60 protein-coding genes and 1 tRNA gene (2 of these 61 running past the window's edge) are annotated in these 57,671 nt (G+C 40.9%); 38 read left to right on the top strand and 23 right to left on the bottom strand.

Annotation, left to right across the window (positions count from 1 at the left end):
* The 3 genes from lysS to VMUT_RS02160 all read right to left on the bottom strand — a co-directional run.
* On the bottom strand, positions 1–456 hold the start of the coding sequence (lysS, locus tag VMUT_RS02170; protein ID WP_048057125.1) for a lysine--tRNA ligase. It extends 1,200 nt beyond the left edge of the window; only the first 456 of its 1,656 coding nucleotides appear in the window; the start codon lies at positions 454–456; its stop codon lies off the left edge, out of view.
* Positions 457–559: 103 nt separating this feature from the next.
* Positions 560–847, bottom strand: coding sequence for a MoaD/ThiS family protein (locus VMUT_RS02165; RefSeq protein WP_013603788.1), 288 nt, complete (start codon positions 845–847; stop codon positions 560–562).
* A 74-nt stretch (positions 848–921) separates the two neighbouring features.
* Positions 922–996 (bottom strand) — tRNA-Glu (locus VMUT_RS02160).
* 95 nt (positions 997–1,091) lie between these two features.
* Between VMUT_RS02160 and VMUT_RS02155 the strand changes: the two genes are divergently transcribed.
* The 5 genes from VMUT_RS02155 (at position 1,092) to VMUT_RS02135 (ending at position 8,730) form a co-directional block, all read left to right on the top strand.
* Entirely contained in the window at positions 1,092–2,516 is a 1,425-nt protein-coding gene (locus tag VMUT_RS02155; protein ID WP_013603787.1) for an alpha-amylase family glycosyl hydrolase, read from the top strand.
* Positions 2,517–2,693: 177 nt separating this feature from the next.
* Complete coding sequence (locus tag VMUT_RS02150) at positions 2,694–4,106, top strand: extracellular solute-binding protein (RefSeq protein ID WP_013603786.1); 1,413 nt, start codon at positions 2,694–2,696, stop codon at positions 4,104–4,106.
* A gap of 15 nt (positions 4,107–4,121) precedes the next feature.
* Positions 4,122–5,012 (top strand): carbohydrate ABC transporter permease, encoded by an 891-nt coding sequence (locus VMUT_RS02145; protein ID WP_013603785.1) that lies wholly within the window; start codon positions 4,122–4,124, stop codon positions 5,010–5,012.
* Positions 5,009–5,881 (top strand): sugar ABC transporter permease, encoded by an 873-nt coding sequence (locus tag VMUT_RS02140; RefSeq protein ID WP_013603784.1) that lies wholly within the window; start codon positions 5,009–5,011, stop codon positions 5,879–5,881. Before VMUT_RS02145 ends, VMUT_RS02140 begins: the two co-directional genes overlap by 4 nt.
* Positions 5,882–5,949: 68 nt before the next feature.
* The gene (locus tag VMUT_RS02135) at positions 5,950–8,730 is read left to right on the top strand and encodes a glycoside hydrolase family 57 protein (protein WP_013603783.1); all 2,781 of its coding nucleotides are present in this window, start codon (positions 5,950–5,952) and stop codon (positions 8,728–8,730) included.
* 33 nt (positions 8,731–8,763) lie between these two features.
* Here VMUT_RS02135 and VMUT_RS12425 read toward each other — a convergent pair whose 3' ends face one another.
* Both VMUT_RS12425 and VMUT_RS02130 read right to left on the bottom strand, forming a co-directional pair.
* Positions 8,764–8,964 (bottom strand): hypothetical protein, encoded by a 201-nt coding sequence (locus VMUT_RS12425; RefSeq protein ID WP_083805462.1) that lies wholly within the window; start codon positions 8,962–8,964, stop codon positions 8,764–8,766.
* A 6-nt stretch (positions 8,965–8,970) separates the two neighbouring features.
* On the bottom strand, positions 8,971–9,510 hold the full coding sequence (locus VMUT_RS02130) for a TRASH domain-containing protein (RefSeq protein ID WP_048056818.1): 540 nt from the start codon (positions 9,508–9,510) through the stop codon (positions 8,971–8,973).
* A gap of 69 nt (positions 9,511–9,579) precedes the next feature.
* Between VMUT_RS02130 and VMUT_RS12420 the strand changes: the two genes are divergently transcribed.
* From VMUT_RS12420 to serS, 10 genes are all read left to right on the top strand, one after another.
* A complete protein-coding gene (locus tag VMUT_RS12420) occupies positions 9,580–9,753 on the top strand; it encodes a YHS domain-containing protein (RefSeq protein WP_013603780.1) in 174 nt (57 codons plus the stop codon).
* 5 nt (positions 9,754–9,758) lie between these two features.
* Positions 9,759–12,191 carry a heavy metal translocating P-type ATPase gene (locus VMUT_RS02125; protein ID WP_013603779.1) on the top strand — a complete coding sequence of 811 codons (2,433 nt, stop codon included), beginning with the start codon at positions 9,759–9,761 and terminating at the stop codon, positions 12,189–12,191.
* A 300-nt stretch (positions 12,192–12,491) separates the two neighbouring features.
* Positions 12,492–12,887, top strand: a complete 396-nt coding sequence (locus VMUT_RS13065) for a molybdopterin-dependent oxidoreductase (RefSeq protein ID WP_237699688.1) — start codon at positions 12,492–12,494, stop codon at positions 12,885–12,887.
* 40 nt (positions 12,888–12,927) lie between these two features.
* On the top strand, positions 12,928–13,257 hold the full coding sequence (locus VMUT_RS02115; RefSeq protein WP_013603778.1) for an MTH1187 family thiamine-binding protein: 330 nt from the start codon (positions 12,928–12,930) through the stop codon (positions 13,255–13,257).
* Positions 13,258–13,272: 15 nt separating this feature from the next.
* Complete coding sequence (locus tag VMUT_RS02110; RefSeq protein WP_013603777.1) at positions 13,273–13,731, top strand: YkgJ family cysteine cluster protein; 459 nt, start codon at positions 13,273–13,275, stop codon at positions 13,729–13,731.
* Positions 13,732–13,965: 234 nt separating this feature from the next.
* The gene (locus tag VMUT_RS02105) at positions 13,966–14,529 is read left to right on the top strand and encodes a 2-oxoacid:acceptor oxidoreductase family protein (RefSeq protein ID WP_013603776.1); all 564 of its coding nucleotides are present in this window, start codon (positions 13,966–13,968) and stop codon (positions 14,527–14,529) included.
* Position 14,530: 1 nt separating this feature from the next.
* The gene (locus VMUT_RS02100) at positions 14,531–14,806 is read left to right on the top strand and encodes a 4Fe-4S binding protein (RefSeq protein WP_013603775.1); all 276 of its coding nucleotides are present in this window, start codon (positions 14,531–14,533) and stop codon (positions 14,804–14,806) included.
* Positions 14,807–16,021, top strand: a complete 1,215-nt coding sequence (locus VMUT_RS02095; protein ID WP_013603774.1) for a pyruvate ferredoxin oxidoreductase — start codon at positions 14,807–14,809, stop codon at positions 16,019–16,021.
* Positions 16,022–16,026: 5 nt separating this feature from the next.
* The gene (locus VMUT_RS02090) at positions 16,027–16,932 is read left to right on the top strand and encodes a 3-methyl-2-oxobutanoate dehydrogenase subunit beta (RefSeq protein ID WP_048056816.1); all 906 of its coding nucleotides are present in this window, start codon (positions 16,027–16,029) and stop codon (positions 16,930–16,932) included.
* Between the two features lie 48 nt (positions 16,933–16,980).
* Positions 16,981–18,387 (top strand): serine--tRNA ligase, encoded by a 1,407-nt coding sequence (gene serS / locus VMUT_RS02085; RefSeq protein WP_013603772.1) that lies wholly within the window; start codon positions 16,981–16,983, stop codon positions 18,385–18,387.
* Between the two features lies 1 nt (position 18,388).
* Here serS and VMUT_RS02080 read toward each other — a convergent pair whose 3' ends face one another.
* A complete protein-coding gene (locus VMUT_RS02080; RefSeq protein ID WP_013603771.1) occupies positions 18,389–19,138 on the bottom strand; it encodes a TrmB family transcriptional regulator in 750 nt (249 codons plus the stop codon).
* Positions 19,139–19,206: 68 nt separating this feature from the next.
* Here VMUT_RS02080 and tes point away from each other — a divergent pair, with 68 nt between their 5' ends.
* From tes to VMUT_RS02060, 4 genes are all read left to right on the top strand, one after another.
* Positions 19,207–20,925 carry a tetraether lipid synthase Tes gene (tes, locus tag VMUT_RS02075; RefSeq protein WP_013603770.1) on the top strand — a complete coding sequence of 573 codons (1,719 nt, stop codon included), beginning with the start codon at positions 19,207–19,209 and terminating at the stop codon, positions 20,923–20,925.
* A 73-nt stretch (positions 20,926–20,998) separates the two neighbouring features.
* Entirely contained in the window at positions 20,999–22,162 is a 1,164-nt protein-coding gene (locus VMUT_RS02070; RefSeq protein WP_013603769.1) for a hypothetical protein, read from the top strand.
* Entirely contained in the window at positions 22,152–22,415 is a 264-nt protein-coding gene (locus VMUT_RS02065; protein ID WP_013603768.1) for a KEOPS complex subunit Pcc1, read from the top strand. The genes VMUT_RS02070 and VMUT_RS02065 overlap by 11 nt, the downstream gene beginning before the upstream one ends.
* Before the next feature lie 39 nt (positions 22,416–22,454).
* Entirely contained in the window at positions 22,455–23,117 is a 663-nt protein-coding gene (locus VMUT_RS02060; RefSeq protein ID WP_048056815.1) for a 30S ribosomal protein S3ae, read from the top strand.
* On the opposite strand, the gene VMUT_RS02055 is transcribed toward VMUT_RS02060, so the two are convergent.
* A complete protein-coding gene (locus VMUT_RS02055; RefSeq protein ID WP_013603767.1) occupies positions 23,093–23,686 on the bottom strand; it encodes a KH domain-containing protein in 594 nt (197 codons plus the stop codon). The two genes, VMUT_RS02060 and VMUT_RS02055, sit on opposite strands and share 25 nt — an antisense overlap.
* Positions 23,687–23,816: 130 nt before the next feature.
* Here VMUT_RS02055 and VMUT_RS02050 point away from each other — a divergent pair, with 130 nt between their 5' ends.
* The 4 genes from VMUT_RS02050 to VMUT_RS02035 are packed head-to-tail and all read left to right on the top strand — an operon-like array spanning position 23,817 to position 27,631.
* Positions 23,817–25,028 (top strand): phosphoglycerate kinase, encoded by a 1,212-nt coding sequence (locus VMUT_RS02050; protein WP_013603766.1) that lies wholly within the window; start codon positions 23,817–23,819, stop codon positions 25,026–25,028.
* A gap of 3 nt (positions 25,029–25,031) precedes the next feature.
* Positions 25,032–26,078 (top strand): type II glyceraldehyde-3-phosphate dehydrogenase, encoded by a 1,047-nt coding sequence (locus VMUT_RS02045; protein WP_013603765.1) that lies wholly within the window; start codon positions 25,032–25,034, stop codon positions 26,076–26,078.
* Positions 26,079–26,123: 45 nt separating this feature from the next.
* A complete protein-coding gene (locus VMUT_RS02040) occupies positions 26,124–27,179 on the top strand; it encodes a M42 family metallopeptidase (protein ID WP_013603764.1) in 1,056 nt (351 codons plus the stop codon).
* Complete coding sequence (locus VMUT_RS02035) at positions 27,176–27,631, top strand: UPF0179 family protein (RefSeq protein WP_013603763.1); 456 nt, start codon at positions 27,176–27,178, stop codon at positions 27,629–27,631. Before VMUT_RS02040 ends, VMUT_RS02035 begins: the two co-directional genes overlap by 4 nt.
* Before the next feature lie 6 nt (positions 27,632–27,637).
* Here the strand turns inward: VMUT_RS02035 and VMUT_RS02030 are convergent, their stop codons facing one another.
* The 5 genes from VMUT_RS02030 to VMUT_RS02010 form a co-directional block, all read right to left on the bottom strand.
* The gene (locus tag VMUT_RS02030; RefSeq protein WP_013603762.1) at positions 27,638–28,090 is read right to left on the bottom strand and encodes a 30S ribosomal protein S15; all 453 of its coding nucleotides are present in this window, start codon (positions 28,088–28,090) and stop codon (positions 27,638–27,640) included.
* Between the two features lie 58 nt (positions 28,091–28,148).
* Entirely contained in the window at positions 28,149–28,820 is a 672-nt protein-coding gene (locus VMUT_RS02025; protein ID WP_013603761.1) for a KEOPS complex kinase/ATPase Bud32, read from the bottom strand.
* A 40-nt stretch (positions 28,821–28,860) separates the two neighbouring features.
* Positions 28,861–30,891: a (Fe-S)-binding protein gene (locus VMUT_RS02020; protein WP_048056814.1), complete on the bottom strand. Its 2,031-nt coding sequence runs from the start codon at positions 30,889–30,891 to the stop codon at positions 28,861–28,863.
* 163 nt (positions 30,892–31,054) lie between these two features.
* Positions 31,055–31,978 (bottom strand): electron transfer flavoprotein subunit alpha/FixB family protein, encoded by a 924-nt coding sequence (locus tag VMUT_RS02015; protein ID WP_013603759.1) that lies wholly within the window; start codon positions 31,976–31,978, stop codon positions 31,055–31,057.
* Positions 31,978–32,772 (bottom strand): electron transfer flavoprotein subunit beta/FixA family protein, encoded by a 795-nt coding sequence (locus tag VMUT_RS02010; protein ID WP_013603758.1) that lies wholly within the window; start codon positions 32,770–32,772, stop codon positions 31,978–31,980. The genes VMUT_RS02015 and VMUT_RS02010 overlap by 1 nt, the downstream gene beginning before the upstream one ends.
* 129 nt (positions 32,773–32,901) lie before the next feature.
* Here VMUT_RS02010 and pheS point away from each other — a divergent pair, with 129 nt between their 5' ends.
* The 4 genes from pheS to VMUT_RS01990 all read left to right on the top strand — a co-directional run bounded on the left by pheS (position 32,902) and on the right by VMUT_RS01990 (position 37,309).
* On the top strand, positions 32,902–34,476 hold the full coding sequence (pheS, locus tag VMUT_RS02005; protein WP_013603757.1) for a phenylalanine--tRNA ligase subunit alpha: 1,575 nt from the start codon (positions 32,902–32,904) through the stop codon (positions 34,474–34,476).
* Positions 34,477–34,516: 40 nt separating this feature from the next.
* On the top strand, positions 34,517–35,422 hold the full coding sequence (locus VMUT_RS02000; protein WP_013603756.1) for a hypothetical protein: 906 nt from the start codon (positions 34,517–34,519) through the stop codon (positions 35,420–35,422).
* A 238-nt stretch (positions 35,423–35,660) separates the two neighbouring features.
* Positions 35,661–36,827: a thiolase domain-containing protein gene (locus VMUT_RS01995; RefSeq protein ID WP_048056813.1), complete on the top strand. Its 1,167-nt coding sequence runs from the start codon at positions 35,661–35,663 to the stop codon at positions 36,825–36,827.
* Positions 36,827–37,309, top strand: coding sequence for a Zn-ribbon domain-containing OB-fold protein (locus VMUT_RS01990; protein ID WP_013603753.1), 483 nt, complete (start codon positions 36,827–36,829; stop codon positions 37,307–37,309). The genes VMUT_RS01995 and VMUT_RS01990 overlap by 1 nt, the downstream gene beginning before the upstream one ends.
* On the opposite strand, the gene VMUT_RS01985 is transcribed toward VMUT_RS01990, so the two are convergent.
* From VMUT_RS01985 to pheT, 5 genes are all read right to left on the bottom strand, one after another.
* Positions 37,310–38,086, bottom strand: coding sequence for a hypothetical protein (locus VMUT_RS01985; protein WP_013603752.1), 777 nt, complete (start codon positions 38,084–38,086; stop codon positions 37,310–37,312).
* A gap of 639 nt (positions 38,087–38,725) precedes the next feature.
* Complete coding sequence (locus tag VMUT_RS01980) at positions 38,726–39,268, bottom strand: hypothetical protein (RefSeq protein WP_013603751.1); 543 nt, start codon at positions 39,266–39,268, stop codon at positions 38,726–38,728.
* Positions 39,261–39,842: a DUF429 domain-containing protein gene (locus VMUT_RS01975; protein ID WP_237699686.1), complete on the bottom strand. Its 582-nt coding sequence runs from the start codon at positions 39,840–39,842 to the stop codon at positions 39,261–39,263. Before VMUT_RS01975 ends, VMUT_RS01980 begins: the two co-directional genes overlap by 8 nt.
* A gap of 31 nt (positions 39,843–39,873) precedes the next feature.
* Complete coding sequence (locus VMUT_RS01970) at positions 39,874–40,701, bottom strand: D-aminoacyl-tRNA deacylase (RefSeq protein ID WP_013603749.1); 828 nt, start codon at positions 40,699–40,701, stop codon at positions 39,874–39,876.
* A gap of 46 nt (positions 40,702–40,747) precedes the next feature.
* Positions 40,748–42,406: a phenylalanine--tRNA ligase subunit beta gene (pheT, locus tag VMUT_RS01965; RefSeq protein WP_013603748.1), complete on the bottom strand. Its 1,659-nt coding sequence runs from the start codon at positions 42,404–42,406 to the stop codon at positions 40,748–40,750.
* A 57-nt stretch (positions 42,407–42,463) separates the two neighbouring features.
* Here pheT and VMUT_RS01960 point away from each other — a divergent pair, with 57 nt between their 5' ends.
* Positions 42,464–43,054: a YbhB/YbcL family Raf kinase inhibitor-like protein gene (locus tag VMUT_RS01960; RefSeq protein WP_148224629.1), complete on the top strand. Its 591-nt coding sequence runs from the start codon at positions 42,464–42,466 to the stop codon at positions 43,052–43,054.
* On the opposite strand, the gene VMUT_RS01955 is transcribed toward VMUT_RS01960, so the two are convergent.
* On the bottom strand, positions 43,051–43,707 hold the full coding sequence (locus VMUT_RS01955) for a transcription factor (protein ID WP_013603746.1): 657 nt from the start codon (positions 43,705–43,707) through the stop codon (positions 43,051–43,053). The two genes, VMUT_RS01960 and VMUT_RS01955, sit on opposite strands and share 4 nt — an antisense overlap.
* A 141-nt stretch (positions 43,708–43,848) precedes the next feature.
* Between VMUT_RS01955 and VMUT_RS01950 the strand changes: the two genes are divergently transcribed.
* Positions 43,849–44,589 (top strand): phosphoribosyltransferase family protein, encoded by a 741-nt coding sequence (locus VMUT_RS01950; RefSeq protein ID WP_013603745.1) that lies wholly within the window; start codon positions 43,849–43,851, stop codon positions 44,587–44,589.
* Positions 44,590–44,640: 51 nt separating this feature from the next.
* A complete protein-coding gene (locus tag VMUT_RS01945) occupies positions 44,641–46,026 on the top strand; it encodes a glycosyltransferase family 2 protein (protein ID WP_013603744.1) in 1,386 nt (461 codons plus the stop codon).
* Here the strand turns inward: VMUT_RS01945 and udg are convergent.
* The 3 genes from udg to VMUT_RS01930 form a co-directional block, all read right to left on the bottom strand.
* Positions 46,021–46,665 (bottom strand): type-4 uracil-DNA glycosylase, encoded by a 645-nt coding sequence (udg, locus tag VMUT_RS01940; protein WP_013603743.1) that lies wholly within the window; start codon positions 46,663–46,665, stop codon positions 46,021–46,023. The two genes, VMUT_RS01945 and udg, sit on opposite strands and share 6 nt — an antisense overlap.
* 71 nt (positions 46,666–46,736) lie before the next feature.
* Entirely contained in the window at positions 46,737–46,940 is a 204-nt protein-coding gene (locus VMUT_RS01935; protein ID WP_013603742.1) for a chromatin protein Cren7, read from the bottom strand.
* A 225-nt stretch (positions 46,941–47,165) separates the two neighbouring features.
* Positions 47,166–47,621 (bottom strand): 30S ribosomal protein S6e, encoded by a 456-nt coding sequence (locus VMUT_RS01930; protein WP_048056812.1) that lies wholly within the window; start codon positions 47,619–47,621, stop codon positions 47,166–47,168.
* Positions 47,622–47,752: 131 nt separating this feature from the next.
* Here VMUT_RS01930 and VMUT_RS01925 point away from each other — a divergent pair, with 131 nt between their 5' ends.
* Together VMUT_RS01925 and VMUT_RS01920 are read left to right on the top strand one after the other, a co-directional pair.
* Positions 47,753–49,132 (top strand): YeeE/YedE thiosulfate transporter family protein, encoded by a 1,380-nt coding sequence (locus VMUT_RS01925; RefSeq protein ID WP_013603740.1) that lies wholly within the window; start codon positions 47,753–47,755, stop codon positions 49,130–49,132.
* 55 nt (positions 49,133–49,187) lie between these two features.
* The gene (locus VMUT_RS01920; RefSeq protein ID WP_083805461.1) at positions 49,188–49,478 is read left to right on the top strand and encodes a hypothetical protein; all 291 of its coding nucleotides are present in this window, start codon (positions 49,188–49,190) and stop codon (positions 49,476–49,478) included.
* Here the strand turns inward: VMUT_RS01920 and VMUT_RS01915 are convergent.
* Together VMUT_RS01915 and VMUT_RS01910 are read right to left on the bottom strand one after the other, a co-directional pair.
* The gene (locus VMUT_RS01915; protein WP_013603739.1) at positions 49,456–50,196 is read right to left on the bottom strand and encodes an exodeoxyribonuclease III; all 741 of its coding nucleotides are present in this window, start codon (positions 50,194–50,196) and stop codon (positions 49,456–49,458) included. The two genes, VMUT_RS01920 and VMUT_RS01915, sit on opposite strands and share 23 nt — an antisense overlap.
* Before the next feature lie 33 nt (positions 50,197–50,229).
* A complete protein-coding gene (locus VMUT_RS01910; protein ID WP_013603738.1) occupies positions 50,230–51,915 on the bottom strand; it encodes a long-chain-fatty-acid--CoA ligase in 1,686 nt (561 codons plus the stop codon).
* A gap of 134 nt (positions 51,916–52,049) precedes the next feature.
* Here VMUT_RS01910 and VMUT_RS01905 point away from each other — a divergent pair, with 134 nt between their 5' ends.
* The 6 genes in view from VMUT_RS01905 to VMUT_RS01880 are tightly spaced (at most 42 nt apart) and all read left to right on the top strand, a layout consistent with a single transcriptional unit that may run on beyond the window.
* Positions 52,050–52,859, top strand: a complete 810-nt coding sequence (locus VMUT_RS01905) for an MBL fold metallo-hydrolase (RefSeq protein WP_013603737.1) — start codon at positions 52,050–52,052, stop codon at positions 52,857–52,859.
* A 42-nt stretch (positions 52,860–52,901) separates the two neighbouring features.
* Complete coding sequence (locus VMUT_RS01900; protein WP_013603736.1) at positions 52,902–53,573, top strand: hypothetical protein; 672 nt, start codon at positions 52,902–52,904, stop codon at positions 53,571–53,573.
* Between the two features lie 31 nt (positions 53,574–53,604).
* A complete protein-coding gene (locus tag VMUT_RS01895) occupies positions 53,605–54,732 on the top strand; it encodes a DUF4129 domain-containing protein (protein WP_013603735.1) in 1,128 nt (375 codons plus the stop codon).
* Complete coding sequence (locus VMUT_RS01890; RefSeq protein ID WP_013603734.1) at positions 54,716–55,780, top strand: hypothetical protein; 1,065 nt, start codon at positions 54,716–54,718, stop codon at positions 55,778–55,780. Before VMUT_RS01895 ends, VMUT_RS01890 begins: the two co-directional genes overlap by 17 nt.
* 35 nt (positions 55,781–55,815) lie before the next feature.
* Positions 55,816–56,769, top strand: a complete 954-nt coding sequence (locus tag VMUT_RS01885) for an AAA family ATPase (protein WP_048056811.1) — start codon at positions 55,816–55,818, stop codon at positions 56,767–56,769.
* 6 nt (positions 56,770–56,775) lie between these two features.
* Positions 56,776–57,671 carry the 5' portion of a DUF58 domain-containing protein gene (locus VMUT_RS01880; protein WP_013603732.1) on the top strand. 397 nt of this gene lie beyond the right edge of the window, so 896 of the gene's 1,293 nt are visible here — the first part of the coding sequence; it begins with the start codon at positions 56,776–56,778; its stop codon lies beyond the right edge, outside the window.

Raw genomic sequence — 57,671 nt, 5'->3', positions numbered from 1 at the left:
CATTATGAACTCCCTCATCCTAGGATGCTCCCTATACATCTCGCCAGTCGTTATAACCTCAACATTCTTCGCGAAGTAATCAAGGTAATCACCAAAGTCCCTCCAGTAATGATCAACCCAGGACTTATGACAACCCTTAGGATCCGGAACGTGCTCAAGCGGCCACTCAATGTACTTCCTACCCACCTCAGGGTTTAGAAACTGCTCTAGTTGTTTATCCTTACCCTTCCAGGGATCTACGGTGTACAGGGTTAAGACCTGCCTAACTCTTAAGCCAGCATCCCTTAGTCTTTCAGCAATAACACTATTCAATACTATCTCACCCCTAAGCCTACCAATGTGCTGGAGCCCAGAAACGCTTAAGCCACCATTAAGTATGCACTCATCCTTACCTTCACTACGGCATCTCTCAAGGACTTGATTCGCTATCCTATCAACCCAATGAGTATAACTCATTAATGATAAGGAATCAAGGACTAATTTATAAGTTATCCTAATCAAGATCATTCTTCTGAGGAATCGTTAGCCACGTCTAATTAAATTGAAAGCAATGAAGCAATTAACCCCCCTCTGCGGGTGGTAGGAACACAACCTCATCATCATCATCATTGAGCTTTGTAGCTAAACCATTAAGCCACTCAATAGCCTTACCATTAACCAATACTACATACTCACCCTTCAACTTACCATCGCCATCAAGCACAGCCTCTGTGAATTTAGGGTTAAATGTACGTGAGACTAGGTCAATAAGATCACGTACAGAAAGACCACTAGGAGTCTCAAGCTCAATTCTAAATGTACCAACTAACTCATAAAGATCACCAAAAAACTTAACCCTAACCCTCACAAATCAGGGCAACAAACATAGCATAAAAACTTAACTCAGGTAAGTAAACTAAGAGAAAAATAGAAGTTGGGTAGTGCCCCGGCCGGGATTTGAACCCGGGTCACGGGCTCGAAAGGCCCACATACTTGACCGGGCTATACTACCGGGGCTCGTAATCATTAGAAACACGTCAGTTTTTAAGCCTTTATGCTATTATTTCTCGTTGGGTTAATTAATTTAAGTTCGTGGCTTTGCGATTGATTTAATGCCTGTTACTGTGTTTAGGGATGGCGGTGTTTACTTCATTAGATTTTCAGTGAGTAGACGTCCTAGGAGGGCTGCCTTTGTTGTTGGTAATTTCACAGCCTTTATGAAGCCTATTGAACTTGAGTTTTGCGGCTCTGACTATTGTGCATATGTCTTGTTACCTCCAGGTAAATATTACTACAGGTACTTAATTGATGGTGAAGTTATTCTTGATGATGGCTCTACGGAGAATGGATTTAATGTACTTAAACTTAGTGGTTTTGTTAGGAAGGTTCGTGAAGTTAGGCGTAGGTTATTTAGTGCTATTTATGGGATTTTCGTTGACAGATTTGGATGCAAGAGGGAGGGTGGCCCAAGGGATAGGCTTGGCGGTGACTTGGTCTTCATTAGAGATAGGCTTAGTTACATTAGGTCCATGGGTTTTGATGCAATTTATTTAACGCCCATCTTTAGGGCTATGTCTTATCATAGGTATGATGTTATCGATTACCTCAATATTGATGATGATTTAGGTGGTAATAAGGCGTTTAAGGAATTATTGAGGAGTGCGCATGATCTTGGTATTAAGTTGATACTTGACTTGCCTATTCATCACACGGGTTCCGAACATCCTGCCTTTAAGGCAGCCCTAAATGGCGATCCTGAGTACTCCCGTTGGTACTACATTTATGATGGTGATTATGAGAAGTTCATGAATGTTAAGAGAATGCCTAAGCTTAACATGAAGTTCGCCGGTGAGTGGGTTAAGGGTATTGTGCTTCATTGGTCATTGATAGGTGTTGACGCCTTTAGGATTGATGTTGGCGCCGGTATACCGCCCTGGTTTCTTTGGGAATTGAAGAATTTCATTAATAAACCATTAATTGCTGAGGTTTGGGGTGACCCATTTCTCTGGAGAAATGCTGTTGATGGAGTTATGAATTACCAGGTCTGGGAGCCGCTGATTAAATTCCTAGATAATAAGATAAGTACTGATGAGCTTGCCTATGTTCTTAAAAGACAATTGAGGCTATTACCAAGGTATTTCCTCCTAAATTCCTGGCTCTTTGCGGATACTCATGATACGCCAAGAGCAATAACTATGTTAAACAATGATATTGAGAAGTTTAAGGCAGCATTAGTATTCATATATACTTGGATTGGAACTCCAATGCTCTATTATGGTGATGAGGTAATGCTTGAGGGAGGCCTCGACCCTGACAATAGGAGGTGTATGGATTGGAAAAGAATTAATGATCCTAATTCTCTTGGTAATTTCATAGCAAAGCTAACAAGTTTAACCATAGCGCCAAAACGCATAGTAATTAACTCAAATGAATTAATTTATTATGATGATGAGTATGAGGTTCATTTAAGTAATGAACCAAGGAGTTATAGAGACGGGCTTCTGAGCGGTTCCTACTTCATTATAAGGAGTAGATAATATACTAAAGTATTTACGATTTATATAGGTATTAAGACCCCTTTATTAATGGGTATACCTAGGTATAAACACATAAACAAATATCTAATTTTTGTCATTTTTATTTATGTCTATGCATGAACTATATAAATCAGTTACGGTAATGCTTTTAAACCTATTCATAATACTTGAAGACGTATGAATAGGCTAGGACTATCCACAGGCGCTATAATAGGCATAGTCGTTGCCGTGATAGTGATAATAGCCGCAGTGGTGGCCGTAGTCTATCTATACAAACCCTCAACAACCCAAGCAACTGCGCCGGGTTTTGTAATACCAATGTCAGACTTTACGCCACAAAACGTCTATAGCTCAAGTTTTGCCCAAACCTTCTGCTCAAAGGTTGGTAATGTAACAATAACCGTATGGAACACCTACAGTACAAGTGAGAACAAGGCATTTAACACATCATTAACCTCCTTTGAGCAATTATACCCATGCATACACGTTGAAGTCACTTACGGCGTTAGCATTGCAACGAGCAACTTCATATCAGCTGCAAAGGCCGGTCAAGCCCCAATCGTATATAGGGATACAAGCGACGACTCAGGTAAGCTATTCGCAGCAGGCCTACTACTTAACTTAAGTGAGTATTTACTACCATCAGTATTCGAACAATACCTACCCACTGCCGCCCAGAACTTCTACTTAAACACGCCAAGTGCCCATGGTTATTACGGCTTACCTGACAACATAAACTACATAGTCATGTTCTACAACAAGCAATACATAACATCACCGCCAAACACCACAGACCAACTAATCAACATGTGTCTTCAAGTCAATAGCACGTACCACGTGTGGTGCATCGCCTACGGCGTTGGCTCTGAATGGGGCTATAGATTCGCCGCCTGGTTCGCTGGTTTTGGCGGGCAAATATTCGGTCCCAACAACATGCCACAACTCAACTCAAGCGCCATGGTTAACGCCCTAGAATTCTGGTATAACTTAACGTACGGCCTACACATAAATGCCCCTGACATGAACCCAAGCCTTGAAGGCCAGTTATTCACGAGTAATGAGACTGCTATTATTTTTGATGGCCCTTGGGACCTTGGGACGTATTTTAAGGCCCTTGGCTGCAATTTAGGTGCTGCACCATTACCTGTTGTTAGTCAGACAGGGCTGCATGCAAGTCCACTCATAGGTAGTACTGGTTGGGTAATTGCATCGCCGCAAGCAAGTGGCGCTACGCCACAGCAGTTGGAGGCTGCGTTAGTATTTATACTTTACATGACTGGTCCACAGGCGGATCTTAACCTATGGAATTATGCACATGACATACCAGCTAACGTACAGGCCTATAACCAGGCAGTTAGTCAGTTGAAGGCTGGGCAGTTATCACCATCATGTCTGAATGACATTATGGAGGGTATATTTGCCCAGGCTCAGTATGGTCAGAAGTTCCCCAACATACCTGCAATGGCTTATTACTGGCCAGCATTCCATCAGTATGCAACTGCTTACTTCGCTAATCAGACGACCGCTCAGGCTGCCGCTCAGGGCATGGAGCAGTACATGCTTCAGCAGATGGCTCAGTCGGGTGGTTAATTAAGGTGACTTATAATGGATTCTCTTCAAAAATTAGATCGTGTTTTTATTCAATATCTTTACCTCCTCCCCATAATAGCCATTGCATTATTCCTTTTTCTATACCCGGTGGCTTATGCCGTGTACATATCATTCACAAACTTCAATCTTTATCATCTATTTCATTACACGTTTGTTGGTTTAAAAATTTATGAACAATTATTAACAAGTGGTACATTTTATACGTTATTGCTGAACACGGTAATTTGGACGGTGGGTAGTTTAATACCCATGGTTCTCGTAGGGTTCATACTAGCCCTAATACTTAATCAGAGGGATATTAAGGGTAGGAATGCCTTCTTCACGTTGCTCCTGGTACCCTGGGCATTCCCAGCATACATATCCCTAGTGATTTGGTATGGTATGTGGAATTATGAGTATGGAATTGTCAATAAATTCCTAGGATTACTTGGAATACCGCCAATTAATTGGTTAACGTTCACGAACACCGCCTGGGCTGCATTAATACTAACGAACCTGTGGTTATCATTCCCATACTACACGGCGGTCTTCCTATCAAGCCTACAGAGCATACCCACTGAATTGTATGATATTGCCGTGGTTGACGGCGCCAACGCATGGCATAAGTTCAGATATATAACACTACCCCTAATGAGGAGTGCCATAGCCTTCGTCAGTGTTGGCGGCTTCGTTTTTACATGGAATAATTTCTACCCAATATACATACTGACAGGGGGTGGCCCAGGCATATCAACCGATATACTAATTGTTTATACGTACCAGGAGGCCTTCTCCTACGGCTATTACAACATTGCCGCTGCATACTCGGTGATTTCAACAATTATCCTAGCAATCATGGCAATACTAATGCTCAGGGTTGGTAGGGTCCTCGAGGTGATAACATGAGCAATAAGTATAGCCTAAAGAATAAGGTAATTAGTTTGTTTAGGCTTGGTATATCGTACATTGTGCTTATTATAATAGCCGCCATAGCCATATTCCCAATATACTACATAATAATCACGTCCGTAAACCCAATACCAACCCTAGCCTCAATAACCCTACGCTCACTCTTACCTGAAAACACGTCCTTAGAGGCTTATTACTACATATTGTTTAAGGAACCATTCCTGCTATGGCTTAGGAACAGTCTGATTCTCGCGACAGGCACTATAGCCATTACGGTGATTGTTGCCTTCATAACTGGGGCAGCCCTGTCAAGGTTTAACGTGCCTGGAAAAACGACATTAATGGTGACGATTTACGTCATGACGTTCTTCCCATTCGCAGCAACGGCATTACCACTGTACCTAATGTTTGCATCGCTGGGTATGCTTAGGGGATGGGCTACATACGTAGGCCTAATACTGGCTTACTCTGGGGGTACGTCGATATTCAGCTCATACCTAGTTAAGGTATTCCTCGATAGAATACCTAGGGATTATGAGGAGGCCGCGTTAATTGATGGCTTAACGAGGCCAGGAGCCTTCTTCAGAATCCTCCTACCAATGGCTAAGCCAATAATAGCCTTCGTTGCCCTGCTCGCGTTCATGGGCGCCTACACAGACTACGCATTGGCAAATGCATTTATAATGCAGGGCAATATGTGGACGCTGACCCTGGGCATGTATTATCTGGCGTTCGTTAATAGGGCAACACTGTATAATGTACTCGCGGCATTCTCCGTCCTCATGGGAATACCAATATTCGCAATATTCATTGCATTCCAGAAGTACCTGGTGCAGATATACGCGATGGGCGGGGTTAAGGCATAATAGATTGAAAGTATTTAAAAGAATAATTGAAAAGAAAAGTTTAAATATCTAAAAAATACCCAAATATTATGACAATTAAAATAATATACACGATATTTCTTTTACTAATAGTAGCAGCACTACTCGCAACACCCATAACCCATGCCCAAAGCTCATGCCCATATGTAGTGTCCTTTAATGTAACACCAACGTCAGGTCCTGCGTACATAACAGTGGCGATAACGGGGTTACCGGAAGGTCACGAAGTCTACTTACACTGGGGCATTGAGCCATATCCGCAGGGGTCTTGGTCAAGCGTTACTGACACGTTAATGACTTGGAATGGGACCAGTTACGTAGTTACCATCGGGCCTTTCCAACCAGGTACTTGGGTTGCCTGGGTATTTCATGACGCAACCACTAATACCTGGATTAACTACCAGTGTGTACCCTTCTGGAATTGGAACGTTGACGTTAACCCACCGAACCAAGGATATACATGGGCCTACGTCTATCCAAATGGCTCAATATTAATAACCATGCTCGGTAGAGCACCAGACAACATACTCCTCTGGTACGGCCTAACCTCAGGCCCAGGAAACGTGCCTTGGCACACTACGAGCGGTACATCTGGAGCCATGAACACCGCAATGACGTTCAATCCACTCTGGGGTAATTACTCGGTTATGATAGGCCCATTCCAGCCAGGGCAGTGGATTCAGTGGGTCTATTGGGACACAACGACCAATACCTGGCTACATTGCTCAGCCAACCTAATAAGTGGTGTAGTAACATGCACACCCAACGGGAACTTCGCAATACAAGACGTATACTCACCGTTGGTATTCATAAACGCGACGTATAGTGATTATGTTTACCTGGTTGGTCAGAACGCCACTATCTACGTTCTTTTCGAGAATGAGTTTGGCGAGCCTATTACGGTTAATATGACGCTTACCGTGAATAATGAGGAGTTTAATTACTATGATGCAACGATAATGCCAGGCTACTACACGGTGGCGTTGAACTTCACTGTGAATATGCCGCAGGGTATATATACACCGATGCTCACGGTGTATAGTCTGGGCACCGTGTTAACTCAAGCCTCGTTGCCAAGCCTCTACGTACTTAACACAACGGGTAAGCCACCGCTCAGCCTGGTCATTGTGTGGAACATGCATCAACCGCTTTACATCGAGCCAAACGGGACATGGGAACAGGCATGGGTCTTACTTCATACATGTCATGACTTCCTATGGAACGGGACATGGGTTGGCGCTTACGAATTACAAGCACTCCTACTTAGTGAGTATAACGTGAGCGTGACTATAGACTTCACACCAGTGCTCCTGTATCAGTGGGAGACGATGCTGACTGAGGGTTCATTCCCATACTCACCCGTTTGGCCAAGTCCATCAACACTCAATGTGAATATGACCCAGTGTCTTGAGACCATAAACTACACAATCAGCCTATATAGGGAGCTTGCCCAGGAGGGTAAGGTCGAGATCTTAACCGTGCCATTTTACCACCCATTGCAGGCGATAATTTATGACAATGGTTGGCAGAGCGATTTATTGGCTCAAATACTCATGGGTGAGGAAATGACTGAGGAAGTATTCGGCGTTAAGGCAACTGGCGCCTGGACGCCTGAGATGGCATTCAACATGGGCCTAGTCCACCTATACAATGAGACTGGCATTGAATTCACAATACTTGATGCCCAAGCGTTCCTGCCCTACACAACCGTAGTCAGCGGTACCCCATCACCGTATGGACCTATAATTGTTGAGGACTCAACTGGTAAACAAGTAATAGTCCTGTTTAGGAACACGGTTCTCTCTAACACATTCTCCTTCGCCTACTTCAGCCAGCCACCGCAGTTGACCGCCAGGGAACTGATTCACTACCTAGCCAGGATATACATGCAGAACCCGGGCGCTGTAGTCGTGGTGGCGTTAGATGGCGAGAACCCACTAATCTTCAACCCAACCACGGGACCAGTTGATCTACAGGCCATTTATCAAGTACTCTCTGAGTACCAGGGTACATGGTTCATAACGCAGACAGCCAGTGAGGCCATAGCCACCCATAAGCCCATAGCCGTATTAACGAACCTGCCCGAGTCATCATGGGCCCTAAACCTGAATAATTGGAATAATGGCTACTCAGGCAAGGTCGAGATTTGGCGTTCTGTAGCCATGGCGAGGGAGTACCTGGTGGCGTTTACGAAGGCCGTGGGCATGCCAATATCACCATTAGTACCACTACCCTTCAACGTAACACCGAACTCGACAAACCCAATATATACACTGTGGAACTACCTATACATTGCCGAGGGTAGTGACTGGACCTGGCAAACAGGACCTCCGAACTACGGTCCAGGGTGGTTCCAGGAGCAAGCTTTAACGTACACGAACACCATAATCAATACCGTAGAGAATTGGTTATCTGAGATTAAGCTTGTTAATTACGTGGTAGAGGATGATGCCGTAGTATTGCAGATATACAATGGTCTGAATTACACGCTATATGTAACGTTGGTCGTGAGCAACGGTACATACACAATTACTAAGCCTATAGTACTAATGCCTAATCATACAACGACAATACCCATTATAGGCATTGAGAATGCAACAATAGCCCAATTATACTCGCCAGTCACTGAATACGAGCTTGGTGATTACCCAATACCGATTAATCAATACGGATTCCCACTGGTCACATTTACCCTTAGTCCAGGTAATTTACAGGCAATATCGGCAGTGCAGGGAGGGTCTAATGAATTGATAACTAGCCTTATAGCTATTCTACTTAGTGCGTCGGTTATAATGATTATAATACTGATTCAGAGGGGAATACTTAAGTAACTTTTCTGTTAATATATGATAAAATAATAAAAATTATTTTTCTTCTTTGCCTGATTCCCTGGAAATTATTGAGTAGTACCTACTGAGTACTGGGCATCCACGTCCGCCATTAAGGCAGAAATTAATGAACTTACTCCTGCTTACTCTCCAATCCTCGGGCGGCATGAGTATGCAACGTTCACCATCGTACGTCCTCTGATAAAAGACACACTTATTCCCACTACCAGATGACACAGTAATTCACGGTGCGTCAGCCTTATTTTTATTACTCCTACTTAATTTCTTCTTCAATTCCCTTAAACAAGTCTCACAGCATAGGTAATACGTCCTCCTACCCCTCCTATAAATGATGGGCACGCTTATTGGGCCACCACAATAATCACACACCAACCCAATGGGGACAGCACGCTTAGTGACTTGACCCAGGGCTATGAAGACCTTAACCCTACCATCAACCCCATCTATAAGCCTTATCAGCTCATTATAATCCCTCGCACTAATAATCACGAGATACTTATCATCAACAAGCCTATAACACTCACCAAGCTCAGGCTGGGATTTACTAGTGATTATAAAGGCCTTAGGCGAATTCTCAGGAACATCCACTGTAAACCTAATCCCCTTATTAATCAATGACCTGATTGCCCTGGAAACAGTCGCTCTACTAACGCCAAGTCTATCAGCAATTTCTGAAACACTTGTCCGCGCATTCTCCCTAAGTATACTCAATACCCTGTACTCAATCTCCGTAAGATTTACTGCAATTGTTTCGTGAGCCATCACTATTAATGAAAAGTTTGATAATAATAAGCCTTATCGAATAGTGCATTAATTACTCCCTGAACAACCATGCCCAAACACATAGACCCAGTCTGTGGTATGGAGGTTGATGAAACAACACAATTTAAAACAATATACAAGGGCAAAATCTACTACTTCTGCTCAGCAATGTGCAAACGTGAGTTTGAGAAGAACCCTGAGGTATATATCAAGGAAGGCCCAAGGGGCATGCCAATGGGTTGAATGTAATGAGTGATGCTGATACTTCCATTGCCAATGTTAGGGTGGGATTGAGGTTTGGAGGTAGGACTAGGGAGGTTACCTTAAAGATAATTGGTATGCACTGCGCCACCTGTAGTCTAACCGTCCAGAAGGCCCTGCTCTCCGTACCTGGTGTCTTAACGGCTAATGTTAGCCTAGCGAGTGATGAGGCCAAGGTCGTCGTTGATGAGGCTAGGATTAACTATAGGGCTTTGCTCAAGGCTGTGCAAAGGGCCGGTTATGATGTGTATAGGGAGGAGGTCAAGGTTTACTTAAGATCTCTGAATCCGGATGATGAGCCGGCAATAATGAGAGCACTGAGCAGGATTGGGGTATTTAATGTGGGCTTTGACCTTACCAATCACTCGGTAATTATTGAGTATAATCCGTTGGATATAACGAGTGATGAGCTAGCAACAATGCTTAGGAGGTCCGGCTTCACTGTTATCAATGTCTCTAAGGCGTCTGAGATAGATCTAGATGTTGATAGGAGGACTGTGGAGAGCGATTTAAGGGACATACTACGCAGGCTAGTTGTAGCGGTGCCTCTGACCATCTCCATATTTATAATGATGGTATTAACAATGACCTCATTGATACCTATACCCCTATATAACCTGCTATCCTTCATACTAGCAACACCGGTCCAGTTCTACTCAGGCTGGAGATTCATTAAGGGTGCCATTAGGGCCTTTCGCAACGCCACTGCAAATATGGATACCCTGGTGGCCCTGGGCACATTGAGTGCCTATGTTTTTAGCATCTTAGTACTGATTAACTTATTGCCTGGCACTACGTTCTTCGACTCGAGTGCTGCCGTAATAACGTTCATACTGATTGGTCGATACCTGGAGGTTAGGGCTAGGCTGCATGCATCATCGGCTATTAGGGAGCTTGCTAGGCTGCAACCTAGGGTTGCCAGGGTTATTAAGGGTAATGCTGAGGTTGAGGCGTCAGTTACTGAGGTTGAGCCAGGTGACTTAGTGGTTGTTAGGCAGGGTGAGGCTATACCTGTAGATGGTATTGTCGATGGTGGTGAGGGCTATGTTGATGAGTCAAGCATGAGCGGCGAGTATATGCCGGTGCATAGGGTCCCAGGTGATGTTGTGTTGGCGGGTACTCACCTCGTTAGGGGCTACCTCGTCATTAGGACCACTAGGAATGGTAGGTACACGTTATTATCACAAATCATTAAATTAGCAAGGCAGGCGCAGGCGTCTAGGTTGCCAATTCAGTCTTTGGTTGATAGGGGTTCGGCCGTATTTACTTGGGTAGTAATATCTGTGGGTATACTAACCCTCATAACATGGCTGTTACTAGGGGCCCCTATTTACCTGGCCGTGATGCATATGGCAGCGGTGCTTGTGGTTGCATGCCCATGCGCATTGGGTCTAGCAACACCGATAAGTGTCGTGGTGGGTGTTGGCAGGGCTGCCCAGAAGGGCATAGTCATTAAGGATGCGGATGCCCTTGAGAGGTTGGTTAGGGCTAGGGTTGTCGCGTTTGATAAGACGGGTACGCTTACGATGGGTAGGCCGAGGGTCTTTTCGATTGTAGGTGATGAGAACGTCCTAGCGTTGGCCGCTACGGCGGAGGCGAGGTCTGAGCATCCATTGGCAAAGGCCATAGTAGAGAATGCAATGGAGAAGGGAGTTATGCCTAGTGATGTGTCGTCCTTCGACTCTATACAGGGCATGGGTGTAATTTCACAGTTGAGTGATGGTTCGGTGATTGCCGTGGGTAATGAGAGGCTGGTTAAGGGTATGGAGGCGGAATTACCTAAGTATATCGAGGATGAGGCCCAGGGGTTAAGGAGTCTTGGCTATACCGTGGTTTATGTTGTGGTTAATAATACCGTTAGAGGCGCGTTAGCCATAGGCGATATGGTGAGGCCCGAGGCCCCTAAGGTAATCAGCGAATTGAGAAGGCTCGGTATTAATGTGGTAATGCTCACCGGTGATAATGAGGTTAATGCCAGGTTAATAGCCAGGAAGTTGGGAATTGAGGAGGTACATGCCAACCTATTACCTGATGATAAGGTGAACATAATCAACGAACTAAGGGGTAAATACGGATTGATTGCTATGGTTGGTGATGGTGTAAACGACGCCGCGGCCTTGAACGCCGCGGATGTGGGTATAGCCATGGGTAGTGGTTCAGACATAACTAAGGAGGCTGGTGATGTTGTGCTCCTTAGGAATAGGCTCGACCAATTAATAGACCTAATCACGCTCTCAAGGAGGGTTCTTAATAACATAAAGTTCAATTTGATATACGCATTCCTATACAACATAGTCCTAATACCAATAGCAGCTGGAGTCGTGCCCGGAGTAACACTTAGACCCGAATGGGCTGGCCTGGCAATGGCGATGAGCAGCATATCCGTAACGTTAAACGCATTAAGGCTAAGGCGTGCTTAGCACTGTTATATTGTTTAGTTAAAGAGCCGAGCCTTAAATAAATCCTAAGCATTATAAAAGCAATGACCGAGGAAGACATTGAGTAGCTGTTTAAGGAGGCGCTGAGCAGGGAGTACACGCAAATAACGTATAAGATAGATTTTCCACTCAATCAGAGGGAGATACCTAGGTTCATAATTTACGATGCCTTTGACCCACCAATAATAAAAGAGCCCTCAAAACCACATGCCGAGAATAAGTGGTCTTGTGAAGAACGAAGTAATTATAAATTATTACGATATAATAACTAAATAGTCATGCGTGGACTTAACGGCAGATTTCCACTGCGTGACAGGTTGGTCCGTCAAAGCCGTTAATTGGCGAGGGGTTAGAATTAAGGACGTAATACCTGAGCTTGATCCTAGGGCCGTGGCGGCCTTAGCCATGGGTATTGATGGTTATGGCGCAACTATAATGCTTGATGTGCTGCTTGATGATTATACAATAATTGCGTATGCGATGAACGGTAAAATACTGCCTGGAGAGCACGGTTTTCCTTTAAGGCTTGTCATACTAAGCCGATATGGTTGGAGGTCTGTGAAGTACCTAAGCGAAATTGTTATTCTTGGCGATATTGAGCTTGGTTACTGGGAATTGCTTGGTTATCACTATGATGGTGATCCCTGGAAGGAGGAGGGTTTGCTGAGGGTTCCTTAAGCCGTATACTCAGGAGGAGGGTTAGGGTTTTGAGGGACTAATGCTTAATAAGGGCCTTGGTTTATTGGTTTACTTGATGGCGGTTATTGTTGAGATAGCCGTTGACCCAATAGGTACATCATCCACGAGTGTCGGTGACCTAATTAGGGTTGCTATTGACGTAATTAGGCGTTCAGGTTATAGGATTGAGATAGGGCCGATGGGGACGTCTGTGGAACTACCGAGTGTTGAGGCGCTTGGTAAGCTTCTTCAGGATATACATGATGCGCTTTATTCAGCTGGGGTTAAGAGGATTGTCACTACTGTGAGGATTGATGATCGTAGGGATAAGCAAATAACCATGGAGTATAAGGTTAGGAGGGTTAGTTAGGGTTGATTTTTGGATATGGTTAAGGTCAAAATTAGGCTTGGTACTATTTTTGATGATACGGAGTTCTTCGAGGTTAAGATGGCTTGTACGAAATGCGGACAATGCTGCATGAATACACAGATGGAACTTTTACCGGAGGATATCGAGAGGATAACCTCGTTGGGTTATAGACTTGAGGATTTCGCCGTATTCGATGGCGAGATTTGGCGCCTAAGGAATGTGGATAGACATTGCGTATTCCTTAATCCACACACCATGGAGTGCACCATTTATGAAAATAGACCGATTGGTTGTAGGCTATACCCACTGGTTTATGATGATGTTGAGGGTCCATATATTGATAAGGAGTGCCCGGCATGGAATACGGTGAAGCAAAGTGAAATTGATAGGCTTGGTAAGTACCTATCATTATTCATAGCCAGGTCACGCCAAACAAATCAATGGGTTAGGCTGAGGCATGGTGTTCGGTCTTAATAATTTTACTTAAGTAAATAATACTTTAATGAACTATCACCAAAATATCTTTTTATGATACCATTATATTAAATTAGGTATATTTTTAGATCATGTGATGATTATTTTTATGTATTTCATAACTTATTTATTAAGTCATTTCGATAATCCTATGGATTTATATTTAACTATTTTTACCATTTAGAGATAAATAATCTACCAGAAGCGTTTATAAAACCCTAGTGCTTACGGTTCATGGGTAGTATGGCTGAGGTAACTGAATTCATAATACTCGGCAGGGGTGGGCAAGGCGGCGTTACTGCTGCTAGGATCCTTGTATCCGCAGCGCTTAAGGATGGTAAGTGGGGTCAAGCGATTCCTGAGTTTGGTGCTGAGCGTAGGGGTGCCGTTGTTAAGTCATATGCTAGGATCTCTGATAAGCCCGTAATTCTCCATAGTAATGTTAGGAAGGCTGATGTTCTCGTGGTACTCATTGCAAACGTCCTTGATCTTGTTAATATTGATGATCTCATGAAGGATAAGGACTCTATAATGATCGTTAACTCCTCAACACCAATTAGAACTGGGTATAGGACTTATTATGTTGATGCAACGTCAATAAGTGAGAAGTTAGGTCTTGTTATCGCCGGTTGGCACATAGTAAGTACACCATTACTTGGTGCGGTTGCCAAGGTGACGGGTGTCGTGAGCCTAGACTCTATCATTAATTCATTACCTGAATTTGTGGGTAGGGAAAATCTTGTTAAATTGAATGCGGAAGCCGTTAAGATGGGTTACGAATCAGTTAGAGGTGAGTAGCATGAAAACCGCAGAGAAGTTAAGGGGTCTCTTGCTGTCGACTCCTGCTGAAGGTGCTGGCGGTAGGACAGGTACTTGGCGTGTATATAGACCAGTCGTTAATTATTCTAAATGTACGAAGTGCGGCATTTGTTGGCTTTATTGCCCTGAAAATGTCATTGAGTGGCTTGAGGATAAGAATATTAAGATTAATTATGACTATTGCAAGGGCTGTGGAATTTGTGCTGATGTCTGTCCAGTCAAGGCAATAGATATGGTTAAGGAGGAGGTGGTGTGAATGAGTAAGCAAATACCACTCGCAAAGCAGGCTAGGAAGGTCCTGGTTGGGGATCACGCGGTTGCTGAGGCCGTTAAGCTAGCTAGGGTTAATGTGATTTCCGCATATCCCATAACTCCACAGACGTTAATTGTTGAGAGAATTAGTGAGATGATAGAGAGGGGTGAATTGAGAGCTGACTACGTAAGGGTTGAGAGCGAGTTTGCTGCGTTGGCTACTGTGTATGGCGCAGCAGCAGGTGGTGCCAGGGCATTTACGGCAACCTCAAGCCATGGGTTATTCTACATGTATGAAATGCTTTGGTGGGCAGCGGCATCAAGGGTTCCATTGGTCATGGCTGTGGTTACGAGAGTTGTTGGACCACCATGGAACATACATGATGAACACACAGACCTACTAGCCATTAGGGATAGTGGTTGGATAATTGGTATGGCTCAGAACGTGCAGGAGGCATTCGATATGACACTGACGGCATTTAAGATTAGCGAGAATGAGAAAGTATTATTGCCAGTGGCTATAGGACTTGATGGTTTCATACTCAGCCATACGGCTGAACCACTTGATGTCCCGTCACAAGAGGATGTCGATACTTGGTTACCGCCTAGAAACTCAAGGATCCCATACACTATTGAACCTGGTGGTGAGTCCATAACAATGGGTAATTTACCTGGGAATGATGTATATCACGCAATCCTTAAAAAGTATATGGATGAGTCTATGGAATCTGCGAAGAAGGTTATTGCCGAGGTTTACGATGAGTACGGCAAGTTAACGGGTAGGAATTATGGATCATTAACTGAATGCTATAGGTGCAGTGATGCTAAGTATGTTGCAATATCAATGGGTGCATGGAGTGGGGATATTCTAAATGCCGTTGATAGACTTAGAGACGAGGGTTACCCAATTGGTTTATTGAGGATTAGGTACATTAGGCCATTTCCTGAAGAGGATATCTCAGGTTGGATTAATAGCATGAAGGGCGTAATAGTATTTGATAGGGATTACTCCGCCGGCATGGGTGGTGTATTAGCCAGTGAGATAGGTGGTTTTGTACCCAGTAACGTTTCATTCGAGGGCGTGCTGGCAGGGCTTGGTGGATTTGATGTCTCAGCAGATGAGTTTAGGGTAATAATAAGGGAATTCATAGACAAAGTCGAACATGAAGGCACAGTAAGGATCAGAAAATACTGGTATATACCGGAGATTGGGAGGTGATGAGCATGGTCACCATAACCGAACTACATAAGTATGGAAGAACAAAGTTCATAATGCCAGGCACGGCTGCATGCCCTGGTTGCCCATTACAGGTTGGCATGAGACAATTAGCCATGGCACTTGATGGTAAGTTCGTCATGGTAATACCAGCTGGTTGCTCAAGCGTAATACCAGGTTCTGCCCCATACACTGCATACACAGTACCCGTACTTCATGTACCATTTGCATCAAGCCCAGCGGTGGCTAGTGGTTTAGTAAGGGCCGTTAGGCAGAGGAATAATAATGGACCTGTGGTTGTTTGGGCTGGTGATGGTGCTACCGCCGATATTGGATTCGCCACATTAAGCGGCGCTGCCTATAGAAATGAGGATATTCTATATGTAATGGCCGATAATGAAGCCTACATGAATACGGGCATTCAGGCCAGTGGCACAACTTCCTGGATGGCTTGGACAACAACATCACCTAAGGGCAAGACCGAGGATAAGAAGGACGTGGCATTAATAATGCTCATGCATAAGGTTCCCTACGTAGCCACAGCAAGCATTGCTTACCCAATGGACTTCATCGATAAGGTTAGGAGGGCAATGCAGGTTAGAGGCTTTAGATTCATACATCTGCATTCGCCCTGTCCACCTGGTTGGAAGATGGATGATTCCTACACGATTAAGGCTGCTAGGCTTGCTGTTGAGACTGGCGCCTGGATACTTTGGGAGTACAATCAGGGCAGGTTAACGATAAGCCCGCCAAGCATTCCGTATAAGGATAAGCCAAGGAGGAGGCCGCTGGAGGAGTATATAAAGATTCAGGGTAGATTCTCCCATCTAAAGCCCGAGGATATTAAGCTTATGGAGGAGAAGATAGATAGGCAGTGGGATCTCATTCTCAAGCTTACTGAGATTTTTAAGTGAACGTAATTAAAAATAAAATTTAATAATTGCGTAAATCCTAGACCAGTAATGAGCTGGAGCTTATTGGATGCATTGAGGAATAGACCAGATACTGTTAGGGATTCACTTAGAAAAAGAAGAATGGATGTAGGCATCGTTGATAGATTCATTGAGTTAGATAATAAGTGGAGGAGCCTTAAGGCAGAGATTGATGAGTTGAGACATAAACATAATGTAATTACTAGGGAAGTTAGTAAATTGAAAGGTACAGAAAGAGAGGGGAAAATTAAGGAGGCTAAGGAGCTCTTGAATGAAATTCAGAAAAAGGAGGAAGAGCTGGAGAATATTGAGAGGGAAAGGGAGAAGGTGCTTAGATCAATACCTAATTTAGTGCATGAAAGCGTACCTTATGATTGCCCTGGAGGCATTGATTCAATACCAGCTAGATTTTATGGAACGCCTAAGGTATGGATTGGACATGCGAAGGAATTCAAGGACCAAACCGAACGCTTCGGCTTTAATGTACCTTATGAAACCATTGATTGGAAACCCATTGGTCATGCTGACATGCTTGAGGTTGTACTTGGCATGGGTGACACACTCAAGGCAGGTGAGGTTGCTGGATCCAGGTTCTATTACTTATTTGATGACTTAGTAATGCTCGATATGGCGCTGCTGACGTATGCTATTGATTACATGACTAAGAAGGGCTTTAAGCTCGTGCTTCCACCGTACATGCTTAAGTACGAGGTACTCTCTGAGATTTTAGATATGGATACGTTTAAGGACATGGTGTATAAGGTTGAGAATGAGGATCTTTACCTTATAGGTACGGCTGAGCACCCAATAGCTGCGTATTTAAGACACACGGAGCTTCTTGAGGACCAGCTACCATTGTTATTTGTTGGCGTTTCACCGAGTTTCAGAAGGGAGGCTAGCGCAGGTAATAGAGATATGAAGGGTATTTTTAGGGTTCATCAATTCCATAAGGTTGAACAATTCGTATTCTCACTGCCAGAGGATAGTTGGAGGTGGCATGAGGAATTAATAAGAAATGCTGAGGAATTGTGGCAGGGTCTTGGCCTGCCCTATAGGGTTGTGCTACTGTGTGCGCATGATATGGGTAGATGCGCCGCTAAGCAGTATGACCTTGAGGTTTGGATGCCAGCGCAGGGAATGTATAGGGAGATGGTGTCATGTAGTAACTGCACTGATTGGCAATCAGCGAAGTTGGGCATTAGGGTTCTCAGGAAGGATATGAGGAGAGAATTTGTGCATACCTTGAACTCAACGGCCATAGCAAGCACGAGGACCATAACGGCGATACTCGAGAATTACCAGGAACCTGATGGCACTGTGGTAATACCAAAGGCCTTAAGGAGGTACTTAGAGATTTTCAGTAAGGGGCCAATTGATGCTATTTACCCAAAAAGGAAAGTTAAAAGAGACGACAAGGGCAATCCAGTTATTGGATAAATTAACGTTGAAGAACCTCTGAGCTATTCCATAGATAATTAAAGTATGTCTTTGCAATGTCAGTTATGTAATCCTGCCTTGAGTATAGGCTTATGTAATCCATGCCATGCTTAATCACCAGGACAACACCACCAATGCCCACAAAACCACCACCAAATAACTTATCCCTAATCCTAATGTGTATCCTAGGCGGTAAATCCTTAATGTAGTCTATAATTTCCTGAGAGACCAGCAACCTAACTTCGTTATTACGTGATACCTCCTCAACCATAGATAATATTCTATGATCAAGTAATTCAATATATGGTGTAGCAATATCCAGGCTACCATAGCCCATGGACTTCATTATTAACTCCTTAGTACTATCAAGACCCCTAACAACATAAAGTAACTCACTTTGGGCAGTTACCTTACCCTTATATACTGATTCGTAAATTAACTGTAACGAATCTATTAATGGCTTTGTGGAATTTACGTAATCAGTAAATCTCTGCATTATCCTGCTAAATACGTCCAATGGAGATACCGCGTAGAAGAGCTCCGGTCTTCTCTTATCATCAATCTCCACATAACCTAATCTATACAGTTTATGAAGTACTGAGTAAACCTTCGATGATGGGATACTTGCCTTAATTGCAACATCTCTCGCGGTTAATGGGCCATTCTCCACAAGCGCTATATAGGTCTTTATATCATAACTTGTTAATCCAATAAGTCTGGCGAGTTCCTGAAGTCTTTTTTCTATACTCATACTAAAAACACTTCTGAGAGTATTAGTTGGTGACAAAGCTTTTAAATAATTAACCCTCAATTACCGCAATGGTTCAGGTAGTATCAGCAAAGACCGAACTTATTGAAGCACAAAGGCCAAGGAAGCCACTTGTTGACCTAAGCAGGTTTAAGTTACCTAGGCATTATAGGAATGCCCTAGAGAATGAGAGACTTCAGCAAATGTGGAAGAGACAATTCGGTCTGCCAGATCATGTGAGAGTTATTAAGGTCTCAGTGTCCGTATGCCCCGTCTGTAGTAGGCAGATACCAATGGCTGTTTACGAGGAGGATGGGGCAATATGGCTAAAGAAGACCTGCCCAGAACATGGAACTTTCAGAGATCTATACTGGGGTGATGCTGAATTATATTACTACTTCCTCCAGTGGGATGCCCCTGAATACATTGGTAAGGGCACAGCAAATCCCAATACAGACCTTAACTATTATTTGGCAGCAGGTAGTTGTCCACAGGGATGCGGCTTATGCCCTGTTCATAAGACAAATACTGTGCTTGCAATAATCGATGTAACAAACAGGTGTAACATGAAATGCCCCGTGTGCTTCGCCAATGCCTACGCAGCTGGTTATGTATACGAACCAACACTCGAGCAGATCGAGTATATGCTTAGGACCCTTAGAGCTCAGAAGCCCTGGGCGCCAAATGCTATTCAGTTTAGCGGTGGCGAGCCAACGCTCAGGAATGACTTACCAGAGATCATTAGGATGGCCAAGATCCTCGGCTTTGACCACATCGAGGTCAATACCAATGGCATAAGGATCGCTAATGATATTGATTATTACAGGAAGCTATTAGATGCGGGTATGTCAACGATATACCTACAATTCGACACAATAGATCCGAATAATCAGGGTGTTTGGAGACATAGGCTATATGATCCAAAGGCGTATGCGGCTGTTAAGAAGAAGGTTATTGAGAATGCCAGGAAGCTTGGCCATAGGTCCGTAGTTCTTGTGGTTACAATGGCTAAGAACTATAACGATAGAGACATGGGCAAGATAATAGATTTTGCAATTGAAAATAGGGATGTCGTCAGGTGGATTAATATACAGCCCGTGGCCTTCGCAGGTAGAGCCAAGGAGTATAGCCCTGATGAAATTAGGCAATTCAGGATAACAATACCTGATGTAATTAATGGCATTGAGGAACAGACCAGCGGTAAAATAAGTAAGTGGGATTGGAGACCAGTTAATTGGCCGGTGGCTATTGGAAAACTCGTTGAGGCATTGACGGGCAGTCCTAAGCCAATATTCAGCAATAACCCTGTCTGTGGAGCATCAACGTTTATTTATTATGACCAAGACACTAAGGATATTCTTCCAATAACGAAGATCGTTGATGTTGATGGCTTTGAGAAGACTGCTTGGGATCTGCATAGTAAGGCTATTAAGGGCGGTGTTTGGAGAGGCATTGCCACTGTAGAAACACTCAAACTGCTTAGGTACGTTAAGCACAAGGGTTTTAGGGATATACTTGCGAACTTCCTAACTAGGAAGGACTATGAATCACTAGGCCAGATAATGTTTAATGTTATTGGACTTGGAATAATGCACTTCATGGACACATTTAATTTCGATGTACAGAGGGTCCAAAGGTGTGATATTCACTATGCAGCACCAGATGGTAGAATAATACCCTTCTGTACAATGAATAACTTCCATAGGGATAAGATTGAGCATAGCTTTAAGATGGATGTTAAGGACTGGCTTAAGATAAAACTTGCCAGGAACACAGCGGTCTATATATGAAATTACCCTTTATTGTATTTATCCATCTTACTTCCAGTAATTATTAAAAGGATTTTTACAACATAGGATTTTTGTGAAGTCCAGGGGAAGATTCATCTTGGATTCAATAATAAACTCAAGTGATAATTTACTCATAATAACTCCACCATTTATTAATTCCCTATTTTCTGCAATAGTAATTCTAATAGAACGATTTAGAAGAGGGTTACTAACGCATATAACATTATTGACACTGGAATCATTAAATGACCTAAGAAGGGATGTGATAAGTAGGTATAACTCAATCTTATTTGTTGATCCCCCCACGGTTGTTAAACTCAATGAACTTATAAACTCACTTAATGGTAAGAGGGTATTTATGATAGGCAAGGAAGGTATTGAGTGGGTTAATACTGATGTCTATCTTGAGTTTACGGACTCAATGCCACAATTAATATGGCAGTTGCTAAATAATGAGTTAAGCCAGGATTCACTAAGATTTTTAGAAACAGCAATTATCTATGAATTTTCCGTAATTCCCAATTACAATGCTTCGTCATTTAACGGTTGGCTAACCACTGAACCCATTAATTATCCAGCATTACCTGGCATACTTAGATTATTGCTAAGTGTGTCACTCTCACGTGCCTTTTCGCCAGTAATACCTGGCATTACTGGTAATGAGTCCGAGGCTAGGAGCCTTGTAAAGGCTATTGCTAAAAAGACGGATGTTCAGTATAATGAGCTTAATGAGGATGAGGTAATGACACTGTTAAAGTATATCAGCGATTTCATGCTTCGAGCTGGATTTAGGGGTGATTACCTTGATAAACTTGTACTTATGCATAGAAAGTGGAATAATAATGATATTGATGTGCTAGAGTCAATATTGGCAGTTGAGTCCCAGTTGGTACTTTGGGAATACGCAGGTGGTTTATTGAATCCAATACTCAACCCACAGAGTATTAAGGAAATTAATGGTATAATTACTAAGTACATATCCATAATTAATGAACTTATGAACCAATTAAATAAGGATAACATAGTGATAAGGCAGGGTTCTCAACCATTAACATTAATTGATAGGTTATGTTCAATCATAAACTTCCAGGTAGAAAATAAGAATCATTCATTCTCAATAGGGAATGAACCAATACAGATAAACTGCGCGTTTAATGAGGATGTTACGGATGCAGACTTAGTATTTAAACGTAGTAATTACTCAATAGTAATAAGGGGTTTAATCAATGAAAATTAGGGGTAGAATTACCTTAGAGATTGCAATGAAAACCATTGAGGATTGCCAAGTAGCCATCTCCTCATTATTGCCTGACGAGAGAGAGTTACCGCAAGGTCTCACATCAATTATTAAGTGCATTGATGATAAATTAACCTATGAATTAACTTACCATGTTGATAATGAGAAATTACTAAGTGTTTATAATACTATTGATGACTTCATTAGGAATCTAAAGATCATAATGGAGTCCCTCAATGAGTTACGAAGGTAAAAATATAAAAAAGGGTTTTTGATCATCGATAAGATCAACGTGTCAGAACAAAAACAGGCTAAGACAGGTAAGTGGATGATTAAGAAGTGGTTTACTATACATGCACCTACATTATTTAATGGCATAGAGATTGGGGAGGTGCCTGCCAATGAACCTGATTCGCTTATTGGCAGAACTATAGAGGTAACATTATTTGATATAACTAAGGACCTCAGTCACTTACACATAAAGTTAAGGTTCCAAATAGATAGAATTGAGGGGGATAAGGCATACACGAGGTTTAAGGGCATGGAATTAACAAGAGATTACGTGAAGAGCCTAATCAGGAGAGGCTCAAGTCTTATTCAATTAATTCAGGATGTGAATACCACGGATAACGCATTAATAAGAATTACAATATTAGCAATGACACCAACTAGGTGTAAGTCAAGTCAAAAGAGAGCCATTAGGAAGGAGTTTATGAAAGCCTTAAATGACCTTTCAAGCAAGGCGGACTTTAATGGCTTTATTAAGGCTGCGGTGTATGGTGATGTTAGTAATCAGCTATTTGCTGTTGGTAAGAGGATATATCCACTGAGAAAGGTTGAGGTTTATAAGATAAAAGTCTTAAGGTATCCAACGGGTGGTGAGACTAAACCAACGGAAGAGGTAAAAATTGCAGAAGTAACAACGGTATCTCAACCCTCTTCTTCACCTTCATAATAAGTCCTATTTAATCTCTCCATCAATTCCCTATATCTACTCTCCCTTCTCCAATTCTGAATCCACCTATATACCGTGGCATGTTGTCTACCGCGAATTAGCATTTCCAATGCCTCTCTAGCGATTTTCACATTCTCATAAAGACCAAGTATTGCTATGTACCTATCACCAATCACTATGTTTGTATCCGTTAACTCCTGCAGAACTTTCTTGGCTCTACCATCCTCGCCAATGATCCTAGCCTTAATCCTACTAATGTGATTAGTCTTATCCTTATCTACATAATCCTTTAGATCTAGTATTTCGAGGGTATAATCATCACTCCTTAGGTTTTGGGCATCATTATAATCAAAACCATATGATATCGCCTCAATTATGTTCTTTGCCTTAATTAATTGATCAAAGCTCGTACTATTACCTGGAGTTATCGTAACCTCACCCTTATCATTATCAACAATTATCTTAACACCGAACTCCTCCTCAATTGCATTTAAAGCCTCGCTTATGGCTTTTAACCTATTTTTCTCAATCACTAACTTAAAGCCTCCCTTCATGTAATCACTTATCATGTTCTCATTTACATAGGATCCCTCGGATTAAAAATCTTGCTTCTTCCGTGAATTTATAAATTATTAATAATTATAATTATTACTATGGTAGGAAAATTTTAAATATAGTACTTAAGCATAACTGGGTGATATGAGTTTACCCAGTTTACCCAGTTCACTCCCAACAATAAACCTATGCAACAAGGGTAGGATTTTAGTTAGGGTTGACATGAACGTCCCAATAAATAGGGACTCCGGTGAAATACTTGATGAATACAGAATAGAGGCTCACTCAAAGACCATTAAGTACCTCGTGGATTCAGGTTTGCCTGTTGTTGTAGTAACTCATCAGGGTAGACCGGGAGATCCGGAATTCGTATCACTTGAGAAACATGCACAGGTATTGAGTAAGTACCTTGGTATGGATGTACATTTCATAGATGACGTAATAGGGCCTAAAGCACGCGAGGAGGTAAATAAATTGAGACCTGGTGAGGTATTAATGCTTGATAACCTTAGGTTCATTAGTGAGGAGGTTGTTGAAGGAGAGCCTCAAAAACTCGCAAATACGTATTTAGTAAAGAAATTAGCACCGTTATTTAATTACTTCATACTTGATGCCTTTGCCACAGCACACAGGTCACAACCAAGCATAGTTGGCTTTCCATACGTGTTACCAAGTTGCATGGGGCTTATCATGGAGAACGAAGTAAATGCATTAGGTAAGGTGTTAAACACGAGAGGTGTCTCTACAGTCTTAATAGCAGGTGGCGCAAAGATCCCTGAAACAGTGAAGACTGTGAAAACCCTGTTAAGTAAAAAATTAATTAATAAAGTGTTACTTGGTGGCTTAGTTAGCCAGTTATTTTTAGCTTTAAGTTACGGTAACGATAAGCTACTTAGCAATATTAAGGTTGGTCAGGATACAATTAATGACGCAATGGATATTATGAAGTTATTCAGCGATAAAATTATACTTCCGATAGACGCTGTTCAGTCAGACGATAAGATTATTGAACCAGGTAAAGCGCAATCAATGCTTGATATAGGCCCAGCAACCATTGAGACATTCAGTAAGTACATAATGACCTCCGATATTGCAATAATGACAGGACCGCTTGGCTTAGTCGAGATTGATAAGTACTCAAGGGGGACTAGGGATGTTTTAAAGGCCATGGTTGATAATGCCCAGTTCACAATAATTGGCGGTGGTCACACAATAATGTCCGCCAGGAAATTTGGATTAATAAATAGAATAAGCCACGTATCCACTGGTGGTAGGGCATTCATTCAATTTCTAGCAGATCCATACCTACCCGGTATTAAGGCCCTCGAATTATCTAAGTCAAAATTCTGGGTGTGAGACATGACCGTTAAAATCGGTATAATGGGTTACGGAACTATTGGGAAGAGAATTGCCGACGCAGTAATGAGAATGGACGACATGGAATTAATCGGTGTAATTAAACAGACGCCAGATTATGAAGGTGAAGTTGCCATTAGTAAGGGCATTAAGCTATATACCTATGAGGATAGAGTTAATAAATTTGAGAAAGCTGGGATTAGGGTTACAGGTACTATCAATGACCTTATTAAGAATGTTGATGTAATCATCGATGCAACACCCGATGGCGTTGGTGCTGAGAATAAGGCAAAGATATACGAACCACTAGGGCTTAGGGCTATATTTCAGGGTGGTGAAGAAGCAGAGGTTGCTGACACAAGCTTTAACGCGCTTGCTAATTATGACATGGCCATTGGTAAAAGGTTCATTAGGGTTGTTAGCTGCAACACAACAGCACTCTCAAGACTAATAGGCGCCTTCCTGATACATGGCTATAAGATAAGGAAAGTTAGAGCATATTTAGTGAGAAGAGGAGCCGATCCCAGGGAATTTAAGAAGGGGCCGATTAATGACGTAGTATTTAATCCAGCCACAGTGCCTAGCCACCATGGACCTGATGTACAGACGGTAATACCGACCATTGACATAATTACCATGGCAGTAGCCGTACCCACAACAATGATGCACTTGCACATGGTTAATATTGAGTTTGATGGCCAGGTAAGTAAGGGCGAGATTATGAAGATTCTTGAGGAAACACCTAGGATATTGTTGTTCAATTCAGCGTCAAGAAAGATCGAATCCCTTGCACAAATAATCGAGTGGGCTAGAGATCTCGGTAGGCTTAGAGGTGATGTTATGGAGAATGCACTCATAGAGGATTCAATAACTGTGTTTCAGAATGAGCTATTCCTCATGCAGGGCGTCCACCAGGAAAGTATTGTGGTTCCTGAGAACATCGATGCCGTGAGGGCTATGTTTAAGCTCTCCAGTAAGTGGGATTCAATTAGGAAGACAGACTTAAGGCTGAATCTTATTACCACGGGAAAGAATTATAACCTTGCTTAATCACAGGTTCAAAGCTTTTAAGTCTAAAGCAATCCTTGTACTTGTATGGATATAAATCTGTTGAGCCAATTATCGACGGAGGTTGGTCCTTCCGGTTTTGAGGATAGGGTTAGAAACGTGATTAGGGGTTTAGTTAACAATGACGCTGATGAGGTTAAGGCCGATAATCTGGGCAACCTAATTGCTAGGGTTGGTAATGGTTCATTTAAGGTTCTAATTAGTGCTCATATGGATGAGGTTGGCGTAATGATCTCGCACATTGATCAGAGGGGTTTCCTGAGAATAGTACCTATTGGTGGTTTAGACCCCTGGGTCCTCTTAGATAGGGAGTTAGTGTTTATGGGTAAGGATGGAGATATCGTCGGTGTCGTTGGTGTTGATCCACCGCACTTACGTAAGGAGAAGCCTCCATCAAAGTTTGAGGAGTTATATGTTGATGCAGGCTTTAGCAGTAAGGATGAAGCTTTAAAGAGTGGTGTAATGCCAGGAACTCCGGGCACGTTCGTGGGTGATTTTAGGCAGAGGGGTTCCATGGTTATTGGTAAGGCGTTTGATAATAGGGTTGGTTGTACGGTTTTAATAGACACGCTTAAGGACATTAGGAATAAGGTGAGTGGAGATGTATCGCTGTACTTTGCATGGAATACGCAGGAGGAGGTTGGTCTTAGGGGTATTAATGCTGTTGTTCATCAGGTCAATCCCCACATAGCCTTTATTGTCGAGACCACAGTTGCTGCTGATGTACCGACTAGCAGTGAGGATGTTTGGATAACGAGGATTGGTGGCGGTGCTGCGCTTAGGGCTTTTGATAGATCAATGATTGCTAATCCTAAGTTATTATCTGTGGCTATCGAACTCGCAGAAGACAAAAATATTAGGTATCAGGTGCAGGTCAATCCATATGGTGGTACGGATGCAGGGATAATACATACTTACGGTGCTGGTGTGCCATCGTTGGTTATTTCGACACCTGCGAGGTACATACACTCACCAGCATCATTAATTAATACTGACGATCTAAGGCAGGTTGAGAATTTACTAAAAACCTTGTTACTAAACCTAGACTTAGTCAGGAATAAGGCGTTGATTAGTGAGAGATGATGGAGATAAAAAGAGTAATGACACTGATTGGCAAGGAACAGGCTGTTATCGGCAAGACCTTTAGACTATACTCAATCCCAAATGAATGCAAACAATGTAAATTATTTAATATATGCGTAGCGAGACTTAGGCCAGGTAGGGTTTATAGGATTGCCGAGGTTAAGCACGTGGGTTTACCGCAACCCAATAAGTGTCTTCTAACGGGTGAGGACATGGTACCGATAATCGCTGAGGAGCTTCCAATAGTAATACCCATACCAACTAAGTTATTTATTGAGGGTGTTGTGATTACATACGTAAAGTCATTAATTACATGTAATGACGCCAGGAAATACCTACCCAATGAGGAAGTACTTAAGGAGGGCACTAAGGTAAGGATCGTGAAAGAGACCGGGCGAGTTAGGTGTAATAATGAGAATTACATACTGGCTGAGGTAATACCACTGGATTAAACCTCACTATGCAAGCATTGAGAAGGCCTCAGGCGTGTATGTGAAGTCTTGTGGCAATTTACCAACACGTTTATAGTACTTAATCAACCTATGTATTTTAGACTCAACAAGATTCAAGCCCCTTCTAGCGCTTAAGTCCTTTGGATGTTCCTCAAGGTGCTTCCTAATCTTCACGGCCATCCTGATGAGGTTCATTAGGTCCTCAGGTATTTGCGGAGCTAATCCATGTCCCTGGAGAACCTCAGTAATGCTCTTACCAAGTATTGGCTTAATAAGTGGTATTCCATATTGATCCCTAAGTATTATTCCAATCATTGATGGCGAGAAACCCCTCTTGGCCAGCTCAATTACCAACTGCTCAACCTCCTCCTGCGTGTATGAAACCCATGAAGGCGTTACCTTAGACACAGGCCTTGTACTTGCACTCCTACCTCGCTTATGCCTACTACGGTGAGGCACGCCTAACGGTATTTAGAGAAGTTTTAAAATTTATTTATTCGTGAGTAATCGATGTAATTCATCTAACGGCGTATCTAACCATCTTCCGTATCTTACTAATAATTGCTTGAACCTTCCCTGCTAATTCAAGTCCCATGGCATCTTTATAGCCATTAAGGAACTCCATGAACAGGAACTGACTTTGATCCTTACGTAACGCCTCAAAGGATCTTAGAGTTACGTTAAGATCGAGGGCTAACTTATACAACATCCTTATGTCTTGCGTCATGGGCATCCTGCCAAGCATTTCTGATAAGCCAAAGTCTATTAGGTATAGCTTATCCCCAACAATTAATACATTGGCAGGCGTTGGGTCTCCATGTACTATACCATTCCTATGTAGTATACCTATGTGATTACCCATGGTCCTTATGTAGTTGATAATAATGTCATTAATATCTTCACTATTATTCATTAATAACCTAACCAGTGGTATTCCGTTAAGGTACTCCATCCTAATCCTCATGTTGACTGGGTCAACGTCATAAATCCTAGGCACAGGTATACCTAACTCCCTAGCCCTTATCATAGCTCTGGCCTCATTAATAGTCCTTAGCTTGCGAATATAATTATCAAACTCAGCCCTCCTATAACCCTTTGGTACTCTCTCCTTAACAAGGACAATTAATCCTAGCCAATCCTCTAAATAAAGCACTGCCTCCGCACCAATAGCAATTAATCTACGATTCACTAAAAACCAAGAACCAAGGGGTAATAATTAATTTTTACATTTAATCACTAACTTTAACCTCCTGCGGCTTAATGATTGATGACTTAACAATTTCCGCTATATCTAGTATCTTCACCTTATCTTCAACACCCTTAATCCTTGCTGCATCAGTGAGCATTGCATTGCAGAATGGGCATAGTGTGACTATCGTTTGGGCATTCGTCTCCATTAACTGCTCAAGCCTTATATGGCTAATTCTCTTCTTCTCAGGTACATCATACCAGTAATTAGCGCCACCAGCTCCGCAGCAGAAGGTTTGTGTACCGTGGTACTTCGTCTCTCTCAGTTCACCAAGTTTCTTAACAATATTTCTCTGGGGATTAACAACACCATTATGTCTGGCCAAATAGCATGGGTCATGTATCGTGAAGACGATATTATTCTTATTCATCCTTATCTTACCTTCATTAATTAATTGCTCCAGGAACTCTGAGTGGTGCATTACCTTTATATTTCTCATCCATGAGTCTATCTTCGGATATTCATTCTTGAAGGTATTATATCCATGCGGGCAAATAGTTATTATGTTCCTCACGTTATACTTCCTGAATAATTCAATATTATTAAGTGCAAGTTCCTGGAACCTACTCTCCTCACCAAGCCTCCTTGCTGGATCACCACAACAGGTCTCCTCATCACCTAGTATAGCTATTTTATCCAGGAGATTGGCCTCCCTTAGGATTTCAATCAAAGACTTTATTATATCCCTCGTTCTATTGTCAAAGCTACCCATACAACCAACCCATAGTAAGTACTCAAAACCTGGATTTTCCTGGATGGTCTTAACACCTAATTCCTTTAGCCAATCATGTCTGCCATAGTTAGACATACCCATTGAATTGTTGTACTGGGATAGATTAAGCAATAGACTTGATTTCTTTTGATCGATCCTCATGTTAATCATGACTAGGTATCTCCTCATATCGATTATGTAATCAACATGCCTTATGTAAACGGGGCATGTATTCATGCATGCACCACATGTTGTGCATGCCCATAACTCATCATCTGCAATAGAACCATCTATTAACTTGTCATCATTATTATAAAGCCCATGCTTTATCTTCGTTATTATCATCATAGGTGAGAGGGGTCTACCCGCAGCATATGCTGGGCACGCATCCTGACATCTGAAGCAATCTGTGCATGCTATTGCTTCTGCCTTATTTAACTTTGGGATCTCCGTTACATTTGAGAAGCCTACCTTTAGTTCAGTTGCTGATTCAGCAGTTAATTCCTTTAAATCAAACGGCTTGCTTAATTCACCAAGAGGTCTCTTATAATTAATTATGTAATTGTAGAGCCCAAGCAATGAGTGGAAGATTGCCGTGAGTGGTAATATAGCTATTAATATGAACGCCAGCGGAAAATGCGTGTAGTAAATCACCATGTATAGAACACTTGATGAACTTATTGAGGATAATAGTAAAGCATTTGGCATGAACATCCAATAACGCCAGAGGTCCATGTGCATAAATCTATAGCTCTCAATTATGGCGCCACTCACGGCTAAGTACATGAATCCTACAAGGAACAGTAAGTTTGTGTAATACTCGTTTCTCGTGTATAGTTCTTTCCTACCAAGAACCCTGTAAATCCCCAGGGCAGAACCTATGAAGAGAACCCATGCAGTAATATCCATGACTAAACTATAACCCAGAAAGAAGTAACCGCAAAATACCTCCTTACCAGTGACTATGCCTATGTACTGATTAGCAGCAACAATCAATGTGCCTATCAACGATAATAGTAAAGCATAGAGAATCATTAGGTGAGCTACGGCACCAATACTCTCATATTTAGTGAAACGCCTATGAGTTGCAATATCCCAGAGAAATGGTAACCATGCCCTATAACCCTTAAGCAATATTAATATGAATTCCCAAAGGCCAATACCATACCTATTTAACCTAAGCTTAAGAAAGTAAAAGAATAGTATAACCGTTAATGATGCTAAACTATACACAATAATCATAGATAACTCTTTAGGTAAACCAAAATACTCTGCATAGCATAATTGAGTGTAATCCATCGAAACAAGCAAGACACGATATTTTAAAGCATTATCATATTTTATTTTATATATCTATAGTTTTAATTAAAATAAATAATTATAAATTTTCTTATTAAAAATAGATAAATATAATCAGAAAAATTAATAATAAATCAAATTAAAAACAATTATTTCATTAACTTTATTTTTTAAGCAATTCACGGAGCTTCTTTGTTAGTGCTGGAACGAATTTATATAGATCCTCAACAACGCCGTAGTCGCAGTTTTTGAGGAATGGTGCGTTTGGGTCGTTGTTTATTACCACCACTGTCTTTGCCTCCATCATTCCGGCAAGGTGTTGTGGCTGTCCGCTTATGCCTATTGCCATGTATAGTTTTGGTCTGACCTTGTGACCGCTTAGCCCGACCCAGTGATCCTCACTGAGCCACTTCAAATCCGCGGCTATTGGCCTTGAACAACCAATCTCGGCCCCAAGAACCTCAGCCAACTCAAAGGCGAGCTTAAGATCCTCCTGCTTCTTAAAGCCCCTACCCACAGAAACAATTAACTCAGCATCCTCAATCCTAACCTTACCCTTAGGCTTCTCCTCAGTAGAAACAACCTTAATGCCCGTAACAGTCTTAGGTTGTAAAGTCTCGGTAGTTACCGTAGTTGCCTTCTCATTGGGTTTAAAGCGTGCTGACGGAGCCATTAGAAATATCCTATCAGACACCTTAACAGTTACTTGAGCCCTATTTCCTATACCATTATACGTTATTTCGAATACGGTACCACTCTGCTTTAGATCAATAACATCCACGATCAATGGAGCCAATAGTTTCTGCGCAACAATGGGCATTACCGTCTTAAGGAACTTACTCGCTGGACCTATAATCACTGAGTAATCATTAGACTTTATCAGATCTATTAGCGTCTCGGAAAATGATAATTCATCAACCTGCGTGGTTAACAAGTAAACCTTAGCAACACCATACCTGCCCAGTTGAGATGCATCACCAGTTCCAAGCATTAAATAATGTACTTCAGGATTATCTACCTTCTGTACCAGCCCTATTAGTCCTGCATCATTAATTGAACCTATTACAAGAACCTTCGCCACACCCATCACCTCGGAGTTATTATACCATCTTGAATTAATTCTTGTATCAATTTATCCACCTTTTCATCAACGGTACCATCCTTAATTATCACGCCCTTCCTCTTAACCTGTATTGGCACTATATTCTTCACCTCAACCAATGATTTAATGGAAATACCGAGATCAGTAAGGCTCAATCTATTTATGGGCTTCTTCATTGCGGCCCTTATCTGAAGTAATGGTGGTATTCTTGGAACATTTATCTCCCTAGTAACAGTGACCAGTACAGGTAATTGAGCCTCCACTGTCTGTACAGCCTCCTCAAGGTCGCGCTTAGCAATTACCTTATTACCCTCAACCTTTAGTTCTCTAACGAAGGAAATGACGGGAATTCCTAATTCAGCGGCTACCCTAGGACCAACCTGGCTTGTATATCCATCTATTGTAGCCTCACCTGCGATTATTAAGTCATAATTACCCAACCTCCTTACTGTGGCGGCAATGGCCTTAGCCGTCAATAATTGATCACTATTAATTAGGGCATTATCGACTATTAAATATGCCTCATCAGCACCCATGGCCAATGCCTCCCTAAGTAAGCTCTCAGCCTCCTGTTGTCTCCTTGTTAATGGACCATACTTAAGTACAGTAATTACACGGACTCTACCACCCGCCTTTTCCTTAATCCTAACAGCCTCCTCAACAGCATTTCTATCAATATCGCTTATCTTTAGCGGCGTAGATTCTGTATCTATCTTTGTCTCGCTAATTCTCAGTTGTCCCGTATCAAGAGCCAGCTTTACGAGAACTAATACTTCCATCACGAGAAATCTCCACTATGTATTTTTTAGCATTATCCATTATGTATGCTATATATTTATCCTAGGACCCAATGTAACACCCTGAGTAATCCTTATAAGACATGAGGAATGATTGATTAATGTATACGAATGAACAATGACAAGAATAAGGAGATAATACTACCACAGCAGGAATTTGATATATTAAAATCATTAAAGGACAGCAATATACCGGTAAGAATTGATGAGGTCGCATCCAAGCTTGGCACGGACGCGAATTCCCTCATGAGAAGTATTGCAGAGCTAGAGAACCTAGGCTTAATACATGTTAGTAAGGCAATAAAAAGAATCATTGAATTAACAGAAGAGGGTAAAAGGTATCTTGAAGTTGGACTTCCTGAAGTTAGGTTAGTAAAGGTGCTATTAAATTGTGGTTGTAAACCAGGTATTAATGAAGTACCTAATATCGCGAGAGAGTATGGCATTTTATTAATGCCTAATGAGGTTAATTATGCATTATCCACATTAAGTAGGCTAGGTATTATTAGGATTAATAGGGGTATTATTGAGGCAATTGCCGAGGACAAGATCAACATTGTGAATAATAGGCAGGACTTATTAACTCAAATAAAGAATGGTGTTTTTGAGGATGAGGTACCAGACGTCATTAAGCCTATTGTCCAGGAATTCCTTAAGAGAGGTATCGTTAGGATTAGGGAGAGGAGTATTATCGAGTTAATGATCACAAATAGTGCACGTGAACTAATGGATAGAGAATTAATAAAGGTTGGTGTTGTCGTCACTGCATTAACACCCGAACTAATAACGAGCGGTAATTGGAGGAATATGATAATTAAAAGGTTTGATCTATCAATACCACCACCACAAGCACCCATAGTAACTAAACACTTTTTCTCCGAATTCATTAAATTCGTGAAGGAGGTCTTCGTATCACTGGGCTTTGAGGAGGTTTACGGACCACATATAGAACTTGAGTTCTGGAACTTTGATGCTCTATTCCAGGCACAGGATCACCCTGCTAGGGAAATACATGACACCTACTTCCTTAAGTACCCAAGTACTGGTAAGTTGCTTGATAATGAATTGATAAGTAGGGTTGCGCATACTCATGAGAATGGCTGGATAACAGGTTCAAGAGGCTGGGGCTATAAGTGGGACCCAAGTAGGGCTGTCAGACTGGTATTAAGAACACAAACAACGTCTGTCTCTGTAAGGACACTCTATAAGCGTGGTGATGGCGAGTACAGGGTATTCACCATTGATAGGGTGTTTAGACCCGAGATCCTTGACCCGAAGCATTCCATGGAGTTTCACCAGGCAGATGGAATTGTTGTTGGAGAGAAACTAAGCTTTAAGCACCTGCTGGGAATTCTTGAGGCATTGGCTAAGGGTATGGGTTTGAAAAAGGTCATGTTTAAACCAGCCTACTTCCCATTCACAAGCCCGTCTGCAGAGGGTTATGCATTTCATGAAAAGCTTGGTTGGATTGAATTCGTTGGCTCAGGAATGTTTAGACCTGAGGTAATAATGCCCCTTGGACTCAGGAAAAGCAGGGTTTTGGCATTCGGTATGGGTCTTGATAGGATTGCCATGATACTCATGAATATTGAGGATATTAGGGACCTATTCTCTAGGGATATAAACATGACCAAGGCATACTGGTCTAACTTCTTAAGGTTCATCAACAATTTATCCAAATACTGAAGTTAGTTAAGGTTATAAATCAATACTTTAACCATGATGTGTGCCAAAGAGTGAGGAACGCATTATTAAGATGTCTCATTTGTTATTACCATTAACGTCGCCAATAATAGCTGTAATTCTCATATTAAGCCTAATAAATATTGGCGAGACGCAAGTACCTGCGGGCCCACCATTTCAATCCGTAAATACTTCAAGCGCTGGTTTATACAATGTGGCCGTGATAATAATAATTATGATAATAGCTACGTACATAATATATCGATTGATAAGGCGAGGACTTATAAGGACATTTGAGACCTTGAAAAACGTATTATTGGCAATCGTTATAGTGAGCTCCGTACTATTCTACACAATGACCTATGTATATGGATACGAGGCAACCCCATTAATCAATTACCCATTATCAATATTCATAATAGCCATCATAATTAGCGCATTAATAATGTACGCCGCAATTAAGGCTAAGAACACCATAGTTAGAGCCCTGGCAATAAGCGCATATAGTTCAATGGCAGGTGTGATATTCACTATTGCTTTACCTGCCTGGACATTGGCAATCCTATTAGTTGCGCTACCGCTCTATGACATAATAATGGTGTATAGGGGATTACTCGGTAGATTAGTAACTGAACTTTCCAAATATGGCGAGGGTAAGTATCCAATACTTAGAGGGTTAATTCTAGACATGGATGGTATAGGCATTGGCGTTGGTGACCTGGTGCTGTATGCAACACTGGTTTCATTAACAATGCTTCAATACATTACTCATGACTTTACATTCATACAAAGCGCATTGGCTTCATTAACTTCATTGATAGGAATCCTTGTGGGCCTATTTATAACGTTTAAATACATACTGCCGATAAAGAAATACGCACCTGCCTTACCGATACCAATACTACTTGGTTCAATTCCACTTTTATACCTAATAACAATCACAATATAATCATAATTGAACAAAGTCGATCTTTCTAAGAACCTCACGATCTTTCTGAGTAGGATACCTACTAAGTATCTTTATCCATGGATTATCTATCATTTCTGTGAATGGAAACTCCATCATTCATAGCTCGTAATATGATAATAAATAATAAATGAATAAAAAGAGGCGATATTATATAATATCTATAACAATAAATACTATACCCAGAGGACAATCTTATTAGATCCTTACTACGAAACATATCGTGCGTAGAGTCGGCATTATTGGTGTTGGTCAGTCTGTTTTTGGTGTTAGAGGTGATGTGACGATTCAGGAGCTTGCTTGGGAGGCCGTTGGGGAGGCCCTTGAGGATGCTGGCTTAACACAGAGGGATATTGATATATCGATTGTTGGCAGTGCAGGCACTAGGACGTATGAGCTATACCCAGCAGTCCCAGTCAATGAATATAGTGGCTTCAGTGAGAAGGGCCCATTGAGAGTTGAGGCTGCCTGTGCCACTGGTAGTGCGGCGTTAGCCGTGGCCTATAACATGGTTGCCTCGGGCTTCGTGAACATAGCCCTGGCCATTGGTGTGGAGAAGATGAATGAGGTCGACACAGCAACATCACTGGCTGTTGGTGGTAGAGGTGGTAATTATCTTTGGGAGTACCATTTCTACGGTACGACATTTCCGGCGTATTACGCCCTATATGCTACAGCCCATATGGCTAATTTCGGAACAACAGAGGAACAGTTAGCCTTGGTTAGGGTTAAGAACCAAAAGTACGCGGCTAGGAACCCAAAGGCTCAGTTTCAGTTTGAGGTAACTGTGGAGGATGTCCTCAAGTCAAGACCTGTTGCGTGGCCTCTAAAGCTTTACGATTGTTCCGCAATAACGGATGGTGCCGCAGCGGCAATAGTAGCCAGTGAGGATGCGATTAAGAAACTACACATTGATATTCCAGTTTGGATTGAGGCAATTGGTTATGCATCCGATACGTCAAACATAACTAGGCGTGAGGACTACGTGAGCCTAAAGGCCACAAAAATAGCCGCCCAGATGGCTTATAAGAAGGCAGGTATCGAACCAAGGGATGTGGAGGTTGCCGAGGTACATGATTGCTTCACAATAGCCGAGATAATGGCATACGAGGACTTAGGCTTCGTGGAAAAGGGTAAGGGAGGTAAATTCATTGAGGAGGAGCAGAGCGACATTGGTGGTAAGGTCGCTGTTAACCTGAGCGGTGGACTCCTGGGTAAGGGTCATCCCCTTGGTGCCACTGGTTTGGCTATGATTTATGAGCTGGTTAAGCAGCTGAGGGAAGAGAGGGAACGTGGTAGGCAGGCGCCTTTGAAGAGGTACATCGCCCTTGCCCATAATATTGGTGGTACTGGTCATTATGGCTATGTGACAATACTGAGGAGGTAATGGACATGGCAGAGAAGAAAACTAGCAGGAAGACCGTTAAGGCTGAGGGACCTACCATAGACTCAGTACCAATAGTCTATAGGCATAAGATACCCATTAGTAAGACCGTTAAGTATTGGGATGGTCTTAAGGAAGGTAAGATCTACGCAACTAGGTGCAGGTCTTGCGGCGCGGTTTATTACCCACCGCAGGCTGACTGTCCATATTGTGGTTCAAGCGATGTTGAGTGGATTGAATTACCTGGGGAGGGCATCCTCGAGACCTTTACCAGGGTTTACTCGAGACCCCAGGGCTATGAGGAGTTTGAGCCGTACATAATCGCGATTGCAAGGGTTGGCAATGTTAGGGTCATGGGCTGGCTCATCAATGTTAAGGATGAGAGGTGCGTTAAAATCGGTGATGAGGTAATACTCAGCACAACGTACATCGAGAAACACAATAAGTACATAATAACATTCCAACTAAAAAACAAACAATGCTGATTATCTATCTATTATTGGCATACTTAAAATGGTATTAATAATCTGCTTGATTACACAGTCTTCGTTAATTATTTTGAAATACGTTGATTTAGGACCTGCGAGTCCTGGAGCTACTATCGGCTCAACACAACTATCTAAATTGTTAATTAGTAACGGCTTTATGTCAATATTCCTAAGCAATCGCTTAAGACAGTCATTTAGGTTATCCAGTCTAAGGATTTTTTGTGTGTTTAAGGTTACCATTGACCCCTTTATGCACTCGCTTACGGATGCCGTATATTTTATACCAATTCTACCATTCTCTACATTCACTACCTCAAGATCGGTTGCAAGACCGATTATCGCCTTAAAGGCAACTTCATTAAGCCAGGCAGTTGGTGATAACTCCCTCATTTTTTGATTTATTAATTCATGAAGCTCAGAAACACTTATAGACCTATTATCGCTTATTAAGTCAATTAATAACCTGTAATGAGGTAACTCTCTATATAGTATTAGATGAAGCAGCATTTTTGCTAACGTTAAATCTTCGTTTAATGCCCTATACACTACATTACCAATATTAGTAAGCTTAATGTTACAATTTCCATAAACCTCTATTATCCCAATCCTCTGGAAAAACCTAGTTATATCACCCCTTCCCTTACCAATGTCCAAACCCTTATCCTTAATAGCTGCACAATTAATTCCAGGATTCTCACCAATCGTTAGTATATAATTTACGAGCTTCTCAAGGCCTATCCTAGGTATTGGTATGCTTCTCTGTATATTAAGCATTGATAATTAGTTATTATGCATGATTTATTTACAGTGAACCTGTAAAATAACGCTAATATCAGTATCAATACTAAATTAAAATGCCCCAACGATATGCTCAGTTAATTAATTACTTAGATAATAATATCCTAATGCTTCAATAATACAAGTTTGCTTACCTGTTAATTATAAATACTTAACAGAACTATAACGCTAACATCTTATAATTAGCAAGGGAGCAAAATATCGTATTACCGCTTAAAAGGTCTCAGTGATAATCTGGTAAAATGGTTGAAACCATTTCCCTAAAATCGTAGATACAATAGAAACTTATCATTGATACCGTTAACGAACTTAATATACGGTACGGTTTTTAAATAACGTCAACATTTTAAATGTTAATTAAATATCCTGCTAGTTTCAATACCTAAACAATGGTGTCGGAAGAGACGTCAAAGCTGGAATTGAGCTTGAAATGCCCAATTTGCGGCTCTAATCTTCAGCTAATTGAAAACTCTACATATGTTATTCTTGGATGCTCACATTGTAAAATATATACGAGAATGACCAAAAAGCATATTTATAGGAATTACATTGAGTACGAAGGCAACTACATTCGTTTAAAATGGGCCGAGCTAATAAAAGAGCTCTACGTGAGAGTTAGTGGCCGTTCACGTCAAGAATCAGACGTATCTTAACCCCTGATCTTCTTAGATACTCAAGGGCAGCATCAAACATAGAATTGATATCGTATGTAGTATCCTTTTTTCCTTTAATATATGGATAGTATAGATGAACATAAACAATAATTCCTTTATTGACCAAATTGATTATTTTGTATGTATCAAGGTGTATAACAACTTCCTTAGTTAATGTACAATCATCATTCACTAAATAATTCATTATGGTAAATCCAAGCCTATTTAACAATGATATTTTGTCTTGGGTAATACATGGATATACAATGAACCTATTAACTCCTGATTTTAGCAATAACTTAATCATAGATGGATGCCTCAATAATTCATTAACTTGTTCTGGATCTACCATTAGGCCGTATACGCGACATTTAAGCTCCCTAATATAATCCCAATCAGTAACCCTAATAATACAATTATCACCATAGCAATTAATTCCCAATTGAAATACATCAATTATAATATCCCTGTATTCATTGATTAATTCATTAAATAAATCACCCATGTGCAATCACCCACAGTATACAGTTATTACGAGGAATTATTAATGAACCTTCGCCTTCGTAACCAAGTAATTCCTCGGTACATCCATGGTCATGCAATAGACAGGTAAATGCCGATACTAATGCGTCGACCTCATGCTCATTCCTTATTAAAGGACCTCGCAGTCTTAAGGTAATGAAGTTAATAAAGTCCTGCCTACTCATCCCAAGTACTTTAAGTGTCGATGATGGGTGAACCTCAAGAACCCTAATGCCTAACTGCGTTAATTTACCTGATATTTCTATACCATACATCGTTAATTGCCTCATTGGACCTAGTAATGGTGGAATAAGCCTAAGACCAAGCCTCCTAGCCTTTATCTCAATCAACCTATTAATACCATATTTGGGGAACCCAAGTGGTGCATCAATACACACTAATGATGAGTCCTGCTGTAGTACTGAGTTTATTATTTCCTCCTCAGTGGATAATGTACTTACGTAGTAAGTATGCTCATTAATATTTAATGATCCAAATCCGGTCCTCCTCCTATTAGGTAGTGCAAGATCAATACCTACGTAGATTCCCTTCGACATAAATATCATCATTTAAAACTATGCATGATCCCTACATCCTCTTAATTACCCTCACATTAAGTTCATTAAGAACTTGAGTAGCAAGTCTCCTTGCTTCACTGTCAATCGCCTTCCAATTAATATAAGCCTTAACTGGTCTATGGGTCATCATATTCACAGCCTTGATAATCATCTCCCTAGTTATTGGCGTTATGTACTTCGGTATTGCATGACCAATATCAGCCTCTCCATTAATCAATCTATTATCTATCGTTAAGTAATGAAGATCACCTATTGATATTGCAGGCTCATTATTACTAATTAACCTACCTTCAAGGAACTCATTAACAACATAATAAAGTAATTCCCAACCCCTACTTATGGACCATTCCTTCTCACTGCTACCCTGCTCTACGAATGTTACCGGTATTGACTCTATTGTTGGTCCATGATGCGTAGCCTCGACGTGGCACTCAAAGTTATTAAGACCATAGTCAGACCTAACCCTACATAGCTCCCTATAAAACGCCGTAATAGTATGTGGATTAGCAAGAGATAATGTGTTTGGTCTTCCACCTAGCTCAGCAGCGCCCCAATTACCCGTAACGTGGGATGTAAACATTGGCCTTGGGTTCCTCATTTCATGTCGACTAACGAAGATCAATTCCTGAAGCTTTTCAGGAATTTTTGAAAGTAATTCCTCAAGATCATCTAGGTAAACAATATCCTTACTTAACGCATAAAATGCAAGGTTTCCCCTTAGATCATAAATTTCATAATCACCCATACTCATTCTATACCTGAGATACCCATTTTTGCTGAAGAGCTCGAACACTCCCCTAGACACTACATCAACCTTACTAAATACGATACCATACATACTAACCCAATAATACCGGAAGTCATTATTATTTTAATATTCCCTATCACAATCCCATAATTTCACTAAGTCTAATTTCACTTACAACAACTGGATACTCAAGACCAAATGATACTATTACATCAGGCCTTAACTCCATTATAAAACCAATATTTTTATCATCAACATAAATGCAGGCCGTTCTTTCAATTAAACCAGATGGATTCTCACATGGTTTAGGCAGATAATTAATGCCTTGACTTGCCATTAATGACTTAAGCACGGAGAGTCCATCTGTAAGCGTTATCTCCGGACCGCTAATGAGATAGCTAAGTACCAGGTCCTCCTTAACCCCAACCTCACTATTCTGACTTGGCGATATGACATAACCAACCTCAAATATTTTGAGTATACCCTCAATAAGGGCTTTATTTCTTGCTGCAACTTCCATTAATTGAGGCCATATGTGGTCCCTAATAACCGTGTAAAGTTCAGACTTGGGATTTTCAACTTCAACAAGTTCTCTTTGATTCATTGTCCTCCTAATCATGACATCCTTATTACTCATCATGTAATTAAGAACCTCTTGAAAGCCAAGACCAATCATTAAATCCCTTACAAAGTCAGTAAAAACACTTAACCCATCCCTTGCACCCCTAATAGGTTGTGAAGGTAATTCTCTTGGTATATTTTCATAACCATAGGCCACGGCAATATCCTCAACAAGATCAACAGAGTGAAGTACGTTAAATCTATATGGAGCAATCTTAACGATTAATTCCTCCCCGTAATCAATAACGTCATGCCTAGATGCCAATAAGTAATTCACTATATCATCCTTACTTAGGTTAAGGCCTAAGTACTCATTTACGAAATTAATAGATAACTTAAATTCGATAGGATTAAGCATGGGAGATTCTAGATTACCCCATGGCGCATTTACATTAACAATCTCAACGGTCTTTGATGAACTCCTCTCAAGCAAGTTATAGACTAAAACGGCGAGTATTGACTTAGCAAGCTTTAAGTCCGTGGCAGTAACGTCTATTAACACGTTCCTAGTCCTCTCCGTAACCTTAAAATCCTCACTACCAAGTACGGGTATTATCACGAGTATCTTACCCTCGGAATCAATTAGTATTGGCGCCTTACCATCATAAACTGCGTACTTACCGTATAACCTACCCTTCTCGGTACTCTCAACAACCTCAGAACCACTCATCTCCCTATCACTATCCAATGGCCTATACTTAATTGCATCAAGTCTCTCAAGCCTATACGTGAGTGGCTGCTTAATCTTATCAGCGTCATAAAACCCAATGGCCATCTTCCTCCTATCCCTACCATAGGTTGCATGAAGCTTCTCCTGAAGCTGGATCATCTGCTTAATGGCCTCATCACTGAGTCTTAAATCACGTACAATACCCATCATTATGTACGGCCTATTAGGAACCTCCTCAGCGATGAGCTTAAAGCCATTATTAACAATATTAAACTTAGGAAGCCCAACCTCAACCTTAAACAAACCTTTTAATGCCCTTGCAATGCCCTCCACAGAAAATAGGTCGGGCCTATCATGGGTAACCTCAAACGTCACATCATCGCCGGAGACTCCCTCAACCTCACCCTTAAGCCTATTCAACGCCGCAATAAGCTCCTCATCACCACTAAAGTACTTGCCCAGTAAATCCTCCAGGTCACTTCGCTTAAACGTAATTACAGGCATGCACCACTACGAAGCAACAAAACCTATTAAGCATTTTTAAGCATGGTTTATATGAATATGAGGATTGGGTACGTAATAACCGCGTTGATTCTCGCCATAGCCATAGTAATGGTGGTCCTACTCATAGCACCAACCAGGCATGAGGAGTCCTACATAACAATAGGCCTCGTTAAGGTTCCAACGAATGTGCCTAGGATAATCGTGAGCTCAGTATTCAGCAATGGCTCCCAAATACCTATTAATTACACGTGCAGTGGCCTAAATTACTCAATACCACTGTACATAAGTAATGTACCAAGCAATGCTAAATCCCTCATGGTAATAATGGAGGATCTCAACGCACCTGGTAGTGTCTTCATCCACTGGGTCCTTTATGACGCGCCACCCAATATAACGGAATTGCCTCAGGGCATCCCAGCTCAATACTACGTTCCTGGCATTGGTTACCAGGGCATTAATGATTTTGGTAAGGTTGGTTATGGTGGGCCATGTCCACCACCTGGTCCTCCGCATGAGTACGTAATAATAGTCCTGGCCTTAAACAGGGAGTTACTACCATCGAGTGAGAGTGATTTTGACTTGGTAAGGTCTGTTAATGTGGGTGATGTTGTTGGTTATGGAGTTTTAATTGGGTATTATGGTGGTTAGGTCAGCCCAATTACCTTCTTAATACTTTCGAGCTTTCTCTTTAATTCTTCATTCTCGACCTTTAACCTATTATTCTCATTCGTTAATTCCTTAACCTTACCTGCTAATTCATCTCTCTCCCTCCTCAGCCTATCAATCTCCTCAGAGCCAGCTCCTACTGTAATACCAAGCTCCTTACACTTCTCAGCAACCCTATCACTCCTTATCCAATAAATAACCTGGGTAGACTCCTTATTCCACTTAAGCTCTCCCGTATTGATGTTAAGTTCGAGCGTTGTTGATACTACAAAAACATCGCCACGTTCAAGCTGATACTTAGGAACCACCTCATCAAAGAACCACCTCTTCATTGACTCAAAGACCTCATTCAACGAATCCTTAAAGCCCTGGGAATTCCTAATATTATTAAATAATTCGTTCGCCTTATCCTCAGGGAATTGTGACCTAAGGCTACCACCAATAGCTCCAAAGAGAAGCCTAAAGAAGTCAGGTCTACCCTCCCTACCGTACTTGCCAAATAGTCTTGCAGCCGATGTCTTACCCGTAACCCACTTAATCTTCAGAATATTACCCTTAACGAGCTCCGCCGATACACCTCCTCTCTCAATCTCCTCCTCACCCCCCGTTTCCTCCCTTCTCTCCTCACTACTCATACATTAAATAAATAACTATTTTCCAATAAAAACCTTTCACTACATGACCATTAGTAATATACTTAACTTTATCGTGACTATATGATCTATGGAGCGTTTTACCAATTAACTTTTTAAACAATTGTTTAAATAATTAATTAAATGCGGTTAGGTAGGAGACTTGCTAAGGTTGATGAACAGATGGAAGCTGTTGAGCTAATAAATACTGCTAAGTCTATTTATGATTTATCATATAGAGAATTATCACAAATACTGGAAATACCAGAGAGTCTCCTCTGTAGGTATGCGAATGGTGATTTATTACCATCATTGGATACGGTAAATGTAATAAAGGAAAAACTGAAACCAATGCTTGATTTAACTGAGGTTTTGAGGAAGAATGTCATTGTTAAGGATGGATTTGTCGATTTAAATAACGTTTTATTTAATCCGCACATCCTTAGACTTTATCAAAGAAGAATTAAGGATACATTCTCGGAATTACCAATAAATAAGGTATTAACTGCAGCAACTGATGGAATACCTCTCTCGGTAATGGCATCCTACGCGTTAAATGCTAAGTTAGCCATTGCTAAGCAATATAAGGATATTGCCTCTGAGGATTTTTACGAAGTTAGTTACATAGTTGACTCACCACCACGTAGAGTATCCCTATACCTACCGAGACATTTACTTGAGAGGGGTGATGATGTTTTGATAGTTGATGACATTGTTAGGACAGGAAGAACATTAAGTGCATTGATTGAAATAATAAATAATGCAGGGGCTAGGCTTGCAGGCGTATCTGTACTTATTTCAATGAGCAAGTCATGGATTGAGAAATTAAGGGATAAGAATATACATATAGATGTCATTCTGGATCTAAGTGATATAAAAAGTTGAAATAAAAACAAAGAGGATAAATTATTAAGTTATTATTATAATGCCCGCATAATGGTCATTAATTACAGGGTAATAATCGTAATAATGTATCTCGTAATAACGATAATGTCATTTTACCCGATAATATATCAATTAATCATTATTAAGACAAGGACTAATAATCACAAAAATAAACCAAATAATGAACACGCAAGTATCATGAAAAGGATATTTTTAGTGATCCCTGTTAAATCCGAACCACTTGACTTAATAGAACTCTCAATGAAGAGGCTATCTTCCTTACGTACGGAGCTTAACGTAATTTACATTCTTGATAATTATGATAATGAAACCATAAGCATTATAAGGACGTTAGGAAGTAAGTATGGATTTAGGGTAATTCATAGGGAAAAGCCGAGTGGATATAAGGGTGGCGCATTAAATTACGTAATTAAGAGATTGGGGCTTAGTGATGATGATTATATGCTGGTACTTGATGTCGATTCAATACTTAATAATGAGGCTATTACCGAGCTTATTAGTTACGTTGATTCAGCAAGCGCTGTTGTCCCTCATTGGATTGCCAGTAATAAGAACGATTCACTACTGGCACGTGGTCAATGGATTGGCTACTTACTCTTTTTCAGGGTTTTTAAGGCTCTTGATAATTTAATTAACTGGGTACCAGTACTTGGTAGTGGCTCCTTGGTGAGCATTGGTGCCCTAAGGAAAACTGGTTATTGGCCTGAGGATGTTCTCGAAGACGTAGAACTTAGTGTGAGGTTTTTTATTAATGAATTAAGGATCATGTATGCTGATAACGCATTCATTGAAGTGGAGGTTCCCGTTAATTATACCGGCTTTCTTAAACAACAACTTAGGTGGAGTTTTGGTGTGGGTAGAGTTATTAGAAAATATCTTTGGCGGGTTTTACGTAAAAGGCATGGCATCACAGTATCTCTTTATTTAGGTCAGTACTTTGCCTACGTTCTTCAACTAATATCAATATTAATACTTATAATAATGGATATTATTGGCATGAGCATACCATTGTGGGCATTTGTCGCGTTATTAATAATCATAGTACCGTCATTATCGATGTATTTATACTCCCTACTCAGTCTCGATAAGGAATACGGTGGTAATCCCCTTAAGGATGCATTTGCAGTAAATAGTGCTAACTTGGCCTTCATAATGGCCCTACCTAAAATAGCCATTGCAAATTTAATGGGTTTATTTAATATTGGTAGGATTGAATGGATACCGACACCAAAGGGCTCCCGTAAATGGACCAAGGAAAGCATTAATTTATTCCCAGAATACTTAATGACAATCTTAGTAATTTCCGCATTAATTCTCTCCATAATGCATGTGGAATTGATAAACACACTAATCACCTTACCGTACCTGGCTGGGTATGTAAGAGGACTGTGGAGAATACTTAATGGAACCCTATGAACCTAAATAATCAAGTATACCGCCTCCCTTGTCCTTATTAATTATTGCCCTAATCTTCCTTAAATCATCCTCAATAACACCCCTGAGCTTTGGATTATACAGAGCAGCAGCTGGATGATATGTTGGGAGCACCTTAACATTCAGATCACCAAGTCTTACATTAAACACCTTACCCCTAATACTACTTATGTTCGATACTGATTTCTCCGGATAACCAGCCATCACGAGGATCTCCCTAGCACTATGTCTTCCAAGGCAAATAATCACTTGGGGCTTAATCATAAATATTTGAGTAATTAAGTAAGGTTTACATGCCTCAATCTCATTAGGTTCAGGATCTCTATTACCAGGTGGTCTGCACTTAACAATGTTCGTTATATAGACCTCCTCCCTCCTAATACCCACGTTACTTAGTAACTTAGTTAATAACTGGCCAGCAGCACCAACGAATGGTCTACCCTCCTCATCCTCCTTTTCGCCCGGTGCCTCACCAATTATCATGATCCTGGCATTTAAAGGTCCTTCACCAGGGACAACCCTCTTTCTCGTTGTATGCAGGTCGCACTTAGTGCAGCTCAGCATTAGTTGCACTAATTCATCGTAATCTGCAACGTTTATCCTAAGTTTAATAAGATCCATGTGAATCCCTTCGTAGAAATTGGAAATAATTGATTTTTAATTTTTGAGGCAGATGTAATGTTATTGTATTATTAGGCCATTATATTTCCTTGTTCATCAACCTTAGCCACAACCTTCCTAACAACCTTACCAGTGGGAAGCCTGAACAACGCCATTACGAAGCCCTTCCTACCCTTAGGCTGCACCTTCCAAACCTTCGTTGGCTTAAGCTTGTACTTGCTCCCCTCATACTCTACTTCATATTCTTTCTTTGCCAGGTCCTCTAGCTTAACCATACGTTGTCTAGTCTGTAACGCGGGTTTATAAATATATCGCTTTAGAAAGAATCATAAGAATAAAACGAAAAAGAAACGAAAAACAAAAACAATAAATAAGACAAATATAATAAGGTATTATTTCATCTATAAAAATTATATTCATGCCATAGACCTTAATGTATTATTTTCTATTTTCCTTAAATAAAGAAAACAAATGCTAGTAAATAAAAACTAAAGCAGTTTTTACTGTTGTTTTTCCTCAGCCTTCTGCTCGCCACCACTTAATTTCTGAAGTTCCTTGTCGCCGAATAATATGACCGGCCCCTCTTTCCAATCCTTCGGGTATACAAGGACCGCGTTTACCTGGACTATTTGATCACTTATCGTGTTACCTCTAACAAGCTTCCTCTTCCTCATACCGCGCTTCTCAGGATGATGACCAACACCCTCACGCATTAGCAAGTACTTCTTAACAGCACCATCAATATTTGGTAACATTGGAGCACCATCAACGCCACTACCACCTGTAATCCTAATCTTAAAGCCAGGCGGTAACTCAAAGACCTCCTTTATTACCCCACCATCAACCTCATCACCAATCCTCAAACCCACAAACCTCTGGACAACAGGATCCTTAACCTCCAACTGCCTAGCCCTCCCACTCATTGGATCACTAAGCACGAGTTTGAAAGTCGGCATTGAACAAACCGTAGAAAAAGCATATTAAAACACTTCTATCGTGAGTATGAAGTAGAAACTTTACTGTTAATGTCAAATCTTTGAATAAAAAGTCTTTAAATATAGGCTAAAACAGCACTCTTATGACCAATATGGGTAACAACAATTACCTAAAGATTCAGGTGGGTACTCCAAGCCTAAGACCCATGTGGATAGTTGCATCAATACTACTCCTAGGCGCATTAGCAATGTTAATAGGCGGTGTCATTATGCAGTTAGTTTATCACATATATCTGGCTCCTCTATGGGTTGGTATATTTGCCGGAATACTTCTATCAATACCTTTAGAAATTTGGGACTTCTCTAACCCAGATGTCATAATTAGAGCTATTACTCTAAAGGATAGACTCTTAATGGTATGTTTTGGTTTGGTAATTGGTGTTGGTGCAATACTACTTTATGCGTTGAATCTGTTTGTTCCCGTGTTACACTGGGGTATTAAGGCATTCTTTGTACCTGGAGTGGTAATTGGCGGTTTGATCTTCGGTATTGGTGTTGCCATTGCTGGTTATTTCCCAGGGACAATTTGGATAGCTCTTGGCCAGGGTAGGAGGGACGCTGTTTACGCAGTAATTGGTGGTTTACTTGGTGCTTTGACCTGGTCACTAATATTTGGGCAAGCTAGGTACTTCTTTTGGAATACCCTTAATTTCGGACCAATAACGTGGCCTACCCTCTTTGGTCTATCAACGAAGGTTGACGAACTTATAGTGGCTATAGTGTTTGGTATATTAATGATTAGTATGTGGCTGTTTGTGCCAAGGAGACAGGGTGGTAAGGCGTGTGTACTGCATCTTACGGGTAAGACCAAGGAGGTTATGCCTCTTGAGGATGAGATTAGCGAGTTTAAGGAGGATTATCCCAAGATACCTGATTATGTCATTGAGGCTGTGTCTGTGCAGCAGCCTCGTTCGTCAAGGATAATATTTGCGCTGGCTTTTGACTTTACGCTGGTTGCCGTTGCTGTGATTGTGCTTAGGCAAATATTTGGTGAATCAACGACCTACGCATGGATATGGTCACAAATACTTTACTTCCTAAATCCACACTACGCAGCTAGTCTGCCATACTTCCAGCTATTTGGTGGTCTTAAGATAGTCAATGGAGTACCTGTTGATAAGCCATTTAGTGAAATTGGTTGGGAGCCATTTTCTGACTTAGGTACTTTCTTAGGAGGCTTAATATCGTCGGTGTTTATAACGAGGAGATTCATGGCATTCAAGCCGTGGACACCCCATATCTGGAGAAATAGGTTTGGAAATACGCCAGGACTTAGGGCCCTAGCATCATTCATAGGTGCTTACTTAGTACTATTCGGTGCTAGGATGGCTAATGGCTGCGCTAGCGGACACATACTGAGCGGAAACCTTCAGATGGCTGTTAGTAGCTTTGCATTCTTCATTGCGGTGATAATTGGCGCAATAATCACGGCATACATACTGTACGGCTTAAAGCCCTGGACCTCAAGGTAATTGCACAAGTAATGTAAAATTCCCTTTAAAAGTAACTAATTTTCCGAATTTCATTGTGATCTTAAGGTTTTATAAGAGAGGTTCTGATTATTATGTTGAGGTTAACGGCATAACAATTAAGGTTAATGAGCTAAGGCCCATTGACTATTTATTAATTGCATTAGTCTATGGACTTGGTGTTCGTTATATCGATAAATACGGCGTTGACGAACACATAATCAATTGCGAAATAATTAATGATGAAATAAAGTGCAGCGCTTACTGTAGTGGATCTGAGGATGAATGTTTCGTGTATAGGTTATTGTTACGTGGTGGTTTATTGCTTAAGTGCTTACCTCAATCATGACTGGCACGTGGTCAGAACCCTCTATATTCGTTAAAATCTCAGCTTTCCTAACCTTGCTCATTAATTCCTTACTAACTATGCAATAGTCAATTCTCATTGCTCTCCATTTCTCCCTGTAACTATGCCATGTATAGACCTTGGCATTTGGATGAAGTTCCCTAAATGTGTCGATATAACCTGACTTAAGGAATTGATTAAGCCAAGCCCTCTCCTCAAGTGTCAGTCCAGGGTGTTTCTCATCCCAAAATGAGGAGTCGATTTTATCCCTAGCTATATTGAAATCACCACACATGATAATTGGTTTTTTACTCCTTAGGTTAGCTAGGAATTTCTCAATGGCGCCGCAGAAAGACAGTTTGAAGTCTAAACGACTAAGGTCATCACCAGCTCTTGGGAAGTAAGTATTAACTACGTAAAAATCATTGAATTCCACCGTGATTATCCTACCCTCAGAATCAAGCTCGTTAATTCCAATGCCCTTAATAACTGAGATTGGATGTATCTTAGTCAACGTCATAACACCTGCATAACCCTTCCTTATGGCAGGAAATGGGTATGCCTCATAGCCCAAGCCTATTATTGTTAATGGTATGTCTCCAGAACTACGAATTTCCTGAAGCAAGACCATATCGTAATTATCCATACTTAGTAACTTATCGAGTGAACTCTTCCTCATTATACTCCTTAAACCATTAATATTCCAGGAAACTATTCTCATTATTAAAATTAATGAATGACAAGATTTAAGCACTTACCTACTTAATACTTCCTTATACTGATCCCTAAGTATCTTCTTATCAACCTTACCAGTACTCGTTAGTGGTAGTTCCTTCACGAATATTACCTTGTCTGGTATCCACCATTTTGGTATTTCGCCTTTCTCAACAAACTGCATTAGGTAGTTCTTGATATCATCCTCAGTCAACCTACTCTCATAACTGGGCTTAGGCACTATGATGGCTATGGGCCTCTCACCCCACTTCTCATGGGGTACGCCGACAACTGCCACGAGATTAACACCTGGGTGCGTACTTATTATATCCTCAAGCCTTAGGCTTGGTATCCATTCCCCACCGCTCTTAATCACGTCCTTAAGCCTATCAGCAATCTTGACATAATTATCAGGGAACCAGACAGCTGCGTCGCCTGTGTGGAACCAGCCATTACGCCAGGCATTCCTAGTCTTCTCAGGATCACCAATGTATTCTCTAAACAACCACGGAGACCTCACAGCAATTTCGCCAATCGTCTTCCCATCCCTTGGAACATCCCTATCCTGCTCATCAACAACACGCAACTGAACAAGAGGGATCACGATGCCCGTCCTCAGGTAAATCTCATTCTTCTTCTCAGGAGATAGGTCCTTATGATCAGGCCTTAAGTACGCTATAGTTAATACGGGGGCTGTTTCGGTTAAACCGTAACCACTAATTACTGTCATACCCCTGGCCTGGGCAGCCTTTAATAAGCCCTCTGGAAGTGCGGCACCACCGACTATGAACTTTAACCTGCTTAGGTCATATTTTGGTGAATCTGGATGATTAAGTATGTTATAGAGTATTGTCGGAACGCCGGCACTAAAGGTTATTCCCTCCTCATGAATAAGCCTTAATATGTGACCCCAGTCAAAACGTCCTGGATATACAACCTTCTTATGGCCATTAAGCATGGTTGACCATGGCCAACCCCATGCATGCACATGGTACATGGGCACTAAAACTATAGCCACATCATCTTGTGATGCATTCACTGGTGGATTCTTTACGGCCAATGCAGTAGATAACGTGTGTAATACGAGACCTCTGTGAGTGTGGTATCCTCCCTTTGGTGGTCCTGTTGTTCCTGATGTGAATAGCATCGTTGCTGGTGTTCTTTCATCAATCTCAGGGAATTCCCTCAGTGGTTCATGCTTGAGCAAGTCCTCATAAGGAATCATCCTAACACCATAATCCTGGCTAGGCTGCTTACCCCTATCACTCATGTAAATTACTGCCTTGATACTCTTTACATTATCAAGAATGGGCTTTAGTAATGGCTCAAAGTAATCAATATTTACTACGAAGACTTCAGGCTTTGCAACACCCATTGTGTATATAATCTCCTTAGGTGCAAGCATAGCGTTGACTGTGAATAAGGCAGCACCTATACTCGGGATCGCATAGTAGAGATCTAGGTACCTAAGCGTATTCCACTCGAGGACAGCAACCTTACTACCCAACTCCCATGCCTTGCCAGGCCTTAGGCCAAGGTCCATTAACGCAGCTGCAACCCTACGAACCCTATCGGCAAATTGAGAAAATGTAACCAAAACCCTAGAACCACCTGGAGGCCAATAAACAATCTCATTATTGGGAAAGGCCGTAACGACATAGTCAAGTATCTTATCCATTGTTAATTGAAAGTCATAGAAAAAGGACTTAACTTCACTAACCGTCATGTCAAGAAAAACAAATCATAAACTTAAAAATCTACCCAATATAAAACATATATAAAAACAACTGCAAAATAAATATTACTATGCATAAATACATAGGATAAAACTTAATTACTAAGTTAGTTATTGAATTGACTATGAAAGTATCAATACTTGTGGATAATTATGCAACACAATTATCCTCATTAAGCAGGAGACTGCTGAGCGAGTGGGGATTCGCAGCGTATATACATGATTATAGAATACTATATGATACAGGACTTACAGGAACAGCCTTACTAAATAATATGAAGGCACTGGGCATAGACCCTAATGAACCTGAGTACTTAGTGATTAGCCATAGACACATTGACCACACTGGCGGCGTTAAGGCATTCCTAAACGCCAGGTCTAGACCAATAAAGATGATCGCTCACATGAATCTATTCACAAAGGCCTACGCCACTGGTGAGGGTGGTAAACTCGAGGACATAAGTGTAGACTTCACGAGGGAATACTTGGAGAGTAAGGGTGTGGATTTAGTAATGATTAAGGAACCCTATAGAATAACCAATGAAGTGATGGTCTCGGGTGAAATACCGAGGAAGTGGGGGCCAAGTCATACCGGTGCTGTTACAGATGAAGTACTTGATGATATGGCACTTTATATGAATCTCCAAAATGGTTTAGTAACCATTACGGGCTGCGGACATTCAGGAGTTGAGAACATTGTGGAGTATGGATTTCAGGTAACGGGATTGAACAAGCTTTACGCAATTATTGGTGGTCTACACTTCATGGGCTTACCTGACGAAAGAATCAAGCAAGTAACTAATTACTTAGCCGGTAAATCACCCAGTGTTATAGTTGGGACTCATTGTACGGGCATTTTAGGCATTGCTGCGTTATATAATGCTTTGCCCAAGGCAACCAGACTTGGTGGTGTTGGTTCTATTATTGAGCTTTAATAATACTTTAAATGCATCGCCCTTTAAAAATACTGGGGAGAGATGGCAATTGACTTCCTGGAGCACGGAATTGGTTATATTCGTTGGTCATTACTTATAATATCTGCTGATACGATTACTCTAACGTTATTATTATTTTTATCATTATTGATTACGCCTATGGCTGCTTATGTATTCACCGTTATAATTTCATACTTTCTTCTCATATCCACGGTAATACCATACGTGTTGATAGTATTATTCTGGCTATTAGGTTTTAGAGACTTGACTCGATACAGCAGGAGGTATTTAATTGGGTTTATTGGTTCTGTCATAACCACGAGTTCCTACTTCATAAACATTGCCTACATGGGCTATCTCATGGCTAATGAACTTACAGGTAATGCCTTAATTCCTCAACCAATAATGCTGGAGCCCCTTATCTTAACCTACAATAAATACTTCATAGTATTCTCGCTTTACCTGCCATTACCAATTTTCGCATCACTAATCCTGGGTGTCCTTGGATCTGTATTAAGTATGCTAGCCCTTTATAGGTTGGGTGGTGATTTCAATGTGACGAGAACTAGGATTAGTGCTTTAATTAGTATTGTCGGTATTCTAACCATAGAGACACCATTAATTGGTGGATTACTTATTAGTATAGGTACAGCATTACTAACGCTTAACCTAGGTAAAATACTTAGTGAATTGAGCAAAGTAGAGAGCTACTAAGTATTTTAAATAAGGATGTTAAGCAAGTGATGTGAATAAATCGGCCATCTTAGTATTAATCATTGGACTACTAATAACATGGTTATTGACATCCTCAATAGGTACATTGATTAAGATAAATGAATCAGGCAGCTCACAGGGAACTAACTCACTAAATATTCACATAAATCTTCCACAACCTGCCATTACACTACCACCAATAAACATAACAATAACTCAACACATTAATGGAACTAGTGGTACAGAATTATATGTACCCCTAATACCATTACCAATAATAATGCCAAACATACCAATTAATATAACAAAATACTTGGAGTTAAATTTAAGGTCACAACCAATAATGACAGGCGGAGCCCAAGACACATTAGGCTCACAGGGAGGCTCAGGAAGTAACCAACAATATACGAACACTGTAATAACACCACTAAGGATATCACCAATCCTAATAATAATAGTGATAATCATTGCAATAATCATAATTAGTACGGGATCACTAACAATCATTAGGAGGGAATCCCAGGAACATGCACAGGTAAGAGGCATTAATGAGAGCATGGCAATGAAACTAAAGATGAACACCAACAGAGGTAATACTGAACTTATTAATTCATTGCAAAGCATTGATTTAATGCCCGGTGAGACTGTGAGAACCATGAGCGGTTGGGGCGGTAGCGCAATAATAGACCTACCAATACCCAAGGACCTACCCCTAATTTGGAGCCCTAATATACCATTACCTATAGCGGTCAGGGAAAACCCTGTAATAACAGTGTCAGGATCAGGAATTCTCAGGAATGGCTCATTAATAATGCCCTCAGTAGGTTGCTATGGCTTAAGTGTTAGGCTTAATGATAATAATGAGATGATGTTCATTAGGGCCAGTAATTATAGGGATGATGTTATTAAGTTTATCAGATTGAACATGGGAAATTTCGCCATTAAGAACTCAGTAACAATTAGAGAGGCCTTTAGGCAGTTAATTAATGAAGGAATCATTGCTAATGACAATGACTCTATTAATAGGATTATCAAGTTATTTGAGGATGTAAGGTATGGACTTAAGGATGTTGATAGGCATGATTATGAGGAATTCCTTAGGGCTTTAAGCAGGGTCTTTAAGAACGCCAGGGTGATTGTTTGTGAAAGCTCGGCATGAATCATTTATTAAGTATGTAATCACGTATGTAATCCTAGCGTCATTAACCCTATTATTACTTCCTTTAAGATCTGTCGGTATCTATGTAATTATGATATTAATACTACCATCAACGGCCTTAATAACAACGATTCTAATTAGTGACTTTGTTAAGCATCGTAATGCGTTTATCGCAGATATTCTCAAAAGATTAGTAGCGCCCTCGTTATTTATATACCTATTAATCGGCGGATTAACCTCAATACTGGTTCTCGATTATAGGGCATATTCATTAGTTATTAATTACCTGATGAACTTCCTGGCATTATTAATAATTGGTACAATAATAAATAGGTACTCCACACGACGTATGGTTGAGGAAAGAAACTCAGAATTATTGTTTAGATATCTATCGTACTTCTTCATATTCCTTGGCTTAGGATATTTATTCGGCGCCGTGTATTTACCATTATTTTACCCATTTGCTGCAACATCCATTATTTATCTACTTCTTACCCCCGTAATAATGATTAGGAGCCCTAGAATTGATGTTAGAAGGATTGTTGGAAATTCACGATCATTAGCTCTCGCGGCTTTCGGTATTGGCTTACTGTATTCATTACTTTCAATTACAAAACCCACCACATGGAATACATACATATTAATTGTCTTTATAGTCATCGCCTCCATAGCCATAATATACGCAGGTTATAGACTATACATCAGTGGATTAACTGTACTAGAGAATGTTGAGGAGGAACTATATGAGGTTCACAAACGTGAAATTAAGATAGTCCCATCACCGGAATACTCACTTTTTGAAGAGGCAGTGAAGGACTTTGTGGCCAATGGAAAGAAGGATAAATTAATTGCCTATTTAGTTCATGAACTAACGAACGATGGATTAGATTACGAGGATATTATTGATAAATTAAGCAAGTTGATTAACTATTCCAGTATAGCAACGTGTAGGAAAATCAGTAGGAGGATTATTGAGATGGAGATTAGGGATAGGATTGATCTCGTTAACGAATTACTAAATGAATTATTAAGCAGCAAAAATACTTAATTTAGCTCCTCTCTTACAACCCAGTAGGTTTAGTGATGAGTAAGGTAGGTATTGATTACGTCACGGAGAGAATTAGGACCGTGATTAATGAGTTAATGAGGTATTTCGTCGGTGATGAGGAAGTTATAATAAAGATCATGGCGTCAATAATCGTCAATGGCCATGTACTTATTGAGGACGTCCCAGGTATTGGTAAGACCTTCCTCTCAAAAATGCTTGCCAGAGTTCTTGGTCTTAAATTCAGCAGAATTCAATTTACACCTGATTTATTACCGAGTGATATAATAGGTACTAAGGCATGGAGACCTGACAAGGGTGACTTCGAGTTAGTACTCGGACCAATATTCGCTAATTTTGTCCTTGCTGATGAGGTTAATAGGGCTCCTCCTAAGGTTCAGTCCGCATTGCTTGAGGCTATGCAGGAGGGCCAAGTAACAATTGAGGGCGAGACCATTAAGCTTCCACAACCATTTATTGTAGTTGCCACACAGAATCCTATTGAACTCGAGGGAACATACCCACTACCAGAAGCACAACTGGACAGATTCATGATAAGAATAAGGCTTGGTTATCCAAGGGATGAGATTGAACTACTTAAGAGAAGAATTTCATGGCGTAGTAATGACCCAACACCTCAAGTAAGGACCATATTAAGCGGTGATGAATTACTGATTATTAGGGATTTCATAGAGAATAATATTATGGTTAGCGATGATGTTATGAAGTATATAGTAAGTTTTAATGTGATTAGGAAAGACCCTAGGGTGCTTGCAGGTCCTAGTCCTAGAGGCTTAATGGCATTAATGAGCATAGGTAGAGCCATTGCGGCAATTGAGGGTAGGGACTACGTAATACCCGATGATATAAAGAGAGTTGCTGTTGAAGCCCTTAGCCATAGGATAGTACTTAAACCCGAGGTTTCCCTAGAAGGCGTTAGTGGTGAGGACATTGTTAGGGAATATGTTGAGAAGATTCCTGTGCCTAAGTGATTATTAATGAAAGAGACTTCAAAAATACCCTTACTCCTTGTATTACTCCCAATAGTAATGGCGGCAATTGCGGCATTAACGGCATCTAAACCATACATGCTCTCCGTTCTATTTCCACTAATCATAATAGTAATAGCCCTGAGCCTAGGCGATAAGCCAACAATATTATTATCGCTTAGTACTGATAAGAATGTAATGTATGTGGATGATGAGCTGAATATTGAATTGAATGTAATTATACATGGCGGTTTTGGTCTATTAATAGTTAGGGCGCCACCAATCCCTAATACATCCATGGCAGAGGGTTTCGAATTGGTTAAGGGTAATAATGTACACATGGTTTTTAAGGGATTCAGTAACGTGAATAGAAAATTTACATACACATTAAGAGCCGTTAAAAGAGGCAATTACTCACTGGATAGTATTGAATATACTTATTATCATATGCTTGGAATTCATGAACCAATTAAGGGCTCAATTAAATTAGAGAGGGATGTCCAAGTCATACCTAAGATCAAAATAGTTAGGAGAGTACTTGGGATAGTTAAGCCGAGGCAAGGATTACCTAGATACCCACCGTCAAGACTTGGGCCGTATTCCACGGAGTTTAAGTCCGTAAGGAACTATGTTTCTGGCGATCCCTATAAATTCATTAATTGGAAGGCTACAGCAAGGAACCCAGGGCATAAACTCATGGTTAATGAGTACGAGAGAGAAGGACTCAGAACAACTATAATATTACTGGATGTGGGTTGGTGGATGAGGCATGGTACCGTGGAGGAAAACCCCCTTGAATATGGAATATCGCTAGTTCTTTCCTTAAGCAGGGTTTTACTTAGGTATGGTTATAATGTTGGCTTATGGACAATACCAATAGGACCAAGAGTAATACCAAGCTCTGG

This window comes from Vulcanisaeta moutnovskia 768-28, from assembly GCF_000190315.1.
Lineage (GTDB): Archaea > Thermoproteota > Thermoprotei > Thermoproteales > Thermocladiaceae > Vulcanisaeta > Vulcanisaeta moutnovskia.
Note: the sequence above shows the minus strand (reverse complement) of the source record. Positions and strands in the feature narration are given on the sequence as shown.

Bases quoted from the DNA above. Each gene is read 5' to 3' on its own strand.
- VMUT_RS02155 (WP_013603787.1), top strand. From the start codon at position 1,092: ATGCCTGTTACTGTGTTTAGGGATGGCGGTGTTTACTTCATTAGATTT.
- VMUT_RS02150 (WP_013603786.1), top strand. From the start codon at position 2,694: ATGAATAGGCTAGGACTATCCACAGGCGCTATAATAGGCATAGTCGTT.
- VMUT_RS02145 (WP_013603785.1), top strand. From the start codon at position 4,122: ATGGATTCTCTTCAAAAATTAGATCGTGTTTTTATTCAATATCTTTAC.
- VMUT_RS02140 (WP_013603784.1), top strand. From the start codon at position 5,009: ATGAGCAATAAGTATAGCCTAAAGAATAAGGTAATTAGTTTGTTTAGG.
- VMUT_RS02135 (WP_013603783.1), top strand. From the start codon at position 5,950: ATGACAATTAAAATAATATACACGATATTTCTTTTACTAATAGTAGCA.
- VMUT_RS02130 (WP_048056818.1), bottom strand. From the start codon at position 9,510: ATGGCTCACGAAACAATTGCAGTAAATCTTACGGAGATTGAGTACAGG.
- VMUT_RS12420 (WP_013603780.1), top strand. From the start codon at position 9,580: ATGCCCAAACACATAGACCCAGTCTGTGGTATGGAGGTTGATGAAACA.
- VMUT_RS02125 (WP_013603779.1), top strand. From the start codon at position 9,759: ATGAGTGATGCTGATACTTCCATTGCCAATGTTAGGGTGGGATTGAGG.
- VMUT_RS02115 (WP_013603778.1), top strand. From the start codon at position 12,928: ATGCTTAATAAGGGCCTTGGTTTATTGGTTTACTTGATGGCGGTTATT.
- VMUT_RS02110 (WP_013603777.1), top strand. From the start codon at position 13,273: ATGGTTAAGGTCAAAATTAGGCTTGGTACTATTTTTGATGATACGGAG.
- VMUT_RS02105 (WP_013603776.1), top strand. From the start codon at position 13,966: ATGGGTAGTATGGCTGAGGTAACTGAATTCATAATACTCGGCAGGGGT.
- VMUT_RS02100 (WP_013603775.1), top strand. From the start codon at position 14,531: ATGAAAACCGCAGAGAAGTTAAGGGGTCTCTTGCTGTCGACTCCTGCT.
- VMUT_RS02095 (WP_013603774.1), top strand. From the start codon at position 14,807: ATGAGTAAGCAAATACCACTCGCAAAGCAGGCTAGGAAGGTCCTGGTT.
- VMUT_RS02090 (WP_048056816.1), top strand. From the start codon at position 16,027: ATGGTCACCATAACCGAACTACATAAGTATGGAAGAACAAAGTTCATA.
- serS (WP_013603772.1), top strand. From the start codon at position 16,981: ATGAGCTGGAGCTTATTGGATGCATTGAGGAATAGACCAGATACTGTT.
- VMUT_RS02080 (WP_013603771.1), bottom strand. From the start codon at position 19,138: ATGAGTATAGAAAAAAGACTTCAGGAACTCGCCAGACTTATTGGATTA.
- tes (WP_013603770.1), top strand. From the start codon at position 19,207: ATGGTTCAGGTAGTATCAGCAAAGACCGAACTTATTGAAGCACAAAGG.
- VMUT_RS02065 (WP_013603768.1), top strand. From the start codon at position 22,152: ATGAAAATTAGGGGTAGAATTACCTTAGAGATTGCAATGAAAACCATT.
- VMUT_RS02055 (WP_013603767.1), bottom strand. From the start codon at position 23,686: ATGATAAGTGATTACATGAAGGGAGGCTTTAAGTTAGTGATTGAGAAA.
- VMUT_RS02050 (WP_013603766.1), top strand. From the start codon at position 23,817: ATGAGTTTACCCAGTTTACCCAGTTCACTCCCAACAATAAACCTATGC.
- VMUT_RS02045 (WP_013603765.1), top strand. From the start codon at position 25,032: ATGACCGTTAAAATCGGTATAATGGGTTACGGAACTATTGGGAAGAGA.
- VMUT_RS02040 (WP_013603764.1), top strand. From the start codon at position 26,124: ATGGATATAAATCTGTTGAGCCAATTATCGACGGAGGTTGGTCCTTCC.
- VMUT_RS02035 (WP_013603763.1), top strand. From the start codon at position 27,176: ATGATGGAGATAAAAAGAGTAATGACACTGATTGGCAAGGAACAGGCT.
- VMUT_RS02020 (WP_048056814.1), bottom strand. From the start codon at position 30,891: ATGGATTACACTCAATTATGCTATGCAGAGTATTTTGGTTTACCTAAA.
- VMUT_RS02015 (WP_013603759.1), bottom strand. From the start codon at position 31,978: ATGGGTGTGGCGAAGGTTCTTGTAATAGGTTCAATTAATGATGCAGGA.
- VMUT_RS02010 (WP_013603758.1), bottom strand. From the start codon at position 32,772: ATGGAAGTATTAGTTCTCGTAAAGCTGGCTCTTGATACGGGACAACTG.
- pheS (WP_013603757.1), top strand. From the start codon at position 32,902: ATGAACAATGACAAGAATAAGGAGATAATACTACCACAGCAGGAATTT.
- VMUT_RS01990 (WP_013603753.1), top strand. From the start codon at position 36,827: ATGGACATGGCAGAGAAGAAAACTAGCAGGAAGACCGTTAAGGCTGAG.
- VMUT_RS01985 (WP_013603752.1), bottom strand. From the start codon at position 38,086: ATGCTTAATATACAGAGAAGCATACCAATACCTAGGATAGGCCTTGAG.
- VMUT_RS01980 (WP_013603751.1), bottom strand. From the start codon at position 39,268: ATGGGTGATTTATTTAATGAATTAATCAATGAATACAGGGATATTATA.
- VMUT_RS01975 (WP_237699686.1), bottom strand. From the start codon at position 39,842: ATGTCGAAGGGAATCTACGTAGGTATTGATCTTGCACTACCTAATAGG.
- VMUT_RS01970 (WP_013603749.1), bottom strand. From the start codon at position 40,701: ATGTATGGTATCGTATTTAGTAAGGTTGATGTAGTGTCTAGGGGAGTG.
- pheT (WP_013603748.1), bottom strand. From the start codon at position 42,406: ATGCCTGTAATTACGTTTAAGCGAAGTGACCTGGAGGATTTACTGGGC.
- VMUT_RS01960 (WP_148224629.1), top strand. From the start codon at position 42,464: ATGAGGATTGGGTACGTAATAACCGCGTTGATTCTCGCCATAGCCATA.
- VMUT_RS01955 (WP_013603746.1), bottom strand. From the start codon at position 43,707: ATGAGTAGTGAGGAGAGAAGGGAGGAAACGGGGGGTGAGGAGGAGATT.
- VMUT_RS01950 (WP_013603745.1), top strand. From the start codon at position 43,849: ATGCGGTTAGGTAGGAGACTTGCTAAGGTTGATGAACAGATGGAAGCT.
- VMUT_RS01945 (WP_013603744.1), top strand. From the start codon at position 44,641: ATGGTCATTAATTACAGGGTAATAATCGTAATAATGTATCTCGTAATA.
- udg (WP_013603743.1), bottom strand. From the start codon at position 46,665: ATGGATCTTATTAAACTTAGGATAAACGTTGCAGATTACGATGAATTA.
- VMUT_RS01935 (WP_013603742.1), bottom strand. From the start codon at position 46,940: ATGGTTAAGCTAGAGGACCTGGCAAAGAAAGAATATGAAGTAGAGTAT.
- VMUT_RS01930 (WP_048056812.1), bottom strand. From the start codon at position 47,621: ATGCCGACTTTCAAACTCGTGCTTAGTGATCCAATGAGTGGGAGGGCT.
- VMUT_RS01925 (WP_013603740.1), top strand. From the start codon at position 47,753: ATGGGTAACAACAATTACCTAAAGATTCAGGTGGGTACTCCAAGCCTA.
- VMUT_RS01915 (WP_013603739.1), bottom strand. From the start codon at position 50,196: ATGAGAATAGTTTCCTGGAATATTAATGGTTTAAGGAGTATAATGAGG.
- VMUT_RS01910 (WP_013603738.1), bottom strand. From the start codon at position 51,915: ATGACGGTTAGTGAAGTTAAGTCCTTTTTCTATGACTTTCAATTAACA.
- VMUT_RS01905 (WP_013603737.1), top strand. From the start codon at position 52,050: ATGAAAGTATCAATACTTGTGGATAATTATGCAACACAATTATCCTCA.
- VMUT_RS01900 (WP_013603736.1), top strand. From the start codon at position 52,902: ATGGCAATTGACTTCCTGGAGCACGGAATTGGTTATATTCGTTGGTCA.
- VMUT_RS01885 (WP_048056811.1), top strand. From the start codon at position 55,816: ATGAGTAAGGTAGGTATTGATTACGTCACGGAGAGAATTAGGACCGTG.